This window comes from Spirulina sp. CCNP1310 (assembly GCF_034932185.1).
GTDB lineage: Bacteria > Cyanobacteriota > Cyanobacteriia > Cyanobacteriales > Spirulinaceae > Spirulina.
Genome location: NZ_JAYGHW010000002.1, coordinates 1 through 57,671 on the forward strand (window position 1 = coordinate 1; position 57,671 = coordinate 57,671).

Sequence of the window (57,671 nt, forward strand, 5' to 3'; positions counted from 1 at the left end):
GGGAGAATGTGCCAAAGGTGTTAAAGCATAGGTGTGCGTACCTGAATGGGGCACTGACGGCTTAATTGGATTACAATCATATACTTGGTCTGAGTAATTATACTCATCTCCTAACTGAGATGTACCCCAGCTATTCTTCTAGCGCAACAACTTAGTGCTGACTTAATTCTGCTTGATGACATGAAAGCGCGACGTACTGCGAAAGACAGAGGTTTGAGCATCACAGGCATTCTTGGAATTCTAGATCAAGCGGCAACCATGAAGCTGATCAACCTGCCTGATGTCGTCCAAAGTCTTCAAAACACATCCTTCTGGGTATCTGATAGTTTGTTTCAAAGGTTATTAGATAAACACCCTTAAGGCTTCACTTCATTGGATAAGATTTTAGGGTGCGTCAGATCGATTCACTCATGATGCAAAAGAGTAACTTAACGACTGACTGACACACCATCTTGACCCAGGCACATCGTTAATGATTGAGCAACCTGCGGAATGTTAGATAAAGCGCCCCAATGATCGCAATTTTTTTGGGTGTGATGCCCTCAGAATTTTGCTCGCACGGTGAATTGATAATTACCGCCGGGTTCTAGTTGGTAATCGCTACGTTCTAGGAAGCGGTTTAAGGGTTCGAGGATGAGGGCGCGGCCAAGAGAGGGAGAGACTTGGAGACGGCCTTTACGGAATTGCCATTGAAATTCCCATGTATAATCCGCTGCTCGGACTTCACCGCTAATCCGGCCCTGTTGCCAAGATTGATCGGTGATCCGAACATGGGCAGTGGTTTGGGGGGCAAGGCTCATGGTAGATAGGCAGGTCATGGGGTGAAGGGGGATGAGCAAGGGGCGATAGGTAGGCTAAAGCGGATAGGTACGCTAAAGCGAATTGCCCTTCTTAATGATTGAAAATTTTCTCAAATTGTGGGGTAGCACAATCTAAATCGGCGGGAAATCAGCAAATTCCTTGCGGGTTCATCATGGCAGAGGTGGCCCAAAGTAGTACGCTAACAAAGGGACTATTGATAAAATTCTATGACAACAGCAGCTAAACCCCCGGATCCGAGTCCGACGGAAAATAGTAAAACTCTGGGCGATCGCTTCAAATCCGGCGTAGAGCGGCCCGTCGTGATCTTCATGGCGGCCCTCCATGGCCTCACCCCCTTGCTTTGTTGGCTTTTCCCCTCCGCCCTTGGGGTAGGGATGCTTTTCGCCCTCTACCTCTTAACCGGCCTGGGGATTACCGTCGGCTATCACCGTCGCCTCACCCACCAAGCGTTCCAAGCTCAGGGCTGGGTGGATCATATCTTAGCCGTGTTGGGGCTATTGGCGGGGGAGGGGCCGCCGATTTTCTGGGTGGCGCACCATCGCAAACACCACAAACATAGCGATTTACCCGGCGATCCCCACAGTCCTAAAGATGGCTTTTTTTGGGCCCATTGGCTCTGGATCTTCCCCAAACAGGATAAACGGCGGCTAGGGGTGCTCTATCGGCGCTGGGCCCCGGATCTGTTGGGCAATGAATTTTATCTGCTCCTGGAACGGTCTTATTTCTATTGGCATTTGGCGCTCCTGGTGGGGCTGGCGGCGTTGGGCTATCTCGTTGGCGGTTGGTATATGGCCGGCTCCTTTGTGGCCTATGGCTTTTTCCTGCGGATGATTGTCGTGTTGCATATCACCTGGATGGTGAACTCGGTGGCCCATGTGTGGGGTTATCGCAACTATGAAACCACGGACACCAGCCGCAACAACCCCGTAGTGGGGATTTTGGCCCATGGGGAAGGCTGGCACAATAATCATCACCATATCCAGCAGGCGGCGAACCATGGGCAACGGTGGTGGGAATTTGACCTCAGCTTTTTGGTGATTAATGCCCTAGCGGTGCTGAGTTTGCCGTTGAAATGGGTGGGTTGGGGCGATCGCCGTCCCGTCTACCAACTCAAGGTTTATTCCTACGCAGACCAGAAAATTACCACCCGGTTTCGCAATTAGCATTGGGAGGTTCTCTCTCGTTACTTGGCTCTGCCAAGTAACGCATCCCAGGAGGGCTTCTGCCTCCCGTCAACAGGCGGCAGAGCCGCCTAATGCCTGTGCCACGGCAGAGCCATGGCACGAGAGCAAGGGGGCGTTGGCGTAAGCCTGACGGAGGCACAAAAATTTTTCGCCCCTACCAGATAACTAACAATTTCGTTTAACCTTAATAGAGATGGGGGCTAGCGGCCCCTGGATTATCCTTTTCACAATTAAGGAGATCATCTCCCCATGGCCAACGAGCAAGACCGCATTATTATCTTTGACACCACCCTCCGCGATGGCGAACAGTCCCCCGGTGCAACGCTGAACGTTGATGAAAAACTGACGATCGCCAAAGCACTGGCCCGACTGGGGGTGGATGTGATTGAAGCGGGTTTTCCTCGTGCCAGTACCGGCGATTTTGAAGCGGTGCAAAAAATTGCTGACCAAGTGGGGACGGAAAACGGCCCGACGATCTGCGGTTTAGCACGGGCAACGAAAGAAGATATCCGCCAAGCAGCCGAAGCGGTGAAACCTGCTGCCAAGGGTCGCATTCATACGTTTATCGCCACCTCTGATATTCATTTAGAATACAAACTCCGTAAGACCCGCCAAGAGGTTTTGGCCATCATCCCTGAGATGGTGGGCTATGCCAAATCCTTGATCAATGACATTGAATTTTCCCCCGAAGATGCGGGGCGCAGTGACCCGGAATTTTTGTATCAGGTGTTGGAAGTGGCGATCGCCTCTGGGGCTACCACCGTCAACATTCCCGATACCGTGGGCTACACCACGCCGGAGGAGTTCGGGGCGTTAATTCGCGGCATTAAGGAAAATGTTCCCAACATTGATCAGGCGATTATTTCCGTCCATGGCCACAATGATTTAGGGTTAGCGGTGGCGAACTTCCTCTCAGCGGTGCAAAATGGGGCGCGACAATTGGAATGCACGATCAACGGTATTGGCGAGCGGGCCGGTAATGCGGCTTTAGAAGAGTTGGTAATGGCCCTCTATGTGCGCCGTGGCTTTTATAACCCCTTCTTAGGGCGGCCAGCGGAATCGACGGAACCCCTGTGCAATATTGACACGACGCAGATTTATAAAACCTCCCGCCTGGTGTCCAATTTAACCGGGATGTTGGTGCAACCCAATAAGGCGATTGTGGGGGCCAATGCCTTTGCCCATGAATCGGGGATTCATCAGGATGGCGTGTTAAAACACCGCCTCACCTATGAAATTATGGATGCAAAATCCATCGGCTTAACCAAAAATCTGATCGTTTTGGGTAAACATTCGGGCCGCCATGCCTTCCGCGATCGCCTCCAAACCCTCGGTTATGACCTTTCCGAAACGGATTTAAACAAAGCGTTTTTGCGGTTTAAGGATTTAGCCGATAAGAAGAAGGAAATTAGCGATCTCGATTTAGAGGCGATCGTTAATGATGAAACCCAGCACGTCCCGGAACTGTTCCATTTAGAATTAGTGCAAGTTTCCTGTGGCGATCGCGCCCGCCCCACCGCCACGGTGACGCTCCGCACCCCCCAAGGGGAGGAACTCACCGATGCGGCCATTGGGACGGGGCCGGTGGATGCGGTGTATAAGGCAATTAACCGGGTGGTGAATATTCCCAACGAACTGATCGAATATTCGGTGAAGTCTGTCACTGAGGGCATTGATGCCATGGGTGAGGTGACGATTCGCCTCCGCCATGAGGGGCGGACGTTCTCCGGCCATGCGGCGAATACGGATATTATCGTCGCTTCGGCCCGGGCCTATATCAGCGCCCTCAACCGCCTCTCGGCAACGCTCAACCAAACGGAAAACCCCATCCACCCCCAAACAGCAGCTTTGGCTTAAGGTTCTCCATAAATCACAATTCTGTAGGGGCGAAAAATCTTTCGCCCCCGGCAGGCCAGAGTTTTGCGACTTGTCAACGAGATTAACTTAGCTTGAGCTTTTGGGGAACAGGGAAACTTTGTGGATGTACCCACAGACGAGATAGAGCTAGCTAACGGTGAAGTTGAGTGGCGGGCAAGAGCCTAAACACCATTTGGCTTGGGCGGTTGCGATCGCACGCTTGACCCCGCTCAATTATGGGTTGTACTCCTACAACTCACCCTTGGCTCCATCATCACCCTAGGCATCTTCACGGGGTTAGCCTGGCAATTCAATTCAAACTCCCAGAATTAACGATGCTGCAAACCCGCCTCCAAGCTAAATTCCTCCAGCGGGGCTAAACCCTTGGGGCGATTTAACCTTGCCCATCACCCGCCGTAAATAACCTTTGCATCAATAGGATGGTGCGTTCCCAATAATCTATCGGTGGAGTAGTGAGAGTTGCAGTAGGGAACGCACCCTACAAGATCAGGGATCACACTAAATTTTTTGAGTTGCCATTTGTTCAGAGGAAACCCAGCCACAATGGAAACCAAAAGGTACACGCTGAGGAAGCATAACCCGTGCTACAGGTTCAGACGTGATGTTTTGGGCATTTAAAATCAGTAACTCTGACTTATTGGCAATGGTATCGTGAATGTAAGTGATTACCCAACCATCATCTTCAACAGTTGCTTGAGGACGAGGAACAAACACACATTCACCCCCAAAACGCCCACGCCCAAAGAAATAGCTTTCACTTGTGCCTGTTTCTAAGTCATATTTTTTCACGCCATCAAGCAGGGGTTTGGGGCTGGCGTAAACTGCACCCTGTCCAGCGTAGATGTAACGCATTTTGCGCCCAACCAACTGATCATTAATTCTTGGAAATTCTGTAACTTGATCATCAAGCAACTCTTGAGTGATAGCTCCTGTTTTGAGATGAATCCGCCAGCGACACATTTTGGCAATTTCGTTTTCAGAACTGTTACCGTTGTCACTATCGTCAGGAATTAAGAGATTAGTTGAAGGCATCCGCAAGCCCAAGAGAACTATCTCTTCTCCTTCTTCGTAAGCATTGACGGTATGATAAACCATGCAAGTTGGCACTTCAAACCAGCGTAGAGTCTTGTTATCCCCGTGGCGTAGCATAATGCCAATACGACTTTTACGTGTGCGGTCAAAAGCTAGAGGAATTCCACCTTTAATCATTTGTCCTGGCTTAAAGGTTAGGGGCATATCTAAGAAAATTGAGTAATTTTCCGTAATGGCAAAATCATGCATCATTACAGGGGCAGGCAACTCAATCGGCACAATGCGGGTAATTTCTCCTGTTGCTGTGACGACACCATAGGATAGGTACGGTGGAGCAATGGGAGAAAATCCAAAAAACATCATTTCCCCTGTGACAGCATCTATTTTGGGATGAGCTGTAAAAGCACAGGTGAGTTGATTGTTAAAAGTGTGAGCGCCAAGGGTTTCTAAGTCTGGGACGCGAATATGATGGGGTACTCCTGCTTCACACAAGACTAAAAGTTTCCCAGCGTGCCAAATTACAGATGTATTGGCAGGATTTTTAATCATGATGTCGTAAGGAGAGTCAAATCGAGGTAGGTTGAGTAAACCTGGCCAAATCGCTTTGCCTTGTTGTTTTTCAATTTTTAGAGTTTCGGTCTCCACGTAGCGGTTAAGGTAGCTCGCTTTACCATTGTTGATGTTGACTCCATGCAACATACCATCACCATCAAACCAGTGATATAGTCCAATGGGTGGAAAAAGGGGATTAGGGGAAATGCGTAAAAACATCCCCGATAATTCTTGGGGAAGTTGACCAATTACGGGTAAATCACCAGCGGTAATTTCTTCTTTGACTGGGGCAAAATTGTCTTGTAAAAATAACCTGCTTAAGGTTTTTTGAATTTCTTTGATTTCTGGAGGTTCAATGTTATTAATGAGCTGACTCATGACACGGTAAGGTGTATCTGAGTAAGTACCTTTTTTTTGTACTGCATCGCTACTTGGGGTTTTCGGTGTAGCCAATTTGGCCATGAATTGTGGGTCGAGGAAAGCCCCTAGTAGGCGTTGTTTAAGGGCGAGTTGGCGAGCTTCTCTTTTGGGTATGCTGGCTAGAAGTTCTGTTTCGATTTCTTCTACCGCTGAATCAAGGGCAATTAGTGTTTCCAGTGATTGACATAGTTCACCATAATCTTCATCACTGGGATTAGTACCTAAGTATGCTTGTAGCCAGGCGTAAGCTTCCTGAGACTGGACTGGTTCACCTGCTAATAAAGGTTTGATTTCTGGATCTTCTGCTAGTCCTTTTTGATTGGCTACTTGCTGCAAGTATAGTTTTTCTCCTGGTTCTAGCACTCCATCTAACCAAGCAACACCACAGAGAACTTTTAACAATTGTTTATCATCTTTGATTTTGGCAACAAAAACTGATTTAGGAATCCCTATATCAAAGTTTTCATGACGTTTGGCTCGACGACGGATGTTTTTTTCGCTGTTATATAAGGTATTGATGCGATCGCCTGTTTTGATAACAATATACAAATCAGGTGCGCCTTTCAACATTCCTGTGAACATTCCTTTGAAGTCTTTTTCAGTGTAATTTATTTCAAATTTGCCTTCGCTATCTGTAACTGCTTCCCCTAAATTATCATCCTTGAGCATGTCCTTATCAAAAGCTTGAATGATGAGATTAGGGACTCCTAAACCAGTTTCAGCCTCATAAACTTTGCCCGTAACTTTATATGACATGGAAAAACTCCTTACTCAACTGGTGAAACGTTGCTTTGAACAATATGAGAAAGCCAACGGTGGCGATTACCCAGTCGCCGCCAAAAAACGATGATTCAGAATCACGGCCGACCGGCGACTTGGGTGGATCGCATTGTTCGGAAATGGCCAAGTTGGCCCACAAACCAGTATAAGTAGGTAGGCTCAATTAAATGTAAAATGACTCGATCTGCGTAACCCATGCTGCACAAGGATTTGACATTTCCAGAGATTGCAGCATCTTACAAATGATTAGTCCCTCCTACTTAGCTCGAAGTTCGGAAGAGCTGATGTCCCAATCAGGTATACAAACTGCTGTCGGTGCCAGTGCCACATCGCCGAACTATTTATTAGACCGCAGCTTCAAGATAGCTCACCTCTGGAGGGTCTTGTCAAGCACTGGCGGTAACTCCAATATTATGGGTATTATCTTGCATTGGCGGTCTAACAACACCCGTTTTGGTCGTCTTTTAGCGCAAATCCTGTTATGGAAGTGCCTCAACCGTCCCTCGATCGCCTCCACCAAGCCATCCACTTTCACCCGTCGGGGTTAATGGGGAATCTCATTATCGCCTAGGTGTGGGGGCGAAAAATTTTTGTGCCTCCGGCAGGCTTACGCCAACGCCCCTACATCATTTCCTATTCCCTTCCTCCTCAAACCACCTCCAAATCCAAACCCCAACCCTGAAGCGTCCCCGTATCCCCCGGCACACGGTCAATCACCCATAATTGCCAAGTTCCCAAGGCGGGGCGATCGCACAACTGGGCTAGGGTGGGGTTGAGGCGAGAACTGTAGGTGCGATCTAAACGGATTAACCGTCCCAGATTGCGGCTTTGCAATAACACGGTGATCCCGTGGGGACTGCGGAGATAAATCTCTAAATCCCCTAAAAATTCATGGGTGATCTCCACCCGCACCGCTAAAGCGGTAATTTTGCCCCCTTGGGTAATTTCCAAACTACTCAGTAACCCTTGGGGGTTATGGTCGGGAATCGCCACAGCCAAGCTACTGTAGCGATTGATCTGACGCTTCACCACGGGGGCGATCGCCCGCTGCCGTCGCTGGGCCTCCAATACCGCTTGATAGGCATTCACCTTGCCATAGCCAAACCACTGGCTGTGGCCCTTATTATCATAGGTTCCCAGCGTTAACCCCAATTGGGGATCGGGGTCGCGATCGACGATTTTATCCGCTGTTTGCGCTAACAACTGTTTCACCTCAGCGGCAGTTAAATTCGGGTTCACCGATAACACCAACGCCGCTACCCCTGCCACCACTGGGCAGGCGCTGGATGTGCCGCCAAAATTGCGGGTAAAGTTGCCGCGATCATAGCCCCAATCCCCTAGTTGATCGGTGGTAAAGATGCCCAACCCTGGTAAAGCTGTTCGTACAGCGGGAGCAGTGGCCATAAAGCCGCTTTTCGCAAACCACATTCCCGGCGGTGCGTTGTTACTGGGGGCCGTCAGGGTGATATGGGTTCCCCAATTGCTATAGCTGGATTTTTTCCCCAAACTGGTACAGGCGGAAACGGTGATCACATCGGGATGGGTGGCAAAGCCACTGAGCCAATCCGTCGGGCCTTTGAGGAGGTCGTTGGGCCAGCCCTGTTCGTAGAGGGTTCCCTGGACGGGACGGTTGGCATTGCCAGCGGCGAAGACGATGACGCAGCCTTTGCCTTGGCGGCCTTGGGTGGCGGCTTTATGGATGACCGCCCTTTGGCGGAGGGAAAGGGGGAAATGGACGGCGGCGGCTCCCCAACTACAGGAGATCACACTGGCTCCTTTTTCTATGGCCCAGTTAAACAGGTTTTCGATCGCATTGTCATCGAGATAACCCGTGGTACGCAGGGGCATCAGGGCGCAACCGGGGGCCACACCGACGATCCCGGAGCCATTTTCTTCAGCGACAGCTACGCCAGCGCAGGCGGTGCCGTGGCTTTCCTGCGGCTCAGTGGGGAGGGGGGCAAAGTCGCGATCGCGAAAATCGTAGGGGGCGACAATTTTTCCCGGCCCCTGAAAATCGGGGTGGTTGAGATCAATGGCATCATCGGCGATCGCCACCACCACCGAGCGACTCCCCCGTGTGATATCCCAAGCCTGCTCACAGTCAATATGGGAGCTAGGGGCTAACTGGGTTCCCCCCTGATGGTGGAGATACCATTGTTCTGAATAATGGGGATCACGGGGGCGATAAAAGGATTCTTGGAGGAAAATTAGATTGGCTTCAGCGGTTAAAACCTCCGGGTTGGCCATCAGGTGATTGGCTAGCTTAATCGGGTTTTCCGTGGCTTGGAGCGTGACACGGTAAATCGCCGTGTTGGGAATACCTTCCAGGGGGCGATCGCTCACCAACCCCAAGGGAGCCGTTAACGCCAACTGCTCCTCTGCATCCACCTCCGCCCCAAACTGCACCGTGATTTCATCGGTGAGATAGAGCCGAGTTTCGGGGCTATTGTGGAGTTGATAGACATGGCTGGCAAAACTCACCCCTTCACTGTGGCGGGCCGCCGCCATTGCCGCCTCCAAATTGGCTGGCGCGACAACAAACTCCAGCAACGGCGTTTGGGGGATGGGGTGACGGTTGAGGCGATCGAGTTCCGGGGGGAGCGGCGCGTCGGGATGGGTGGGCCGCAGCGTGAAGCGATCGCCCACCTTCAACAGTAATAATTCTTCCCCGCCCCGTTGGAGCGTCAAGGCAAGATTCGGTTCAGAGACCATGGGCAATTCCCCGCAAACGTAAAGCTGGCAAAGATCTAAGCGCGGATCACAATCCTAATGCGAGTAGGCTTTGCTCAACTGCACTTAGATAGTTGTTCAGAATATCACGGGAGAGGGCTGAGTTTTTGGGTTAACTCTTGGTGCAAAGCGAGGTAATGTCTATAATTCCCTGCCCATTCGACAAATATTTGATCATCATTAGTTTTGCCTTGACTATATTGGGTGAAAAATTCAGCAGAATCAAGATTGTACTGTGCTTCATAGATAGTCAATTGTTTCACAATCGCAACAAAAGCATCTAAGAGAGATGTGTATTGAATAATGTTCTTTTTCATTACAAAAATCTCCAGTTTAAAAAATTCAATTAAGCTACTTGAGCTTTTGGTAATAACTTTGCCGATCTTAAATTTTCAGATCAAGCAACGAGTCTTTAAGTTATTGTTTTACAGAATTGTTTTCGACAGAAATACCCATCTGTTGACAGTCACGATTGGAAATCGTGCCATCAGGTAATGTCGTCTGACATTTTGAAGTCTCTAAATTTAGGCCACACCGGATTAGAGATCCATTTGTAGACCTGTGCCTACTGGATCTTGAGATAAAAAGGCGCGATCGCTTGGCAACGGTGCAACTGCCTCCGTCAGCGTAAATTCCCCCGCCATAATCCAAGCCTTTAAACAGTCCGCCACCTGTTGGGAACGGTATAAACTCGCTAAGGGGGCTGTGCGTACCGATTGCCCCTCAATGGTGATCCGCCCCGATTTCAATTGGCCGTAGGAGACTAAGCCGAAGGTGGGCCGCACCCGGCGGGGGATGGAAAAATCCATCACGGGCGCAACAATCTCCGCATCCTGAACCGCACAGCGAGCCACCACCTCCTCATCCAACACCGCCAAGGGAACCCCCACCCCCAACATGATCGAGGGGCCATAATGTTTGAAATAACAACCCCGCACCCAATCCGGGGACATTTGTTTCGCATCGCCAATCAGGGCGACGGTGGCCGCTGGACCAATCGGTGTCCGATTCGGGAGCCGTTTTTGAAGCGGGAAATGCTGGGTTCCCTCCCAAGCCACATAACCCACGCCCCCACCCAGAAAAATTTTTGTGCCAATGCCCACCCCCGTTAAATCGGGATCATTGAGTAGGGGGGATAAAGCGCCTGGGTTGGAATAAACCGCATTGCCCAGGCCCGGCTGGAGTACGCCGAGATAGGTGTGGAGGGGGCGATCGCTCCCATTTACGCCGACAATAAAATTTTGATAAAGATTGCGGGGATTGAATAAATAAAACTGATTAATCGTTTCGGCGCGAATCGTCGTTTCCCAGGAAGCACGGGGGTAACAGTCCGTCACATGGCCCGTCGCCCGCAACGTCACCCCCTGGCCGGCAATTAAACGCTCAATCACATGACCGCCGCCCCTTTCCTCATTTTCCCCCTCCAGATTGCTATCCTGAATCATCGTTGCGCCAAGATAGAGATCCACCGCCCCCAACCCCGCATAGGCCGGCACATCATCTAGCCAACATTGGCGGATCTTAATCGGCGGATCGGTGTGGCCAATGTTGAGAAAAGCCCCCGTCGATTCCATCGGTTCAAAAGTACCCGTGGTGATCACATCAACGGTGGCGGCAATTTGGGCGATCGCCCCCACCCCCTCCGCTGCCACCCGCTGTTTCACCTCCGTCACGGTTAAGGCTTGGGCTTGACCCTGACGAATTTTGGCGTTAATTTCCGAAATACTGCGCTGCACCACCATAGTTCCTTAATTTGAGGAAGGTTTATAAAAATAGACAGATTCAAAACTATTGATTTGAGGACGATGGGCCAAATCCTGAACCCGCTGGAAAAATTCCACCGTTTTAGGCTTGATCCATCCCCGCTCAATGGCCAATTGCTCTAGGGCGCGGGGATCTGACTGTTGCTCTACCTGTAATGCTTCAATTTGCCCATGACTCAACAACCCCGCTACTTCCAAATAGTCTAGTAATCGATGGGCATAATGTTTTTGCAGCCAACGGGGTAACTCGACTAAAAAAAAGTGTACGGTTTTCGGTTCAAGCCAGCCGTGTTGAATGGCCAACTCACCAAAGCGTTGATCCGGATCCTTCGCCTGTTTGACCAATAACACTTCCACCTGATGCATCGTTAGTAAACCCGCTTCATGGAGTAACAAACCCAAGGGTTTTTTAAATCGATAAATTCCCAGTTTTTGCCGGAGAATTAAACTGAGCATCGGGATAATCCCTAACAAATAACGTCGCCACAGTCGCCTCGGTTCGCGAGCCAAGCGATACACCCATTCTAAACCCGTTTCACTGAGTTGGCGGGGCGCACGGGGAACCACCCCGGCTTCAAAGTCAATAGTGGCCCCAATGGCGAGAAAAATTTTAATTTCCTTCAGATAGGAACGGTATTTATAAATCCATTTTTCTTGCTTGGGTGCGCCTAGGCCAACCGCCAGAACATTGGCATTAGTGGCATTAATCATGTCAATAATTTCGTGACATTCCGCTTCATTTTTTTCAAATCCATAGGAAGGCGAATAGGTTGCAACGACCATTTCTCGACCCACCTTTTCATTAATATTTTTTTGAGCTTGGAGGGCAACACCTGGGCCGGCTCCGAGGAGAAAAATACGAATATCAGGATCGTTGCGGTAATGCCAATAAAATGCCGGGAAAAAATCTGATCCTGAAATTTTTTCGCGGATTTTTTTACCAAAAAACCAAGAAATATAAATCAAAATTTGGCTGTCACAAATAACATAATCCGCATTACGATAGACATGAAAAAACTCAGGATCATTTTGGAGTTGAATCAGGTGATCTGCATTGGGTGTCACCACAAATCCCCCCTGCTTAATGTCGTCTAACAGTTGCGCAAGGGAAAGATTATCAATGGTGATATTGAGAATGTTGATTTTGCTCATAGCAATGGGGCAGGGGAGGGGCAGATCAGAAAAGTATCATCTCATTAAACGCGATAAGACGATGGGGAGCATCTCAGTTTGCAAACCATCCCCACCCTGCCTAGGTGGGAGGGGTCGGGGTGAGACCTTTAGGAGCAACTGGGACAAATGAGAGTTTCTCAGACGATGGCTATTCTGATTATTCACGCCCCATGATCAAATTCAGGTCGAAGGGGGCAATAGGGCTTTTCCAGATCAGATCAAGCACAGCTTATTGCCATTACCCTACCGGGGGAGGGGACTGAAGTTCCTACTCCGGGTTGCCATTTTAAAGGGAAAGGTGGGGGGGAATTTTGCCTTGGGGCGATCGCCAATGGTTGAGAATATCCTGTAACACCACCTCGGTAAACCAAATTCGACCGACAATTGTTAAGGGGAGGGAGAGAAATAACCCCGGAATGCCAAAGGCGATGGCAAAAAACAGTTGGGTCAATAGGGTAATGGCGGGTAAGGGTGTTGTCACCTGTTCCCCCTGGGGGAGCAGCCGAGGGGTGAGCCAATGGCTCGCCCATTGATGGATGGCAATGTAGAGCATGAGGATAATTAAGGATTTCCAGGGTTGATCGAGGAGGGCGATCGCCATAGGGGGAATCACGCTTAATCCCACGCCTAGGGTGGGAATGAGTGTAAAAAAGCCCGCCATTAACGCCTGGGAGAGGGCGAGGGGAATCCTGAGCAGGATCAGGGCGGTTAACGATAACCCCGTGACCACCACCACATTAAAAGCAACCCGGCTGAACCAGTCCTGGAGGGCGCGATCGCACATCGTCAGAATTTCATCCACCCGATGACGATAAAAGGCGGGAAACAGGCGGATCAAAACACTGCGATAGGCTTGGGGGCTGGCCAGTAACATCAGGGTTAACGCAGTTAATAAAATCAGATTGAGCAGCGCCCCTAGGGTGTTGGAGAACAGGCTCCAGCCTTCGCCGAGGAGATTATTGGCTAATTCGGGGATTTCCGCGACAATCGCCTCCCAATCCGGCAACAGCGCCCAAAACTCCGGCCGAAAACGCCGCTCAATCTGGGCTAAACCCGGCCCCAAGCGATCCATGCCTTGAATGACTTGATCCGGAAGTTGATTAATCTGCGTTACCAAGGGGGGGACTAACAACCCGAAAAAACTGGCGATCAAGAGTAACGACAGGCCGATGGTGATGGCCAAGGCGGCGGGGCGTTGCAGCTTTGATCCCTGCTCTAAGCGCCGCACCACACCGGAAAGGGCATTGGCCAACATGACCGCCCCGATCACAATCACCCACAATTGCCGCAGTTGCCAGGCAACATAGAGGGCAATTAAGCAGAGGATTAACCCAAACCAATGACCCACTTTCATCAGGGTTGCTCCTCGCGGTGGGGGGCGGATTGTTGCCCCCGCATACCCAGCAAAATTGCCAAGAGGAGTGGCGGTAGGGTGATCATGGCGATCGCATTCACCGAGGTCGGGGCGATTCCCCATTGGGGGGCTAAATATTTAATCCCCAAAGCGAGGCCTAGGGTTCCCCCTAGAAGTTTGAGTAAGAATCCGCTTGTTTGACCCATGGATAAAGATTCCGGTACATTTGCCCATGCTCCATAATATCGCCATCAGATTTGATTGTTGTGGCTTTTGGTGGCCCAAGCCAAGTAGGGGCGAAAAATTTTTCGCCCCCACCCTAGTATTTTCGCCCCTACCCTAGTATTTTCGCCCCCACCCTAGTATTTTCGCCCCTACCCTAGGATTTGGAGATTTTATCCCTTCGTCCCATGGATTAGAGTGCGAGTTGCATCGATTCCTTGCGCAGTAAAGACACGAGGGATTCATCCCCACGGATTGCGGCCACCTGAATCCGTCGCTCCAAATTGCGGCGGAGATTGGCTAAATGGGTTTCCTGAATGGGCTGCGCTGCAATCGGGTCAAAAGGGTGACAGGCCATTATCCCCGCTGACGCTTGGATCGGCACAGTACTGTTCAATTCAGGGCAAACATGATAGGAAACGCCTCGATAACAGAGCGTCGGTTTCGGTTTTGCCACCGGGATGTGATGGGGGGCAGAGCGGACATAATCTATGCCCCGGTAATAGCCGATCAATTCCTGATCGTGAACCTCTAGGGATAAAGGGGTGGGGTGATGATGAACCCCGCGATAACAACGTTGCATGATAAACCCTCGGATTGCTGAAAATCGGTCGATATTAAAGGGAAACTGATGAATGGATCTTAATGTTCGTAGTGAACGCCTCGATAGACGAATTCATAGGCTAGAGAGTTCACACGCCGGGGTTGTTCTTGATAATGGTGAATCCGCCAGGGTACACCCCGATAATGGCCGCCCACCTCCCCTGTTTGGACTGCAACAGTGGTGTGGTAAGGCTTGTAGGCGACACCACGATAAGATAATTTCACGGTGTTTCTCCTCCAATAACTTCTGTATCTAATGTAACAATTTATCGTTACTCACTGGTTAATGTTGCGAAAACTTGACAAGTGTTTCGAGGCAGGGATCAACAAGATCCGTAGCTTTACGGAGAAAAATTCGTTTTTGGCATTCCGCGAGGAGAATCAACAGCGATCGCCCCAAAAATCCGCTAAAGTACAGCTAAATTTCCTCCCGATCAACCCTCCATGTGCCGTTTATTGGCTTACCTTGGCCCGCCCATTGCCCTTGAGCAAATTCTCATTAAGCCGCCCCATTCCTTAATCGTCCAGAGTTATGCTCCCCGCGAAATGCAGGAGGCATTGCTCAATGCCGATGGTTTTGGCTTGGGTTGGTATCACAGTCAGCGCATGGAACTACCTTATCTTTACAAAAACACCTGTCCGATCTGGAATGATGTCAACCTTCCCCACCTGAGCCGCTATGTGGAAACCGGCTGTGTGGTGGGGTATGTGCGCAGTGCTACGCCGGGTTTAGCGGTGGAGTTGGGCAATTGCCAACCCTTTACGAAGGGGCATTTACTGCTGATGCACAATGGCTATATTGATCAGTTTCGCCACACGCTGCGCCGGCCGATGCGGAACCTGTTGAATGAGAAAGCCGATGAATGGGTGCAGGGCAGCACCGATTCTGAATACCTCTACGCTTTGGTGCTGACCTATTTGGAAACGATGCCCCTAGAAATGGCGATTCCCCAAGCCCTCCATACTATTGGTGCGTTAGCAGCGGAGCCGTTTTGCAAGTTCACCGCTACGACCATCGCCACGACGGGCGATCGCCTCATTGCCTGTCGCTATGCCAACTTTAAGATTCTCCCCAGCCTCTATTGGCTCCGGGATGATCCCCGCTATCCTGATGGGGTGATTTTGGCCTCTGAACCGCTGTTTGAGGGGAATTGGCAATCTTGCCCGCCCCAAAGTTGCTTAATTGTGGAGCCTAATCTCGATGTTCACATCACCCCCCTTTAATCCTGGGGATTTAATCGGGGCCTTAACGGCCTGCCGCGATCGCACCCTTGCCCTGTTTGCGGACTTAACCCCTGAGGAGTTTTACCAACAACTTCATCCCGATTTCAGTCCCCTCGGTTGGCATTTGGGCCACATTGGCTTTACGGAACGGTTGTGGATTTTGGAGTATTTAGCGGCGATGGATCTGCCCCCGGATCCCCGCCGTCAGCTTTGGGCCGCCGATGGCTTGCCCAAGGCGCAACGGCAACAATTGCCGGATTTTGCCACGGTTTGCCAAGGGTTGAGGGAGGTGCGATCGCAGGTTTTCGCCTATCTCGAACAAGCCCAAAATTTAGAGCAACTGCCCCTCTGGTGCTGGCTGCTGCAACATGAAAGCCAACACAATGAAACTATTGCCTTTTTAAAGCAATACCATCGGGGCCTTCCCGTTGCCCCCCGTTGCGATCCTTTACCGCCGCCGGATTTGGGCATGGTGGCGATTCCCGGCGGGAAGGTGATGATCGGGAATGATTCCCCTTGGGGGCAGGATAATGAGCAACCCCGGTATGGTGTAGAAGTTAAAGGGTTTTGGTGCGATCGCTTTCCCGTCACCCATGGCGAATATCAAGCCTTTATCGCAGCAGGGGGTTATCATGATCGCCAATATTGGACAGATCAAGGATGGCAATGGCGATCGCAAAACCAGATCACCCAACCCCTCTATTGGCAACCGGATTCACCTTGGCAATATCACCCCGTTTGCGGCGTGAGCCATTACGAAGCGGCGGCCTATGCTCGGTTTGTGGGGAAACGCCTGCCCACAGAAATTGAATGGGAAACCGCCGCCAGTTATACCGGCACAAATACCCTTACTTATCCTTGGGGAGAGGCAGAGCCGACAGCAAATCATGGCAACTTTGACGGCAACCTTGGCCAGACAACCCCAGTGAACGCCTACCCTTTCGGCCAAAGTTCTTCAGGCTGTTGGGATCTCCTCGGCAACGTCTGGGAATGGACAGCCAGCCCCTTTGCCCCCTATCCCGGATTTCAACCCTATCCCTATCGGGGCTATTCCCAAGCCTATTTTGATGGGCAACATTATGTAATGCGGGGGGGAAGTTGGGCAACGCGGCCCTGGGGATTACGCAACAGTTTACGCAACTGGTATCACCCTTGGGTTAGGGAAATTTTTGTCGGTTTCCGCTGCGCCCACTCGTAGGGGCCAAAAATCTTGCGCCCCTGCTCACGCCATTCCCCTAAACCACCCGCGCCCCGACGGTATCAATGGAGAGAATCCGCACCTTGGGGTTAATCCCTAACTCTCGCCAAGTGGCTTCCATCGTTGCCGCAACTGCATTGGCCTCGTCCGCATGGGCGATCGCCAACAAACTCGGCCCCGCTCCACTGATCACCAACCCATAGGCCCCCGCCCCTAGGGCTGCATCATAGATCTCCCCATAGCCCCGAATCAGCCCGGAGCGAAAAACTTGGTGCATCCGATCCTTGAGGGCCACCTGTAACCAATCCTCCCGCCCCGTTTCCAAGGCCCGCACCAACAGGCCAAAGTGGGCCACATTAAACACGGCATCCTTCATCTTGATCTCTGTGGGCAAAATCCCCCTTGCGGCTTCCGTTGCAACCGAGAAATCCGGCGTGGCTACCACCGGAATAAAGGCGGGATACCAAGGAATATCGGCAATGTACCAATCCTCTTCCTCCGGCAACGCCAACTGACAGCCCCCCAACAGGGCCGGCACAACATTATCGGGATGGCCTTCAATCTCAATGGCCAATTTGATCAATTCCCGAATCCCCAAGGGCTGCCCGGCGCAATGATTCGCCCCCACCAGTCCCCCCACAATTGCCGTTGCCGAACTCCCCAAGCCACTGCCAAAGGGGATACCCATATCCAGGGTTAACTGCATCGGGGGTGGCGTTTGGCCAAGTTCACCATAGAGACGACAAAAGGCACGATGGACGAGATTATTCTCCGGTTCAAGGTGGAGATGGCGGCCTTCTTCCCCCTGAATGGTGACAGTCCAAGTCGCCGCTGGGGTGAATTCAAAACGGTTATAGAGGGTGAGCGCTGCCCCCACGGTGTCAAAACCGGGGCCTAAATTGGCCGTCGTAGCCGGAACCATCACTTTTACCACAGGAGTTTTCCCTTACGCATCAGGCTTTTCAGCATAGTGGACAGCGGTTTGGCCTGTCTAGCGATCGCCCCTTCAACGTTCACAACTTTTTCACGAAGGTTTGTTACAGTAGGTAAAGTCACAAAACCAAAGAAAATCTTAAGAATTCTGGTCTTTAGGGCAAAAGGCCCATCTACTCAGCGGTTTTACTCTAACCTGATTCGTTCAATTGGTTGGCTAACTCTGCATCTCCCCCCTCCACTGGTCAATTTTGTCCGTCGTTAATCTCACCATCCATCCCACATCCTCAGGATTTCCTATGGTTGCCTCCATTTACGACAGTTCTCCTCAGCGCGAAGAAATTCAGCACCTCCAGCGGCGGCTCCAATTTGAAATTCAACGTCGCCAAGAGGCCGAAGCCCAACTTTATCGCCATCAAGCCGGTTTAGCCGTAGAAGCCTCTGGTTGGTCGATGGCCTCTTTCTATGAGAGTGTCTTTGCAACCGCCCCCCATGGCCTATTTGTGGTCAACGTTACCCCAGAAGGGGAGATGGTGATGGCCACTGTTAATCCGGTGATTGAGGCCTGGACTGGCTTAACGGCGGCGGATATTTGCGGAAAACCGCCAGAAGAGGCCTTTGGGGCAGAAATTGGCAGTCGCATCCGAGCCAAATATCAGCGCTGTATTGATGAGGGGCAAAGTATTGCCTATGAAGAATATGTTCCCTTTAATGGTCAGGATAGTTGGTCACAAACTACCCTCACCCCCCTACGGGATGCATCGGGTCAGATTTATCGGCTGATCGGCACAGCGGTAAACATCACTGACCAGAAGCTTGCGGAACAGAAGCTCGAACAGCAAGCGGAGATTTTAACCTCCATCCTCAACACGATGAGCGAGGGGATCATTGTTGCCGATACCAACGGTAATTTTCTGATTACGAATCCTGCGGCCGCCGAAATGTTTGGCAATACATTCAGCGAGGTTCGCCCCGAAGGTTGGTCAAGCCATTTTGGCTTATTTTTGCCGGATCAAAAAACCCCCTTTCCCATGGAGGAACTACCCCTCTTTCGCAGTTTAAATGGGGAATCGGTGAGTCATGTGGAGATGTTTGTGCGCCATGAACAGGCTCCCGATGGCCGTTGGGTGAGCATCAATGCTCGGCCCCTTAAGGATGTCTATGGTTTGTTGCAGGGGGGGGTGATTGTCTGCCGGGATATTACGGAGCGTAAGGCTTCAGAACTGCTCCAACAGGAACAAACCGAAAAACTACGCACGGCAATCCAAACCCTGAAACGTACCCAGAGCCAACTGGTGCAAACTGAAAAAATGTCCAGCTTGGGGCAGTTGGTGGCGGGGGTGGCCCATGAGATTAATAATCCGGTGAATTTTATCTACGGCAATCTCGTTCATATTGATGAATATGCTCAGGATCTTTCCGAGGTGGTAATGACCTATCAAGACCATTATCCCCAGCCTGCGCCGGATTTAGCGGAACTGATCGAAGAGAAAGATGTGGATTTTCTGCTTTCGGATCTCCCTCAGATGATTACTTCCATGAAGGTGGGTGCTCAACGGATTCGGGAAATTGTTGATTCTTTGCGAACGTTCTCGCGGTTAGATGAGGCGGAATGTAAGGATGTGGATCTCCATGAGAGCCTCGATAGTACGCTGATGATTTTGCAGCATCGCATTAAGGCGAAACCTGATCGCCCCGCGATTGAAATTCTCAAACAGTATGGCCAATTGCCGCAAATTGAATGCTATTCCGGGCAGTTAAATCAGGTGTTTATGAATGTGTTGGCCAATGGTATTGATGCTCTCGATGAGGATTATGCCCAAAGTGAGTCGAAATCATGGCGTGGGCAGATGGCGATCGCCACTCGTCTCATTGACATTGAGGGAAAAGCTCATGTGGAGATTTCGATTCGGGATAATGGCCCCGGCATTCCCAAGGAGATTCGCTCGAAAATCTTTGATCCCTTCTTCACTACGAAGGCGATCGGTAAAGGTACAGGGTTAGGGATGTCCATTAGCTATCAAATCATCACCGAAAAACACAACGGTAAAATTCAATGCCAATCTAAACCCGGTCAGGGGGCGGAATTTATCATTACGATTCCGGTGCAACAACGGCTCTCTCCAGCCCAATCTTGATCTCTTCAAAATCCGTAGGGGCGAAAAATTTTTCGCCCTCCCCTGTTTCGCCCTCCCAAAACCCAATTACAATAACCCGCATTGCTCAAACCGTTGGGCGATCATCGCTAAATGTTTCCACCATTTCCCCCCCCCAATCCAACGCCGTGAGGGAAGATGGCCCACGGGGGCGCGGGGGTGATATTTCAAATAGTTGTGGCGTGAAACATCATGGGCGGGCCAATCCACCTGATGGCAAAATTCCGGATAATCATCCTGGGCGGCTTTAAACATGAGGATTTGGACTTTAAAACCAAAGCGTTTTTCACTGTATTTTGCCCAGAGAAAATCGATCGCCCGCAGGTCAGCACAGGGCAGATCGTCAATCTCGCTGAGAAATAGATAAGACCCGACCCGTTTGCGGGTGAGGCGACAGAGAATCGCCCAGGTTTCATCGTCGGCGGCTTCCCATTGTTTACGCTTCAGGGCGGTTTGGAGGTTGGTGTAGTCAATGCGGACGGGTTCAACGGGGGTTTCGAGTTTTTGCTTTAAGGCTAGTAAGTCGGGATCGAGGGTGGTGGGGGCGGGCTGGGAAGGAGACATCGCCACCGTGGGCATATCGGAGATCAGCGGGGCAGGGTTTGGGGTCGGATTCTGGATAGCGGGGGCGTTGGCGATGTCTGCGCCGATTTCCCGTAAAACAGCGGTGGCGGATTGGGGCCGCTCCCGGAGGGAGGGGTTGATGAGTTGATTGATGATCCGGATCAGATCGAGGCTGAGGTGTTGATGGCTGGGAATGCGATCGCGCCATTGCCAGCGATCGTTAACAATATCAAACAATTCTTCCGGATTAACCCCGGTAATCAGATTTAAACAGGTGGTTCCCAAACTATAGAGGTCGCTGGCGGGCAAGACCCGGCCCCGCAACTGTTCCGGAGCCATAAAGCCTGGTGTACCGATTACCGTCGCGCCCCCCATCATGGCGGTATCGGTGAGCATCCGGGCAATGCCAAAGTCAATGAGGATAAATTGCCCGGTGCTACGCCGCTGCATGATGTTATCGGGCTTAATATCCCGATGAATCACTTTCTGCTCGTGGATAAAGTGCAACACCGGCAGAATATCCCGCAACAGTTGCCAGATCATTAATTCTAAATGGGGATGTTGTGACCAGACCGAGGCGTTGAGACTCTGGCCGTCGATCCATTCCTGGACTAAATACAATTGCCCCTGCTGTTCAAAGTAGGCGGCTAAGGTGGGGATTTGGGGATGGTTGCCGAGGGTGCTGAGTTGTTGGGCTTCCTGTTGGAAAAGGGCGATCGCCTTATCCCGCATCGCCGGGTTTTGGGTGGGGAAAAAGAGTTGTTTAATCACACAGCGGGGCTGTTGGGGCAGATGGTGATCGACCCCTAAAAACGTCCGGCCAAATCCCCCTTGGCCCAAGGGTTGGAGGGCAGAATACCGCTCCTTGAGGTGGAGTCCTTGGCCACAGTGTTGGCAAAACTGATGGCGATCGCTGTTTTCGGGTTTGGCGCAGTCGGGATTAAAGCAATGGGCCATAATGGGGAGAGGCAGGCAACAGCAGAGATTTATTTGATTATCCCCCGTGACCAAAAAACTGATCCACCCCTCCGACCCTTCCCCCTTTGCTCTTCTCTCGGCAACTGAGGCCGCTGTCCACATGGCCGGCATTACGAAAATTTATGGAGCGGGAGATGGGGAAGTTCGCGCCCTCAATGGCGTGAATTTCACCGTTTATCCCCATGAATACTGTGCGATTATGGGGCCATCGGGATCGGGCAAATCGACGCTGATGAATATGATCGGCTGTTTAGACCGCCCCACGGATGGTATTTATGAACTAGATGGTGTTAATGTGGCCAGCTTGGGGGAGCCGGAATTAGCGGAAGTGCGCAACCGTAAAATTGGCTTTGTGTTTCAACAGTTCCACCTCTTGCCCCATGCCAATGCGGTGGAAAATGTGATGTTACCGATGATCTATGCGGGGGTTCCGGCGGCGGAACGGCGCGATCGCGCTGTGGCCGCCCTCACCCGTGTCGGTTTGGCCAATCGCCTCAATAATCGCCCCAACCAACTTTCCGGGGGGCAACAGCAACGGGTGGCGATCGCCCGCGCTATTGTCAATGAGCCGGTGATCCTCCTCGCCGATGAACCCACGGGGGCCTTAGATTCCCACACCACCGAGGAAGTCTTAGAACTCTTTGCTGAACTCAACGCCAGCGGCATTACCATCATCATCGTCACCCACGAGGCCGATGTCGCCGCCCGTACCCAGCGAACGATCTGGATGCGGGATGGTGAGGTGGTCGAAGATGGGCCTTCAGAGGCGATCGCCGCCAAAATCGTTCATCACTACCACCCCTAACTGCGCCGTTGCTCCCCTTTAAAGCGTAAATATTCCGCCCCACAGGCCAACAGCCCCGAACCCAAGATCAACAACACACTGAGGGCGTTAATATCTGGCTTCACCCCAGTGCGGATGCGGCTGAAAATTTCCATGGGCAGCGTGGTGGCCCCCGTCCCGGCGGTGAAACTGGCAATGAGAAAATCATCCATACTCAACACAAAGGCCAACAGACAACCGGCAATAATCGCCGGGGCCAATTCGGGTAAAAGTACCTTGATAAACGCCTCTGTAGGCGTTGCCCCCAAATCTAACGCCGCCTCTTCCAAATGGGGGTCTAAATTCGTCAGCCGTGAAGAAACGACGATCGCCACATAGGCCAAGCAAAATACCACATGGGCCGCCACAATCGTCCAGAGGCTGAGTTGAATCCCCACGACGGCAAGGAAAATTAAGGTGGAAACGGCGATCGCAATATCCGGCACAATCAAGGGCAGGTAGGCCACCCCCCGATAGAGGGCTTGGCCGGGAAAGCGGTATTTAGCCAAACCGACAGCCATTAAGGTTCCGAGGAGGGCGGCGATCGCCACCGCCACCCCCGCCACCCCCAAACTATGCTCCAACGCCCGAAAAATCCGCCCATCCGCCCAGAGCTTGCGATACCACCGCAGCGAAAACCCCGTCCACCCTGCACTATAGGCCGACTGATTAACGCTATACACCGCCAAAACCACAATGGGCAAATACATATAGCCAAACATCAAGGCAGAGAACAACGCCTGCCAAGAGGGTTGGCGATGGGGTTGAGTATTAGCCATCCAAGCCTCCTGATAAACAAACAACCTTTAGGCGCAAATCACCAACTCACATCCCGTGGATGGTAAAGACTGAGCAACAATTGATCTAGAAACCGAGGGTTCATCAGCTAAATCAAACTTACCTGTTAAAATTTTGCCAGTCTTAAAAAATATTTGGCGATCGCAATAAGCACCCGTGGTGTAAAGATTGCCTGATTGCTCACACAAACACATTAAAACCGCTTCTGTTTCTTTGTCAATGTGCAACAATATACGCAAGAATATGCGCAAAAATATGTACAACAATATTTGTTAAAAACCCATCAATTTTTTGGATTTAGGCATATCCTTTTGAGTTGACTGAATCCAGGCTATCAGCTAAGTTAGTAGTTGTCAAGTGGTTTACTAACTAATTTTTTATGCTGTCACAAGACGATTACAAAGCCCAAAATCACGTTAAATATATCCTAAATTACCATTTTGTCTGGATACCCAAACGGCGCAAAAAAGTGTTAACTGGCAATATATCAACTAGACTGAAACAGATTTTTTTGGATTTGGCTGTAGAAAAAGAATGGGATATTTTAGACTTGGAAGTCGCACCAAATTATGTACATTTGTTTGTCAGCGTCAAACCAACCGATACACCACATTTAATTGTTAAATCATTCAAAGGACGTAGCAGTAACTATCTCAGAAAAGAATTTCCAGAACTCAAAAAATTACCTACATTATGGACTAACAGTTACTTTGTTAGTACAGCGGGTAATGTCAGCAGTGCAGCCATAAAAAGATATATTGAAGACCCACATCATGCTAAAAATTAAAAAGACCTCGGCGAATTAATTCGCCGAGTGGCTTCCCTCTCATAGCTTAAGCCGCTGAGTTTCCCGCTTACCGCTATATTTTTTATGATGTTCTTCAACCACCAATATGCCCAGCGTAGGGTGCATCACAGGGATAAACCCATGGGGTAAAAGAGCAGCATAACGGCTGACACACCCTCTCAACTGTGGGCGCAAAAACACCACGAATAGGAGCGAAAAAATTCTCGCCCCAACAACAATAATGCCAAACCCCAGATCTATTTCCCCTTATTTTGGAAATAAGCTTCAAGCACCTTCGCCACCATCGGAGCCGCCACCTTACCGCCGCCGCCGCCGGAATGCTCCACAAAAGCCACCACCACAATTTCCGGCTTATCTGCCGGGGCATAGGCTCCAAACCAAGCATGAGACTCGCCAGGAGGAGCCTCCGCTGTGCCACTCTTACCCGCCGCCAAAGGAACCCCAGGCGTATTCACCGCTCCCCCCGTTCCACTCGTAACCACCGCTCTTAAGCCATTGCGGAGTACCTCAATCGTACTGGGCTTGAGATCCATTGAAGTCCGCCATTCTTTTTGATCTTCATCATTTTTTAAAAGGTGAGGCTTTACTAAATACCCCCCATTGGCTGGAACCGCAAACATCACGGCCACCTGTAGTGGTGTTGCTTGGGTAAACCCTTGGCCAATAGACATATTCACCGTATCCCCCGCCGTCCATTCCCAATTAAACCGCTCCCGTTTCCAAGCATCATCGGCAATCAAGCCTTCAGCTTCAGCATTGAGTTCAATGCCCGTTTTTCGGCCAAACCCATAACGCCGGGCCCAATCAATTAACACTTCACCCCCCACACCCCAACCAATTTGACCGTGGAACGTGTTACTACTCCAAGCCATGGCTTGGACATAACCCATGGGGCCGAAGCCTGCCCGGTTCCATTCCCCGAAAGCAGTTCCCCCCACCCGCAGATAAGCGGAGGTTTGTAAAACAGTGTTGGGGGGATATTTGCCCGATTCCAGGCCAGCGGTTGCTGTCACCACCTTAAACGTGGAAGCGGGGGGGAAACCGCGCAAGGAACGATTCACAAAGGGATTCCCTTCCCCCTGTAATTGCGCCCATTGCTGTTCCGTAATGCGACCGGAAAAAATATTGGGGTCAAAGGTGGGGTAACTGGCCATGGCCAGTACTGCTCCATTTTCGGGATCCATGGCCACCACTGCCCCCTTGCGTTTACCCAGGGCAGCTTCAGCGGCTTTCTGTACTGCTAAATCAATGGTGAGGATCACATCTTTCCCGGCTTTCGCGGGCTTTTGTCCTAGCACCTGCACCGCCTGACCTGAGCCATCCACTTCCACTTGTTGCCCACCCCATTCACCCCGGAGCAACTCTTCTAAGGATTCCTCAACCCCCATCTGGCCGACAATATCCCCGAGGCGATAACCCATGGGACGGCGGGCTTCGAGTTCTTCAGCGTTGAGTTCCCCGGTATAGCCAAGGATGTGGGCTGCCACGTTGCCATTGGGATAGTTGCGTACGTGCTCAATATCAACATCTACCCCTTGCAGTTGAGCGCTATATTCCTGAATAGCGGTGATTTGGGCTTGACTGAGGTCTCGCCCGACGCGGATTCGGGTGGGGGAGTTGTAGCCCTCTGCTTCTACGGGGTCGCGAATTTCGGATTCCGGTAGCTCCAGGATGCGAGCGAGGAGCTTAACGGTGTGATCCCAGGTTTCATATTTTTGGGCAAGGGGCCAAATATAGGCGGAGTGAGTGAGGCGGCTACTGGCGAGGATGTTGCCTTTGCGATCGAACATTGTGCCGCGCACTGGTTGGCGGGGAATGATCCGAATCCGGTTGTTTTCTGCCAGTTGTTTGTTGCGCTCCCCTTCTACCAACTGAAGATAGGCCAGGCGTGAGCCGATGCCGCCGAGCAGCAGTAGGCTGATCAGCAACATGATAAAGACCGATTGGTAACTGAGACCGACGGTTCTAGGGGTCTGTTTGCGTCCGACCTTGGATGTGGGCTGTAGCGCAGTGGGATGAATGGCTCGCATTATGTTAAGTTAACCGTTCAGGGAATGGATGACGAAAATTCTGAGTGGTGTACTCCACTTTCGTCGCTCAGAGAGGCACCCCGCAGACTGGGTTCTTGCGTTATTGTACGACCGGCTTTGCGCCTGTTGGCAATCTTGGGATTTTGAATTGAATTTATCTTAACCTCTGAGGGAAGGAATTGTCCCTGAGGACGCGGGCTGCGTTGAAATTTTCGCTATCCGGCTGAGGGATCAAGGCTAAAAGCTCAGGCTCCATCCGCCAATTAGCCCCTTATTCTTGCTTTTTACCCTACCCCATATTTCCCGAAGCTTATGGACTAATGTCAGGATTTAATTAGATTGTGCTCGGTGTGGGGGGTTCTCTAGCTTTGCGGAAAGACCTTGCTAGAATGGGGCGGAGATCAATCAGCACTCTGGTGATTCCCTCCGAGGACTGAGGGAGGGCCGCTTTTTTCGGGCGATCGCCTTTCCACCTGGGTGATCAACCTGGGTGATTCATTTTTGCTCTTTTTTTAAATCTTAAAATCTTGCTATGACGGCTCCCGCCCTTGCTCCCAATGCTTTGAGTTCTGTACCTCCTGGTGTGTTCGATTGTCCGGATGTGGAATTGCGACGGATTACCAAGCAGTTTGAGGGGGAGACGGTGATTCGGGGGGTGGATCTCCAGGTGCAGCCGGGGGAGTTTTTTTGTATTTTGGGGCCCTCTGGTTGTGGAAAAACGACGCTGTTGCGGTTAATGGCGGGGTTTGAAACGCCCTCGACGGGGGAGGTGCTGATTCGAGGGGAGGTGATGAATGAGATTCCCCCCTATCGCCGGCCGGTGAATACGGTGTTCCAAAGTTATGCGCTGTTTAATCATTTAACGGTGGCGCAAAATGTGGCGTTTGGGTTGCAGGTGAAGCGGTTGCCGAAGGCGGAAATTGGCGATCGCGTCGCCCAAGCTTTAGCGGGGGTCAAGATGGAAACCTTTGCAAGCCGCTATCCCCGCCAGCTTTCGGGGGGACAGCGGCAACGGGTGGCTCTAGCGCGGGCGCTGATTAATCAGCCGACGGTGATCCTCTTAGATGAACCCTTGGGGGCGTTGGATCTCAAGCTGCGCAAGGAAATGCAGGTGGAATTAGCCCGCCTTCATCAAGAGGTGGGGTTAACGTTTGTGATGGTGACTCATGATCAAGAGGAGGCCCTTTCCCTCTCCGATCGCATTGCCGTCGTCCGGGCCGGACAAATTGAGCAAATCGGCTCCCCTCAGGAAATTTACGACCAACCCCGTACCGCCTTTGTGGCGGATTTTATTGGGGATACCAATTTATTTACCGGAACCGTTGAGGGGATTGCCGGGGATTTGGTGACAATTCTCACCCCCCAAGGCCTCAGCCTCATCGCCCAAGGACGGCCAGGGCTAACCTTAGGGCAAACGGTAACGGTTTGTGTACGCCCTGAACAGATCCAGTTAACCGCTGAACCCACCACAGACCGGGAAAATTGTCACCGAGGACAACTATCCCAAGTGATGTATTTAGGAACCCATGTGCAATCGGTGGCGGCATTGGTGGAGACGGGCGATCGCCTCCGCATCCTCCAACCCAAACCCGGAACCTCCTTCCCCCTCAACAGCCCCCTCTACCTCTCCTGGCGAGCCACCGATACCCTAGCCCTCATAAACTAGATCCCCACTTCCCACTCCCCACTCCCTACTCCCCACTCCATGCCCGCCTCCCGCCGTCAATTCCTCACCACCTCCGCCGCTGCCCTCTCAGGTTTCGCCCTTTCCGGCTGTGGCTGGACGCTGGCCAGCGTCAATGCTGCCCCCACCCAAACCTCCACCGATGAACTGTATATCTACACCTGGGCTGGCTATACCGATGGGGATTTACTCCAACGGTTTCAGGAAATGACGGGGATTCGCGCCATTGCCGATGTGTTTGATTCCAATGAGGCGATGTTGGCGCGGTTACAGGCCAGCGGCGGCGGTGGTTATAGCATCATCTACCCCTCGGATTATATGGTGCAGAAGATGACGGAGTTGGGGTTTTTGCAGGAGCTTGATCCCAGTCAATTGGTGGGGATGGAGCATCTGTTTCAACGGTTTCAGGATCCGGTTTATGATCCCGGCAATCGCCACAGTGTCCCCTTGAGTTGGGGAACGACGGGGATTATTTACAATCGCCGTCTGTTGGCCGAACCCCCCCAGGATTGGGATTATCTCTGGACTCATCGCGAGGTGTTACATAAACGCATGACGCTGCTTAATGATGTGCGGGAGGTGATGGGGGCGGTGTTGCGATCGCTGGGTTTTTCCTACAATTCCACCAACCCGGTGGAAATCCAGGCGGCCTATGAAAAATTGGTGCAGTTAAAGCCGGCGATCGCCGCCTTCACCTCCGATGCCTGGCGGAACCCGATGCTCAGTGGGGATTTAGCCCTCGCCATGTGCTACTCCTCCGATGCCCATGAGGTGATGGGGGAAAATCCGGATTTAGAATACGTTCTTCCCCTCAGTGGCTCTAGCGTCTTTGTCGATGCCCTCGCCATCCCCCGCACCGCCCCCAACCTCGCCGGAGCCTATGCTTGGATCAACTTCATGCTCCAACCGGAGGTAGCCGCAGAAATCTGTAAACGCCTCAGTTTCGCCATTCCCAACGCCGTAGGAGTTGAACTCCTCCCGACGGTACTGCGGGAGAACCCCAGTTTATTCCCCCCCGATCCCGCCATTGGCCGCTGCGAGGGGCTGATTCCGGTGAGTGACGAATTGAGCGAACTCTATGATCGCTATTGGACAAGGTTAGCCAGTGGTTAATGGCCCTGATCCTGACGCGCCTTAATCAACTCCACCCCCCGCGATGTGCCGAGGCGGGTGGCTCCCGCTTGGATGAGGGCGATCGCCTGCTCCGGGGTTTGGATGCCCCCCGATGCCTTAATGCCCGCGCCGCCGCCGGTTAACTCCCGCAACAGCCGCACATCCTCCACCGTTGCCCCCCCAAACCAGCCGGTACTGGTTTTCAAAAATGCTGCCCCCCCATCCAGGCACACCGTCGCCGCTAACTGCTGCTCCTCTGGGGTCAACAGGCCCATTTCTAAAATGGCCTTAATCGTCTGCCCCGTTTCTTCACACAACTGGGCAATCTCTCGATAGACCCCCTCACCATTCCCCGCCTTAATCCAGCCTAAATTAATCACCACATCCAACTCCGTTGCCCCATTCTCCATCGCTTCCATGGCCTCATAGAGTTTAGTAGCGGAGGTGCTGGCTCCACTGGGAAAGCCAATCACCGCACAAACCGCCGTATGGCTATTGTGGAGACATTCCCGCGCCGTTTTAACCGCGTTGGGATAGACACAAACCGCCGGAAAATCGTATTGCATCGCCGCATTACACCCCATTTTCACCGCTTCAAGGGTAGCGGCGGGGTGCAAAATGGCGTGATCAATATAGCGGGTGAGGTCAATTTCTTGGGGATCAATCATCAGGTTGCCGGTATGAGGCCATCCTTTAGGTTAATGCACCAGGGTCGCTTATCGCTGATGGGCGGCAAGGGGTTGCGGGGCTCCCTGAGGTTAATGTACCACCGTTACCGTTGTCCCCATTTCGATTTGCTCAAACAGGGCCACGACATCATGGTTAAACATCCGCACACAACCATTAGAGGCCGCTTTACCAATGGAATTAACCGTGGGTGTGCCGTGAAAACCAATGATGCCATTGGGCAAATTGTTAAAGCCAATCCACCGCACCCCTAAAGCACTGTTGGGGCCCGGTGCTGTCACCTGGCCAGTCCAAGGGTTTTGCCACACCGGGTTTTCAATCATTTGAAAGACTTCAAATGTTCCCGTGGGGGTGGGGGTGGCTGATGTGCCGATCGCCACGGGATAACTGGCTTGGACTTCATCCCCCCGATAAACGTAAACCCGCCGTTCCCCTAACCGTAAAACCACATGGACGACATCTTCCTGGGGGAGGTAGCGATCGGCATGGCCCAAGGACGGGACTTCTGTCATTGCTACGGTAGTTAAGGAAATAGGAAAGTTCTCTGCTGCGGGGGCCGGTGTTGCCCCCATCGCCCCCCAAAATGCCACGGTGAACAATAAACCCCAGGATTGAATCCGCATACTGCCTCACTCACAAGATCGCTAAAAAGTTATTAAGATGAAGCAACAAGTCCGGTGGGACTGATGGCCGGTGGCGATCGCCCGTCTGGTTAAACGGTTTCGGACAGCAGGGGATCGCCCTCTTGCTGATCAGGATGGTCGGATCTATTCTAATTCAGGTTCTTGGGGCGTTGTTAAGGGAGGGGGCAAAAGATCAACCGGCCCACGCTTGGGCCCTAAATAGAGGTTTTCTAGCAATACCCCAGCCCCCGCGACCCAAGGGGGGACAATAATTGCCCCAACAATGCCTAAAACTTGGGTTCCCCCCAAGACTGCTAAGAGTTGATAAATGGGCAATACCTGCACGGTATTGCCCACCAGTAAGGGATCGAGCACATAGGTTTCAACGTTCTGAACAATCACAAACAGGAGCAACACCCAAAGAAAGAGCCAACCCCCTTGGCCAATGGCCACCAACAGGGCAGGAATTGCCCCCAATACCGGGCCAAAGAAGGGGATCAGGTTGGTAAATCCGGCAATCACCCCTAAGCCGAGGGCAACTTCCGTTAAGCCCATTAATCGCAGGGCAATACTAATCACGATCCCTAAAATGGCAGAAACTAAAATTCGCCCTTGGATGTAGTTCCCCATGCGTTGGCCCATGGGATGAAATTGGGCGGCAAGGCGTTGATCCCAAGGGGTGGGGAAGAGGGTGACGAAGCCGGAGATGAGGCGATCGCCCCCTGATAATAAATACCCCGATAGCACTAGGGCTAACAAGAGGCTAAGGCTACCCCCGATAAACCCCCGCGTCAGGCTATAGGAGCGGATCAGTAATTCTTGAGAGGTGCGAAAACCCCAGGAGGTGAGGGCTTGGATATCGAAAAATTGGTTGATTTGCTCTAAAACAATGGGGTCATTGAGGCCCAATTGAATGGCGCGATCGCGCACCAAACTTTCCAAAATATCCAGATAGCTGGGTAACTTTCGCCCCAAGCGTTGGATCTGCTCCGCCACCGTCGGGCCAATCACCAAACCCGCGAGGACTAAGCCGCCAATGAGGGCTAAATAGATCAAAATCACCGCTAACCAGCGGGGAATTTTCAGCCGTTCAGCGCGGGCGATGGCGGGGGCAAGGGTGGCGGCGATCACGATGGCAATCATTAACACCACCAATAACCAGCGCAGTTGCCAGAGGAGAACCAGCAATAACCCTGCTCCGGTGAGGGTGAGCAGGGTGGGGATGGAGAGGGTAATTTCGCGTTGAGCCATGGGGGTTTGTGGGGAGGGGGAAGTGGGAAGGGGGAAGGGGGAAGTGGGAGAATGGGGGGACTGTTTAAAGAATAGACTGATGGCTTCTGATTTTAGCGATGCAATTCCCCTGGATGAAATCCGGTTCAATGACCAGGGGTTAGTGCCGGCGATCGCCCAGGATTATCTCGATGGCACGGTGTTGATGATGGCTTGGATGAATCGGGAAAGTTTGGCGAAAACTTTAGCGACGGGGGAGGGGTGGTATTGGAGCCGATCGCGCCAGGAGCTTTGGCATAAGGGGGCAACCTCGGGCCATTTCCAGCGGGTCAAGTCGATCCGCTATGACTGTGATAGTGATGCGATCCTGATGGCCATTGAGCAGGTGGGGGAGATTGCCTGTCATACGGGGGAACGGAGTTGTTTTCACCAAATTGGCGAGGGAAAGCAGGCCCCAGGGGCGAATACGTTATCTGAACTTTATGATGTGATTTGCGATCGCCGCGACCACCCCAACCCCGAATCCTATACCTGCAAACTGTTTGCGGGGGGGGATAACAAGATTCTCAAGAAAATTGGTGAGGAAGCCGCCGAGGTGGTGATGGCCTGCAAAGATGATGATCCCGACCAGATCGCGGGGGAAGCTGCCGATCTGCTCTATCACACATTGGTGGCGATCGCCCATCACAACGTTCCCCTCCGGGATGTGTTGCGCAAACTCCATGAACGCCGTCGTTAACCGATGGGGGGAGGGGATCTCGGCATGGGAAATCAAGGAATATGGCACACTAGAGAGCGAACTCTCTACCCCTGATGAATTCCTGTGCAAATTACCGGCGGTGACTGGCGACTGTTGCGACGATTAGGCCCCTACGCTCGCCGCCATCAAAAACTCCTGATTATTTCCCTCGTTCTCCTCTTTCCTCTCTCCGCTGCTGGAGCCATCCAGCCGCTGATCATCGGTCAGGCCATTTCCCTGATTCGCCAGGAACCAGTATGGGGATTCTTGGCAGGATTGAGCATCAATGCCGGAATCAGCCGTTTATTGATGATTTTGCTAGGTACGATTGTCGTCCGGCTCCTGTTTGTTTCCCTCCAAGGCTATTTGGTGCAACAGGTGGGCCAGGAGATTACCGCCGATGTCCGCGATGATCTCTTTGCCCATGTCCTCTCCCTTTCTTCCCGGTTTTTCGATAAAACCCCTGTGGGTAAGCTCGTCACCCGGATCACCAACGATGTGGAGGCCTTGGGGGATGTGTTCGCGACGGGGGCCGTGGGGATTCTCAGCGATATTGTTTATATTGCCGTCGTTGTGGTGACGGTGTTCACGCTCCAATGGCAATTGGCCCTGCTGTTGATCCTGCTGTTGATCCCTGTCAGTGCGTTGATCATTTACTTTCAGCAGCAATACCGCAAAGCCAATTACCGCGCCCGTGAAGAGCTATCGAAACTGAACTCAATGCTCACGGAAAACATTGCTGGCATTGGCATTGTCCAAACCTTCCGCCGGGAGGAGTTTAATAGTGAACTGTTCCGGGTAATTAACGATCGCCACCGTGATGCCGTCGATAAAACGATTTTCCATGATTCGGCGGTTTCCGCCACATTGGAATGGATTGCGCTGGTGGCGATCGCCGCCATCCTCTGGTTAGGGGGGGTGATGGTGATGGGGGATTACCTCACGTTTGGGACGCTCTCGGCGTTTATCCTCTATGCCCAGCGATTTTTTGACCCGATCCGCCGGTTTGCGGAAAAATTCACAATGATCCAATCGGGGTTTACCGCCGTGGAGCGGATTGCCGAACTCATGGATGAACCCATTGAAGTGCGGGATGCCCAGGAGACGCGATCGCTCGACTCCCTCGCCGCTGCCGCCGAACCGGGGGAAATCCGCTTTGAAAATGTTTCCTTTGGCTATAAGCCCGATGAATTAATCCTCCAAAACCTCAACTTCATGATCAAACCGGGGGAAAAGGTCGCCCTCGTCGGCCCCACCGGAGCGGGCAAAAGTTCCATTATCCGCCTTCTCTGTCGGCTCTATGACCCCACAGCGGGGCAGATCCTCATTGATGGCGTGGATATCCGCGATGTCCCCCAAGCCGAACTGCGGCAATATATTGGCGTGATTTTGCAGGAAAGCTTTTTGTTTGCCGGGGATGTGAAACGCAATATTACCCTTGGGGAAGAATATAGTCTTGCAGCGATCAAACAAGCGGCAGAAAGTACGAATGTCGCCACCTTCATTGAAGACCTGCCCCAAGGCTATGACACCCCCCTCCGGGAGCGTGGCACAAACCTATCAGGGGGCCAAAAGCAACTCCTCGCCTTTGCGCGGGTGGCGATCCGTAGCCCTCGCGTTTTAGTCTTAGATGAGGCCACCGCGAATTTAGATGTGGGGACGGAGCGGTTGGTGCAGGATGCCTTGGAGCGGGTGTTGAGTGATCAAACCGCGATCATTATCGCCCACCGTTTATCAACGATTCGCAATGTCAATCGGATTCTGGTGCTGAACCAAGGGCAATTGGTGGAAACCGGCAGCCATGAGGAACTGTTAGCAGCGGGGGGCCTCTATGCCAGCCTTTATCAGTTGCAAATGTTGGGCCAGGATTAGTTTTGGAATGACCTTAACCCTCGTGCCATGGCTAGGCTCGTGGCACGGGCTAGGGCAGGCCTGTTTATGAAGCAGAGCTAGAGCAAGCCAAATTCCGCCAGAGCGGGGCGAAAGTTGCGGTTTTCGTGGCCGGGGCGGCTGAGTTTGAGCAGGGCAAACCGTTGTAGGGGGGTGAGGCTTTGCCATTGGGCGAGGGAGAGGATGACATCAAACTGCATTGCTTGAGCCTGGACAGAATCGGGAATTTGATCCTCCTGTAGCCAAGGGGGATGGGGGTCAATCTTTAGGCTTTTGGCGGGTTGACCGTTGTAGTGAATCACCAAGGTTTGCAACGCCTCCCCATAGGCAGCAATTTCTGCCACCGTCCCACAGGGTCGCGTCACCAAGGCTTCCCGTTCTGCTAAGGTGAATTGATGCCAATGCTCTAGTTTGAGTTTTACGCCGCAGGTATCCAATTTAAACCGGACTACCATGGGAATGCACCGCAAAGCCGTTACAAAGTCCTGCTCAAAATTAAAGAAACTCATGATTTTTAACGAATATGAAAAGTTTTCGGGTCTTGAGAATTGAAGGTGACATAAGTTATCCTAGATTATATGGAATCCGCTTAATCAGATCGTGCAAAGTGGTGTAAGGGCGAAAATTTTTGTGCCTCCGGCGGGCTTATGCCAGCGCCCCTACGCAGATCAACAATACAACCGAATTTCATCTCGCTTGTTGACTAAGCCCTCACAATTTCAGGAAAATTGATTTTTTCGATGACGCATTTTTGCTTTTAATAGCTTCATTTGGTATGGGTCAGCATCCTTACGCCAAACTAAGCGATGTCCCTTGAGTTCAGCACAGTGTTCCTTTAAATACCGTTGCCATGCGTCGGCAGTTTGAATCCGGGAAAGCTCATCTAACAGACCCCATTGCCGTTCTTGATCACTTAACTTTGCAAACTTCGCATAATTTGGATAATCTGGTAAAATCAGTTGCTCTTTTTGATGCAAAATTGGTGGATTAAATCGAGGATCATAATCACGATACTTAACCTGTAAATCGCGCAAATCAATTTCTACGCTGGTACGCAAGCAAGGATGAGGTTCTGTATCAAAGTGAGGATAAAATAAGTAGGTGATTTTAGGTTTTTGGGTATGAAACTTGATAATAGTCGCTTCTTCTGGACGGCCAATCGTGCGAGATGCACAACCTTCTAGTAAACGCAGCACTGGGTCAAGATTAGACAAGGCAGAAATGTGAACCCACAGAGAATGAGGACGTTTTTGACCAATTTTACTTTGGTGACATCGCTCTTGAATTAATGCTAAATTGCCTAATGTCATCAGCATTAGATCTGCCGCAGTGCAGGCAGATTGATAGCTACCAAAAAGAAATTTAATATCCTTTTGAATCATAGAACTCAGATCACGAAGTTTAGGGCGCTTACCAAAGTGTGTCAGGGCAAGATAAACCATTAAATCTTGGCGGCGTGTTTGCGTAATTGCATCCCATTCACTAGCATCGGTAGCTTGTAAGATAACTTGAAAAGCCCGTTTAATTGTTTTGAACTCTGCTTCAAGAGAACTCCAATGCTGAGATTCAAGTTCTTCAGGAAAGGGGAGACGACCTCGCTCAGTGATGAAATTCATCACAGGTTGAAGTAAAGGTTGATAGTCTTCAAAGCGTTTAACCGTAAGACGAATACGGGGAGTTGTGGCACGGGAGCGAAAACGAGAAGCACGGAAAGCCTCGGCTTGACTTTCATCACGAAACACAAAATAAATTCCTAGGGCAACAGGAATAGCATCAACTTCTAAAACCTGATCAATATAAGTCTTTAATTCGTCTTGCTCGTAATATTTTTGAAAAGTATTTCGGCTTGTAATAATACCATCTTCATAGGCGATCAGCCCTTGGATATCATCATGAATTAATACTTGAGCAGCGACGATCAAAACTTGCCGTGCTAATGCCCAAGCATTGAGTAAAGCTTGGCGGCGTTCCTGGGCATCTTCAATAACATTAATGATGTAACCTAAGTTGACTACATCTGCATTTTTGTGAGGGTTTTGAGGCTGATAATAGGGATCAAATCCTGAACTGGCAATGCCGCGATCGCTGACAAATTTTACATCTGTGCCGTAACCACAGCCATAATCAAAAAACGTGCTTTCTTCGGAAAATAGCCCGGCTTCAATGGCAAGGCGAACTGGTTTAGAGAGAGTATTGCGCTTGATGGCAGCACGGTGACGTTTAATGGTTGGAGTGAGAATTTTAGAAGTGACGAAGAGAGGACAAGCAAGGGTGTGATTGTGGATTTCAATTTTCTGTTGTTGGAGATGATTTTCCCAATATTGACTTGTACCGATGTTTCGGGAATTTTTCAGTAATCCGAGAACTTCCTCTTGTTGGGTAAGATGAGCAAATTGGGCATATTGAGGATGATCAGGAGCAAGAAACGTTTCTTTCCTGTGGAGAATCGGGGGATTGGGGCGATCGCCATAGTAAAAATAAGTTAGATCACCCGTTTGCCAATTAACCTGGGTACTTGCAACAAGGGCCGGATGAGGGTTTTCTTCAAAGTTAGGATAGTCAAGATAGGAAATTTTCGGGTTCTTATAGTTAAATTTAATGAGATTAAAGCGGGTTTGGGGGGGGAGAAACTGACGGGCTTGCTGTTCGATGTTTTGGATAGTGAGATGGAGGCAAGATATCGCACTGACATGAACGTAGATGGCATCGGGAAGATGCTTGCCAATGGGACTATCCTTGCAGTATTGTGCCAGTTGTAGCAGTGAGGGCAGATTCACGACAGCCAAAAAATTAAGAACAAGTAGATTGATGATAACTAAAAAGATTTATGCAAGTTCATGCAAGTAGCTATAGTTTTTCATTTAGCCCAATATTTAAAGCTAACCTGAAAAGTATATTGAATTCAGACACCAAGATGAAATTTGATTGATTTTTAAAGAGCAATCGTCGTTTTGACTGAATTGTGCTATAATCCGATTGTACGCTTTTACTGCACATCTTGATTTTTGCTTTTTGAATCTCTAGAATAACTTTATAACGATACCATGACCACAGCACAATTACAACTAAACATCACAAAGCAGGATGAGATTAATTTTGCTCGTCATGAAACGTTCCATCCTAGATTTGGTTGGTTAAAAAAAGGTTTTGAGCAGGCAAGCAAAAACCCCGATGTTTTTTTTGCCGATGATGCAACAGTTAAGCTAGGTGTTGGCAAAAATATGGTGCGATCCATTCGTTACTGGTGCCGCGCTTTTAAGTTATTGAATCAAGATGATGATACTCCCACTATTTTTGGAGAGCAGCTTTTAGGAACGGATGGTTGGGATGCTTATTTAGAAGACCCTGGATCTTTATGGCTCTTACATTGGAAATTAATAGAGTCACCTTGTTTAGCAACAGCATGGAAGATTGTTTTTGATCAATTTCGTGCTAGTGAATTTACCAGTGAAGAACTTTTTTATTGCCTCAGTGATTACTGTCAGAGCTTACGGGGGAAAACAGCAGATTCTTCCCTGCGAAAAGATGTTAACTGTATATTGAGAATGTATGTTGCTCAACAAAATAAAAAAAACACAGAAGATAGTTTAGATTGTCCCTTTGCGGAGTTGGGGTTAATCCATACGGCCGGTGTCTCTCATCGCTATATGTTCCGGGTAGGCTATAAACCCACTCTTCCGCCTGAGGTTTTGGTGTATACTTGTCTATGCCATGCAGCACAAAGAAATACGACTGCACGAAGTATCCCCATTGCTTCACTGCTCTATGATTCTGGCAGTCCTGGTTTAATTTTTAAAGTCACAGAAAAGGATATTTGTAATGCTATTGAGTTTGTGAATCGAGGTTTTGAATCTCTCAGTCTTGCTGATGCGGCTGGAAAAATTCAGTTGTTTTTCGACGAAGATCCCAGTGAACTAGCTGAAGCTATTTTAAACAATTATTACATCAAACGATAAAACGACAATAGGAATCATGCCGACAAAACTTTCCCAATACTTTAAGCTACATCGCCGCTACTTTCGTTCCATAAATTTAGAGCGAGATCTAGAAAATATTACGGCATTAGATGGATATATTATTACAGAAAGATCAGCAGATATTCTAGAGCGTGTCCTAAGCAGTTTAGCACAGAAAAAAAGTGATCATGCACGTACTTTAACAGGTGTTTATGGTACAGGAAAGTCAGCATTTGCTCACTATTTAGCTTGTATCTGTAGTAAAAAATCTAGCAATATTTATCAATCTGCAAAAAAAATTGCTGCTGATTCATTAGATCAAGAAAGCTTGCTTGTTCGTGCCATTGATACGTTACCCGAAAAGGGTATTCTAACAACGGTTGCAACAGGACGATCAGAACCTTTATCTTGGACATTAGCACGAGCATTAGCTGAGGGATCGCATCGTTTTTGGAGAAACCAGAAAAATCCTCCGGAAATTTTAAGAAAATTTACTGACTGGGAGGTTGAAGAAGGTCATCTTAAAATTAAAGATTCCGAAATTCTAGACACATTAAAAAAACTTTTAAAGGTGGCAAAAACTCATGTCTTTATTATCTTAGATGAGTTTGGTAAGAATCTCGAATATTCTGCGCAACATAAGGGAGCCAATGATCTCTATTTATTGCAGCAAATTGCTGAAATGAAGCCTCAGGGTGAATATCGAGTTCACTTTTTAGGGATTTTACATCAGTCTTTCACGGGATATAGCGATCGCCTTTCCGCTACTGAACAGCATGAGTGGAATAAAATCCAAGGCCGGTTTAGCGATCTACCCTTTCAAGATTCCCCAAGTCAAATGACGCGGCTCATTGGTCAGGCCATTGATCGCAGTGGTGCAGATAAGATTTTATGTGTTGTGCAAAATCTTGCTCAAGAGTGGATTAATGCTCTAGAAGATTTATTTAGTGAACAGGGTTTACCCACCCAAGCCTTAGCGGATACTTATCCGATTCATCCTATCGTTAGTCTAGTGCTGCCGATGCTTTGTGTGCGTTATGCTCAAAATGATCGTTCATTGTTTACCTTTTTAACCAGTGATGAACCCTATGGGCTACAAGAATTTCTGAATAAAACAGGGGTTGATGAAGATCACTTACCCACGTTGAAGCTTCATCAAGTTTATGATTATTTTGTTGAATCGATGACGGGGTTAAGCTCTCGCTTTAATCTTCAGCGATGGGTGGAAATTCAGGGTTTGATTGAAGATGCCCGTGATCGTGCTCCTGAAACGCTGAATGTTTTAAAAACCATTGGCATTTTAAACTTGGTGACTACTACAGGGATTTTGCGGGCCACGCCGGAATTGGTGGCTTTATCCATGTGCGATCGCCCTAGTCTGATTGAAAAAGAACATTGGCTAGAAATCATTTCAGACCTTCAAAAAAAAGGATTGATTACCTACCGCCGTCAATTAAACGAGTTGCGGATTTGGGAGGGTTCAGATTTTAATGTAGAGCAGGCTATTTATGAGCGATTACAAACAGAACGGCCGTCACTGTTAGAACTCCTAGAGCAGGTTGATCCTCGAAAACCTTTAGTCATTCAACGGCATTACACAACGACGGGAACGCTTCGCTATTTTGAGCAGCGCTATCTGGATGGTCGCTCCCGGTTAGATCAGCTTCGCTGTTTAAATATTAGTCATGATGGCTTGATTGGTTATTGGGTGGATCGCAAGGAACCTGGAAAAATTCCTGAGTTCACGGCAGATGGTAAGCCTTTAGTGATTGTCCGGACAAATTTATTAGACTTGTTGCATACAAGAGCACAGGAATTGGAAGCTCTGCAATATATTCAAAAAAATGCGCCGGAACTCCAAAATGATGGGGTAGCTCGTCGGGAGGTGCGTACCCGCTTGATTGATGCAGAGCGGTTATTGAATGAAACTGTTGTTCAGGCTTTTGACTGGGCAACGAGTCAAAACCCCTGTTGGATTGAGGGGAAATTAGTGCCTATTCAGCGGGCGAGGGAGTTTCAGTCTAAACTTTCGGACTTGTGCGATCGCATTTATCCCCGAGGCATTGTTTTAGATAATGAATTGATCAATCGGCGGGTGCTCACTACCCAGGGGGCTAAGGCACGGCGGCTATTATTGGAAGCGATGCTAGAAGCAGCGGAGGTTCCCCGTTTGGGTTTGGAAGGGTACGGGCCGGAAGTATCCATTTATTACTCAGTTTTGGAAGCAACGGGAATTCATCGGGTTGAAGATGGGGTTTTAGGGTTTTACCCACCAAAGCAAAATTCAGGGCTGTTTTCGTTGTGGGAGGCGATTGAGTCATTTTGCTTCAGGGCAACGATGGCGCAACAATCTTTAGATCAGCTTTATGTGAATTTGGCGGCTCCTCCCTATGGGTTAAAGGAGGGTGTGATTCCGCTCATTTTAGCAGCGGTTTTATTAAATCATTCTGATAATGTTGGGCTATACAAAGATGGGGCATTTATCCCTGTTTTGGGGACGGAGCATTTTGAGTTGTTGGTCAAAGATCCATCACGATTTTCGGTGAAGTATTTTGAGATTGTGGGGTTGCGCTTGGCGGTGTTTCGGAATTTGGAAAAAATGTTAAAGTCTCCTGGAGCGAAAGAGCCTGCTGGGGTGCGCAATGCTTCATTGTTAATGGTGGCAAAGCCGCTGTTTACTTTTGCGAAAAAGCTACCGAAGTTCACACACCAAACCCAGCGGATCAGCCCGGAAGCTCAGGCTGTGTTGCGGGAATTGCAGAATGCACAGGAACCTGATGAGTTACTGTTTACATCGTTACCAAAGGCTTGTGGGTTTGAGCGGATTCCGGCAACGGGGGTAGATGATCTGAAGTTAGTGGAGGCGTTTCGCAAAAAATTTATTGAATGTCTCCATGAGATTCAGACGGCCTATGAGGTGCTGTTAGCGGATGCGCAGAGGGATCTTTATGAAGCGTTTGGGATTCGTAGTGGTGAGGCAAAGCTACGGGAGGATCTGCGGGTCAGGGCGAATTATTTGCTCCGTGTTTGTGTTGAGCCGTTGTTGAAGCGGTTTGTGTTGGCGGCGGTGGATCAGCATAAGTCTGATCATGAGTGGCTGGAGGCGGTGGTGATGGTGGTGGCGGATAAGCCGCCCCGGTCTTGGTCGGATAGGGATGTGACGGGGTTTGAGTTGGCGTTGAGTGATGTGGCGAGGGTTGCCTAGACAGAGATTGCCAATAATTTTGCTTTGCAAGATCTAGCACAAAAATTTTAGAAATTTAGTTTATATTCCATACCATTGATTGGAAATTGTCCTACAATTTGCCTAAACTTATCTCTAGATTTAGCATCAAGTCGAATGTAAAATTGTTGATTTTTGTTTTTTAAAATACTTCCACCTAAATCAAAACGAGAACCGAGAAGATCCATTAAAAATTCAACCTCTGTTAGGGAAAAGCTCATGGTATAAAACATGATTCCATTGCTACAGCAACCATCATCATAAAACCATACAACCAAAGCAAATTCAGTTAAGTATTGAGCAATAAAACTTTCTGGCACAATCTTACGATCCTGATACCATTGACCATATAAGTTTGTTAAAAAAGGATGAACTTTTGTCCTAATCCACCAATTCAAATAGCGTTTTCCTGTTTTTACATGAGGTTTAGCTAAACGTTCATTAAAAGAACAACAAAAGTATTGACTTAAAAATTCATATTTCCATTGCAAATATTGCTGATTAGCTCCGCCTTCATTATAACGGGCATTTAGTTTATTGCTTCTTTTCTCTAAATTTCCATCACCTAACAAACAACCTGCCAGAAATTCACAGAGTTTTGAATCTGGTTGTTTTCCCTGATAGCTAAGATAACTTGATTGAGCAATAGAGCCTTTTCCTCTTGTTTCTTTGGATTGATTATTGATGGTTGGTGAATTTGGATAAAGCTTTTTATATTCGTTTAGTGTCAACCCATGAATTTTTAAATGATGATAATTGAGGATTTGAAAGGATTGCTTGCAAATTTCACAAGTTACCATTTCAACACCTCGCTCCATCAATTCTTGAATATGTTTCTGTTGGCGTAATTGATCACATTTTTTCATAGCCCGCTTGTTATGGGTTGCTTGACACTCTAGACTCCCACAGGTTTTGTGATAAGCAGGGTGCAGGAAGCGGGGATCAACGATTTTGCCGCAAACCGCGCAATTGTAAGGGTTTCGCATGACTAGCCAGGTTTTAACTTCAATTATTTTGTTATCATATATGATAACAAAATCAAAAACTGAAGTCTTCACAAAAGTTCATTTTTATTTTTTCTGAATCTGTGATAATAGAAAGTTATGGGAAAAGCAGGACAAGCACTAAAGCAGGTTTTAGAGTTGTACAACATCCGCCAAAGTCAATTGGCAAAAATGTTGGGTGTTGAACGTCCAATTGTTTTTCGCTGGTTTCACGAAAGAATAGATCCAACAGCCGAAACAGTTGCTGCGATTGTTCAAGTTCTAAAGGAAATTAATCCATCAGCATCACAAAAGTTTGTTCAGGTTTATTTGGGCGATGTGGCAGGAATACAATTGAATATGAATAATTTACAATTACCTAACTCAGAAAAAGTTAATGTTGCTGCGTTATCTCAAATTTTTAGCAGCACAACAAATTCTTATAAATATTTATTTTTCTTGTCATTATTAGATATTTTAAAACGAGAAAAATTTAAAACTTTCACGTCGATTACATTTGAAAACATTATTATTGAAATGTTGGCAAATGCTTGGTATTCTCATAGTTATTCTAAATTGTCTTTTGGCATACAAGATCAAATTGCCGATAGACTCGATTCTTTACAATTAGAAATTACTGAACCGATTTTAAAATTTACTGATCCAGATAAATCTAGCTTAAGACGATTGATTCAACAGAATAACCTTAAGCAAATCATCGCCCACTTCAAAAAAAATGTCCCTTTTCGGCTTATTCGACCTTTCTTAGTTGAAAAATTACGAGAATTTGATGTCAGTAATGAAGTAGTAGAAAAAACTCCAAGAATTGCTACTGAATACTTTGAAATCTATAAGCCTCTCTATCGATTTAATGCAACAAATTTTAAAGATAGCAGCGAAATTTTATTACATCCGGATTGGATTAAATACTTACAAGAAAATTATGCAATTGTTCGCGGCTGGGCTTCTTGGGAATGGTTGAATTATATGCAAAAAAGAAACCCGAATATTCCTAATTTGGTTAATAAACTTTTCATGCCACAGAAGCGAGATTCTTTGGCGAAACCTATCAAATACTGGAAAGCTGTTTTAAAGCATCAAGACATTGACTGTATTTACTCCCAAACTAAATTAGATCTAGAATCCATTTCGCTTGATCACTATTTGCCTTGGTCATTTGTTGCCCATGATCAACCGTGGAATTTGATTCCAACGACAAGATCTGTTAATTCTGCTAAATCTAACAATCTACCTGCATCACAATATTTTGAAAAGTTTGTTAGGTTGCAACATATTGGTTTAACCGTTTCTGCCCAGCATTTTTCACGGTCTAAATGGCTAAAAGAAGTTGAATCTTTTATTACTGATCTCAGAATTGATGATCCTGACAATCTATTGGATTTTAATTTTTTATTGAAAAGCTATGAAAATACAGTTAAGCCTTTAATAGCCTTAGCTGAAAATCAAGGATTTGTAGCAAACTGGCTTTATACTAGCAAAAACCAAATGATTGGCTAGGTAAGCGGGCTTTTGAAAATGTAAAGTAAGTCACCTTTTTTTAATTTGAGTTGACACCATTAAAGAGCATTTGTTAATATGTTTTTAATGAAGTTGTGACAATATTTGATCTAAAAAGCATTTTCGATCTAAAGCCTTCTCCAAACAATCACTAAAGAGAAATCATGTTTCAATATTTTCCTGTCTTACAAGCTTATATGGGTGACTGGGTTTATTATGTTACCGTTATGAAGCTAGGGCAAATAGCTAGTCAGTGTCAATTAGTAGATGAAATTTGCTTTGATCAAGATTTGGATAGCATGATCCAAAAAGAAATTTCAGATCAAGTTCAACAAGAAATGGTTTCCTATCTCAAAAATAATCCACAAAGATTTTATGGTGCTTTGGTTGTGGCAGTACATGGAGGAGATCCGGAATTTTCACCTGTTCGCATCAATGAAGAATATGAGCTAATTGATGACTCAAGCGAAAAACATAGTTATGGATTTGGATTATTGCGTTTTGATGGTAGTGAAATATTTTATGTCCTTGATGGAAGGCATCGCTTAAGATCGATCCAAATGGCAGTTAAAGAAAAGCCAGAACTAAGAAATGAAGAAATTTCTGTAATTTTGTTAAAGCATGAATCTAGTCCTGCTGGTGTTCAAAGAACAACGCGACTATTTTCAACATTAACTCGTCATGCCAAATCAATCAGTAATGACTAGACCTAATTTGTGTCATGGCCGCCAATAACGAAGTAGGCACGATTTATCCCGTCGAAACCATTGCAGCGATCGCCCGCCACTACCAAATTCCTTACCTTTGTGATGCCACCCAAGCCACCGGCAAAATCCCCCTCAATATTCAAGATTGGGGCATCACCATGCTCGCCTTCTCCGCCCACAAAATCTATGGCCCCAAAGGCATCGGGGCATTAATCCTAGACAGAAGCCACCCCATCGATCCCCTGATCTATGGAGGCAATCAACAACAGGGACTCCGCCCCGGTACACTCAACGTTCCCGGTATTGTTGCCCTGGGAGCAGCTTGCCATTGGCGCAACAAAGAAATGGCAAAAGATGAAACTGTGATTCAATTGCAGCGCGATCGCCTCCAAACCCTGCTCCTAGACCTGATCCCCCGCCTGGTGATCAACGGCGACCCCCATCACCGCCTTGCGGGCAACCTCCATTTTTCCGTACCCGGCATTCCCAACAGCGCCATCACCGCCAGAGTAGGCGATCGCCTCGCCATCTCCACAGGTTCCGCCTGTACCTCCGGCGTAGAAATGCCCTCCCATGTTCTCCAAGCCATGCACCTCCCTCCCGAATACATCGAAGGCGCGATCCGCATCGGGATCGGCAAATTTACCACAGATGCCGAAATTGAGACCGCCGCTCATTTACTTCAGGAAGAAATTGCCCAAATTCGCGCTCTCCTTTAATCCCAAAACAGGGGCGTTGGCGTAAGCCTGCCGGAGGCACAAAGATTTTTCGCCCCTACGTGAGTCGTGGGCGGAGCGTGACGGTGGGGCGAGGGCGATCGCCACAGGAAGTCTGCACCAATTCTAACGGAGGCTTTAGGGTCGGTGACGTGGGAGGAGTTTTTGCAGGTGTAGGCAAAGTGATAAATTTTTAGTCAGTTTGAAACCGGGTTTTTGGGGGAATTTAGGGGGGAAATGGGGGATGGGGGCAACCCGGTTTGTGGAGTTGATTTAGTTGATAGACCAGTTTTCGATAGAGAGTTCTTGGATGATGCCAAAATCGGACTGATTACAAGTTAGGAGGGTGGCATTTTGAACCAGAGCAATGGCAGCTATTTTTAAGTCCATATTTCCTAAACGAGGGTAGGTTTTCCGAAGGTGTTGATGTTCAATAGCAGCCGGATAATCGAAGGGTAAAATGGGAATATGGCAATAGTCTTTTGCTGTTGTTTGTAGTCCTTTATAGGCGATGATCTGTTGTTCAATGGTTTTGGTTTGAGATAGAAAGCTGAGTCTGCCTCTAATTTGTTCTTCATATAGCAATCCTGCTTGACTCGTGAAAATGTATCAGTATAATTACGGAAGATGTTGAACAAGTGATACCGAGGTGTGATGGTCATACTAGCTCCCCAGACTAAACCAGTGGAAACCATTGAGATTCAAGAACTCAAAGCCTTTATTCGCACAGAGCGAGATGCTCGTCAAGTGAAGAAAGCGCTAGCGGTCAAGCTGATATCAAAACTATGGCTATGAAGCAATCACGGCGATGCTGGATGTGTCCCTGGGTGCATTGAGCAAATGGAAACAAGCTTATGAACGGAACGGTTTAGCAGGATTTCGCCATCAGCACAAAGGGCGTAAGAGTTATTTAACACCGCAAGAAAGAGAAGCGGTGTTGGAGTGGTTACAGAGCAAAGCGCTCTGGGAACTAAGTGAATTAGAGTATCATCTTGCGAAGACCTACGACGTAGCGTACGAGTCGAAGCAAAGTTACTATGACCTGCTGGAAGCAGCGGGTCTGAGTTGGAAAAAGACAAGCAAAGTGAACCCAAAAGCAGATGCGAAGGCGGTTGCGGAAAAAAAGTCGAACTCGAGCGGTTACTGGCAGACCACCGAGAGGAGATTGAAGCAGGAGAGTTGAGAGTACTATTTACCGATGAATGTCATCTAATGAGTGGGGACTTAGAAGGCTATGTGTGGGGTCGAAGGGGTGAGCGGGTGGAGATACCGATTGTGAACGAACGGGAAAGGCAAACCTATTACGGAGCATTAGATTTACAGAGCAAACAGGTACTGGTGCAAGCACAGGAAAAAGGAGATAGTGCGGGAACCATTGCCTATATGAAGTTTCTGCAAAAGCAATGGCCAGAAAAGCGATTACTAATTCTGTGGGATGGGGCGAGTTACCATCGCTCCAAAGAGGTACAAGCGTTTCTGGGCGAAGTCAATGCAGGCTTAGACGAGAACGAATGGAAGATCCATTGTGTCCGATTTGCGCCGAACGATCCGAGTCAAAATCCCATTGAAGATGTCTGGCTACAGGCTAAAAATTAGCTAAGGCGGATGTCTGGTTTATGCCCGTGCTTTGCGGCACTCAAAGCAATATTTGAGCAGTTTTTCAGGCTAGATGTGTTTAATTTCGAGAAAATGAATGAATACGGGGTGTTTTCATAAATCAAATAGGACTGCTATAATCGAGAGAGAACTCCTCAGTTTTGCGACTGAGATACCGAAAATCGTAATTAAGCCGCCAGTGTTTGACAACGCCCTCCAGGGTAAGCTACCTTGCGATCGCTGTAGATCTGCCCATCATGACACAAGCAACTCTTGTTCAACTCATTACTCAGCTTGAAACCCTTGAATTGGATGAGCTTCAAAAGCTAAGTCAAGCAATACCAGTTCGTCTTAACGCATTAGATGAACCCACTAGACTCACTCAGCTTTACAGTTCCTTAGTTGACTCAGGTCTAGTTTGCTATGTCAGGCAAGGCTCTCTGAAGCAACAACCTAGGTTATCTTTAGTTTCCGTACAAGGTAGTTCTCTATCTGAAACGATTCTTGAGGAGCGCCGCTAAATGGCTATCTATTATCTGGATAGCAGTGCGTTGGTAAAACGCTATGTGAGCGAAACTGGCTCTACTTGGGTTTGCCGTCTTTTTGATCCCAGCCTAGATCATCAGTTTTTTTATAGCTGCTATTGCAGGTGTAGAAATTATTTCTGCAATTACCCGTAGAGCAAAAGGTGGGAGTATTAGTATATCTGATTCTATAGCGATTTGTGATCAGCTTAAACAGGATTTTCAGACCGAATATCAGGTTATTGAAATTTCAGAGAAAATCATTAAAACAGCAATGAGCATGGCTAAGTTATATGCTTTGCGAGGCTATGATGCCGTTCAACTTGCTTCAGGGCGTGAATTGAATATTCTATGCTTAACAAACAATCTGCCTGTGGTCAATTTCGTTTCAGCCGACAACGATCTAAACCAATGTGCATTGAGCGAAGGATTAGTGATCGAGAATCCCAATAATTACCCCTAAGCTCTACATCAGCATAACTTGACTGTTAGATCGCCCCAAGGGTTTAGCCCCGGCGGAGGAATTTCGCTTGGAGGCGGGTTTGCAGCATTGTTAATTCTGGGAGTTTGAATTGCAGGGCTAACCCGGTGAAGATTCCCAAAGCAACCACAGAACCGAGGGTTAATTGCATTAAGACGACCCATAATTGATCGGGATCAAACCAGCGATCGCACAACCAATTCACCCCCCAACTTCCAGCAGTAGCCGCCACCGTACAGCCAATTAAGCCCAATAAAATCAAGCCCCATTCCCCCAAGGGTAAACCCCGGAGGCGGCGATGGAGGATGGCGATAAAAATCACCATTGAGGTGATATTCACCCCCACTGTGGCCATCACCAAACCGGGGGTTTGGAAAGGGCCGACAAGGAGATAATCTAAAACGCCATTGAGCAAAATATTAAACACACTGACCCGAAAGGGTGTTTCCCCATCCCCCAAAGCATAGAACACCCGCACCAATACATCCCGCCCCAAATAGAAAAACATCCCAAACCCGTAGGCCATCAACACCGGCACAACTAACCGGGATGCCTCCGCATCAAAGGCAAACCGTTCATAGATAATCCGCACAATCGGCCCCCCTTGGGCGATGAAGATCGCCGTTAGGGGCAACATGGTGAGGGCGGTTAGTAGCAACCCTTGACGGATGCGAACTTTGAGATCATCCCACTGCTCCGGAGCCGTGAGGCGGGAAAACACCGGCAACATCGGCACGAGGATCATGTTGGAGAGAATGCCCACAGGGGTGAGAACAATGAAATTGGCGTAACGCATCGCCGCCGCTGCCCCAGCAATGGCCGAAGCGAAATAGAGGTCGGTGTAAACATTAATGTGGAGCATCCCCGATGAAAGGGTAGCCGGGGCCATCACTTTGAGGACATCGGCTACACCGGGAATGCGCCAATCAAACCGGAGGCGCAGCGTTCCCAATTGCGATCGCCACTGGGCCACCAACTGCGCCAACCATTGCAGCACTCCCCCGGAAAGTGTTCCCCCCGCCAACACCAACCCCCCCAACCGCGCATATTCCGGCGCATTCACCGCATCCCCCAACCACCAGAGCAAAAACCCCACCCCCCCGATGAGGGTAATACTGGAAAACAGGGGGCTAACGCTGGGCAACCAATATTGATCGGCGGCGTTGAGTGTGCCAAAACCAATGCCGATTAATCCGGCAAGAATGGCTAAGGGAGCCATGATCCGCAGTTGCAGCACCGCCATGGCGCGGGTCGTATCATCTAAACCGGGGGCGAGGAGGTCGATACAGGGGCCGGCGGCCAGGATGAGGGCAACAGTGACGAGCAGGAGAATCCCCGTTACGAAGGTGGTCACGGTTTCGACAATGGGAGCGGCTTCCGATTTGTCCCGTTTTGCCAAGGCGCTCACTAAGGCACTGTGGAAGGGGCCATTAATTCCCCCCAAGAGGATCAGCAGAAAGCCGGGGATCACGTAGGCGTAGGCGTAGGCATTGACCACCGGCCCCACCCCAAAGGCGGCGGCGATCGCCTGCTCCCGCACCAAGCCAAACACTTTACTAATCAGCGTGGCCATGGCCACAATACCGGCAATGCCTGCGAGGGAACGTTTAGGAGCCATGAAGGATGCTCAAATTCAAGGGTGATGGATGTCAGTTTGCATCGTCAGTCGTGACCACAATCCAGCCACGCCCCCCAATGCTGCTGTCCTGAATCAATGTACTGCAATTTGCAGCCCATCCTAACCCTTGGCGAGGAGTGATAACAGCAAACATTCCCACAGTAAGCGGGGTTGGCCGTAACCCAAGAGAGCGCGGCGGGCCTGTTCAAAGGCTTGCAAACGCTCAGAGTCGCGCCGCCGTTGCCAATCCTCCTGTTGCCAATAATTCAAGAGCCACAGTTGCGCCTCCGGTTCGAGGTCGGTGGCGATCGCCTTGGCTTGGAGCAGGGCTTGTTTAGGCGTTTGGGGGGGGTCTTGGCTAAGGGCCAAAAGCGGGGCGGGGATGGTTTGCCGCTGCGCCCAAGTTTCCAGGGCCGCCCCTGGACTGCCTTGGGCGAGATTGAGCAGCGTCGGTTCTTGGGTGATTTCCGGTTGGAGAGGCGTTAAGACCGTGATTAAATCCCCCTGGGAGAGGCGATAAAAGGGGATGCGCTGACAGCGGGAGACGAGGGTAGGGAGGAGATGCTCCGGGCTGGGGGCAATCAGGATCAGCGTTGCCCGTCCCGGTTCCTCCAAAGTTTTCAACAGCGCATTAGCCGCCCCTTCGGCCATCGTTTCCGCCCCTTCTAGAACAATCACCGATCGCACCGCCTCCAGGGGGGGACGGGCTAAAAATTCCGTGATTTCGCGAATTTGCTCAATGCGAATTTGCGGCGGTGTTTTCCGTTTTAAACCGGCGGCTTCTGCTTCTTGAGCGGTGAAGCGTTTGTTTTGCTGTTGGTAGGTGGGTTCCACCCAGAAAAAATCAGGGTGGTTGCGGGCGGTGACTTTGTGAATAATTTGGGGATGGTGTTGGGGGGGTTGGTGTTGGCAGAGGAGTTGAGCGCTGAAAATGCGGGCCGCGATGCCCCGGCCCACCCCAGGGGGGCCGGCAAAAAGGTAGGCGGGAGCGAGGCGATCGCGCCTTAAGGCCGCCTCTAAGAGGGCGATCGCCGCCCCCTGACCCCTCAACCCCTCAAACCCAGCCATTACCAACGAGCGCGGTAGGGCCGAATATCCAAATGGAGCAGATTGGGATAATGGGTATAGGTTCCCATCCCCCCCGGCCAATCCTGAAGCCGCGCCGCCATCTGCCGCCCCGTCATCCCAGAACGCAACAGATCCACTGCTTCCCCGGTGAGGTGGCGGGAGTTCCGCGCCCCCCCAGCCCGACTATTCCAGGGTTCAGGGCGATACCAACTGGTAACAGTCATCGGGAAACCCCCCAAGCGGGCCCGCACCTCCTGAAGCCGTTGGGCAAGGGCGATAATATTATCCACATGGGATTTAAAGCGGGGAATGCGTTGGCCATTGTGGAGGGCTTCCCGCCAGGTGAAATTACCATTGGGAATAATCGGGTTGCTGAGGAAAAACGTGCTCGTATAGCCAGGGAGGTTAAAAGCATCGGCACGGGTCTCAACTTGGGGCGCTTCTTCCACAGCGGTTTCGACAATTAACGGTTCCCCCCCTTCCCAAATTTCCACATGATCACTAAAGGCGTACCAGGTGTTAAAGCCTTTAAACGTCACATTGTTAAAGGCAGCGCGGACATGGTTGCCTTCTTCTGACCAACTGTGGAGGGGAATTTCTTCCCCCTGCTTAATTTCGTGTTTGAGGTTGGGGTCGGTGATTTGGTTACTATCGAGGGTGCTTTGCTTGAGAACGGTATCCCGGATAATTTTTAAGGAAAGGGCGGGGATGGGTTGACCCATGAGTAGGCCCCAGGTTTGGGGGCCAACAATGCCATCAACGCTGACATTTTGCTGCCGTTGGAAGTTGCGAACGACTTCATTGAGGCGATCGTCATAAACCCCCGTCACCGTCACCCCAAGGCGATATTCCAAATACCGCACCGCTGATCCTTCGGCATGGTTGGGGCGCAGTACGGGTTGGGAGATGATTTCATCCAGGGCTTTCCAGGTCAGGGAAACGGGTTGCCCAGTGGCGTTAATTCCCATCAGTTGGTGAAAGCGCTGGGTGGCGGATTGGGTCGCCGCGCCAGTGATGCCGTCTTCGGTTAAGGGGCGATTATTGCTGTCGGGGATTTGCAGTTTATTGAGGGACTGTTGCAGTTTGAGGACTTGATTATCCCGGCCCCCTGTTGCTGTGCCTGTACCTGTGGTTGTGCCTGTGGTCGGGGCTGGTGTGGTGGGGGGGAGGCGACCGGCAAGGCCGCGGACAATGGCATTCACCATATCCTCGGTGTTGTAGAGCTTCATGTCTCGCTCAGAGTCAATGAAGCAGCATTCCACCAAAATGGCGGGCATATTCGTGCTGCGTAACACAAAGAGGTGAGAGCCGTTTTTAATCTGCCGGTTGGCGAAGCCGAGGGCGATGATGTTGTTGAGGATGGGTTGGGCGATGCGGCGGCCGGCATCGCTGATGGCGAAAATTTCTGTGCCGTGGGCGTTGCCGTTGAAGGCGTTGAAGTGAAGAGAGATGAGCACATCAACGTTGTTGGCATTGGCGGTGTTGACGCGCTTGCGGAGGGAGTCCATGACGCTGGTGGCACTGGTGGGCGTACAGTTCACGGCTTCATGACCGAGGGCCCGCAATTTGTTGATCACCTGGGTTCCGACTTCGCGAGTCAGACGGTCTTCGCTGCCATAGCGGGAGGATGCGCCAACGTCAGGGGGGGCGTTATGTCCCATATCAATGCCATATTTCATCGGAAAACTCCTTTAAAAATCCGCTAGAAGGGTTGAGGGGCGATCGCCTCTAACCCAGGGCAATTCCACCCCTCACCATACTAGAGGGAGCAACGCCATGATCGATCAAAATCCGCCCATGGGGCGAGGGAAATATAGCGATCGCTACCAACTCAAGGCTTCCACAATCAAGTCCCCCAATTTTACCGGATCAAAGGGTTTGGTTAGCACCGCTTTCACCCCCAATTCAGCGTAGCGGCGCTGCTCGGCGGCCTGAACTTTCGCTGTTAAAAAAATGACGGGAATAGCTTGAGTGCGGGGATCTTCCTGCAATAAAGCCCAGGTAGCTGGGCCATCGAGATCCGGCATCATCACATCCAGCAAAATGGCATCGGGGCATTGCTCCCGCGCTAACGCCAAGCCTGCCACCCCCGATGCTGCCGTTAGCACTTGCCAATCGTGATTAATTTCTAAACTTAACTGGGCAACAGCGCGGATGTCGGCTTCATCATCAATAATTAAAATCGTTCGATTTCCCATGGCATTTGCTCACAACAGCCCCAAGCATAGAATTGTACCAAGTCTGGCCAAATTCCTTGCAGGTCTGAGGGTAGACCGATGGGATTAGTCTAACCATTGGGACAACAGGGCCACCAGTTGATCACAGTCAAAGGGTTTAGCAATAATCCCATCAATCCCACAGTCTAGCAAGTGCTGGCGATCGCTCGGTCGCACCCGATCCACCATCACCACCCAATGAATATTCTGGCTAGCCACCAGTTGCTGAAAAGGCCGCAGGTAATGGGAGCGGGGAACCGCCCCTAAGGGGAGGTTCAACAGCAATACCCGAGGGCTAAGGCTAAAGGCGAGTTTGGCCCCCGCAGCGTAGGAATGAGTCGCCGTAACAGACCAAGGGGTCGTCACCTCCAAACTGGTTTGCACAATCTGCCGAATATCCGGCTCTGGATCGACAATCAGAATATCGCAACGGTCGGGATGGTGTGGGCGCGTCGTGGGGGCTAACAGAGCAGGGGTTGGGTTAAGGCGGGAGGATGAGTCAATTGGTGCAATGGCTAAACACATGAATCAGATGGCACTCCCCTAGGATAGATCGCAATGATAATTCGATACTCCGGTGCTGGCCCTACAATAAAGCCACAGTTGTGAAAAAGTTGTGAAAAAGGCGTGAAATGATGGCTGCCCCCCCCGAGGATCATCGGATTTTGAGCCAAAAGGTGGCCACGGGACTGTTAATGTGGTTGTTTTTTGGCATTTCCCTGACCTATTTGGGGTATCCGCTCCTGCTCAATTTAATTGTGGGAGCCGTATCCGGTGGAGCCAGTATTTGGATTATCAGTTGGTGGCACAATGGGGATCTCACCAGTCCAGAACTGCTCGATGAGGGCGATCGCCGCGTGATCCGCCCGATTAGCGATGGGCAGCCCTCCCGCCGTCGTGCTCACGCCCCGGATATTGAAACAGCCCAGCAGTTACGGATGATTGCGGAGGAGAAACGGCGACAAAATGCCCAGCGGCCAAGGCATAGTCTCTTCGCGATGCCCTCTCTATTTCGGCGATCGCGCTCCCCCCGCCGTTAGGGGCCGTCCCTAAACTTCCTACAATGGAGGAAGGTCGGGCCCATGTCCCCGATCTCACTGATCACAAACACGCTTTTGCAAGCCATGAAAAGACTTAAACCCCTGTTGAAAACCCTCTTGATGTTGGGTCTGGTGTTCCTCCTCAGTTTTGGCCCGGGGAATGATGCCCTCGCGGCCCGCAGTGGTGGCCGCATGGGGGGAGGCTCCTTCCGTGCTCCGAGCCGCTCCCTCCCCAGTCGCTCCGCTCCCGCTACTCGTCCCGGTGGCTACGGCTATGGCGGTGGAGGCTTTGGTTTTCCGTTTTTAATTCCTTTCTTTGGCTTTGGCGGCGGCTTTGGCGGCCTGTTTACCCTCTTAATTGGCTTTACGATCCTCAATTTTGTGATCAATGCCTTCCGTAAAAATGGTTTTGGGGAGAGTGAGGATCAAACCACTGATCCGACGGTGACGGTGGCTCAGGTTCAAGTGGGTTTGCTGGCTCAAGCCCAGGAACTCAAGGCAGATCTGGCGGAATTGGCCCGCACCGCTGACACCGGAACCAGTAGTGGCCGCGCTCAACTCCTCCAAGCCACCGGCCTAGCGTTGCTCCGCCATCCTGATTACTGGGTTTATGGCGCAACCCGGAGCCAAACCACCCCCTTGAGTGCCGCAGAATCGCAATTCAACCAATTGGCCCTAACCGAGCGGAGTAAGTTCACCGCTGAGACCCTTTCCAATGTTGATCGCCAACTCCAACAGTTGGAACTGAAAGCCCAGGCCAAGAACGATTCCTTAGCCCAACAAGTCCGAGCCGAAGTAGGGGAATATCTCGTCGTGACACTGATTGTCGGCATTGAAGGGAAACTGGAACTGCCGAAGGTGCAGGATGCTCCGAGCTTAAAAGCGGCGGTTCAGCAGATTAGTGGCATCGGGGGCGATCGCCTCCTGGCGGTAGAAATCCTCTGGACACCCCAAGCCGCCGAGGACACCCTCACCACCGAGGATATTCTCGCCCATTACCCCGACCTGAGCTTGGTTTAAAGGGCTAAGGGTTCTCGGGCCGGTTCTGGCCCGACAATCGTAATGTAAGGAGTTTGAAAATACCGTTGGGCAGCGGCTTGAATCTGATCCGGCGTGATCTGATTCACCGCTGCTTGAAATTTCTGATCAAACTCAATGCCCAGATCGATGATTGTATACCAACCAAAGAGTTGGGCCAGATCGGCGTTGGTTTGCTTGCCCAAAGCATACTGCCCCAGCAGTTTGTTTTTCGAGGCTTGCAATTCCGTTTCCGTAAGGGAAACCTGACAGAGCCGCTCAATCTCCGCCACCAAGCCCTCAAAACCCACCTGGGCATTTTCTGGGGCTGTGCCAATGTAGGCCACAAATTGCGATGCACTAAAGCGGGTGGGGTAAAAGGCGGAAACATCGTAGGCCAGACCCCGCTTTTCCCGCAACTCGACAAAGAGACGACTGGAGAGGCCACTGCCCAGGTAGGTATTGATCACCTTCAGGGCAATATAGTCCGGCAAATTGTGGACAGCGGGGGCGGGATAACCCACCATGACGATCGCCTGTTGTGTGGCTTGGTCAATGGTGTGGGTACTGGGGGGAGGCAACGGCGGCAGTGGGGGGGCAATGGGCAAGGGGGCATCGGGAATGGCCCAATCTCCAAAGACGGCGGTAATTTGGGCGATCGCCGTCTCGGACTCAATCCGCCCCGAAAGGCTAATCACCAAATTATCCGGGCGAAAATAGGTACGGTGATAGCGATGTAAATCCGCCGCCGTCAAACGGCTGAGGGTTTCTGGGGTTCCCAATATCGAAAACCCGTAGGGATGATCGCCATACATGGCCTGACGCAGTTGTTGAAAAGCAACACTAAAGGGGCGTTCACTTTGGGCGCGGATATTTTGGAGCGTCAATTGCTGCTCCAATTGCACTTCTGCGGCGGGAAAACTGGGCGATCGCAGAATCTCCCCCGCAAGACGCAAAATTTCGGGAAAATCCCCTGTGACGGTTTTCAAGCCCAGGGTAAAATAATCCGCCGTGGCATCAGTGCCTAAATTTGCCCCCACGGATTCGACGCGATCGGCAATAACTGCGGAGCTAAGGCTTTGGGTGCCTTTAGTCATCACCATCGCCAACAGATGGGAAATCCCCACTTGGTGCGGGGCTTCCCAGCGGCCGCCCGCCCGGAAAAAACAGCGAGCGGCGATTAAATCGGCGGCTTGATTATCAACGGTGATCACGGTGATCCCGTTCTCTAAACGGGTCAGACTGATGGGTTGGGCAGACATGGTGTGGCGAGCAAAAAAGGTTAAAGGGAGCGCATCACCGTAACGGCATAGCAGTCCGGAGTGAGATAGTCTTGGGCGATCTGTTGGAGAATTTCTGGGGTCATCTGTTGGATCCGGGTGGGGTATGTCACCGCCAGTTCCGCTTGAGCAATGGTGTTGTAATAGCCGTAGAGGCCCGCCAATTGGGCCGGCGTTTCCGTAGAAAAAGCATAGTCATTGCACAGCAGCCGTTGCACACGATTTAACTCCGTTGATGTAATCGGCTCCCTTTGTAGCTGGGTCAGGTGGTTTTGCAGCGCGGCCTCCACCACTGGTAAGGCATCAGCTTCTAACCAAGCATTGATCGTCAGTAAACTGGCGGTTTTTTGGAGGGAAAATTCACAACCAATATCCCAAACCTGTTGCTGCTCTTCCCGCAAATCCCGCACCAGCCGCGAAGACCGCCCCCCCGCCAGAATCACCGATAACATATCTAAACCAATGCCCACATCCATTAAATCGACACCAGGGCCCGTCCAAGCCAGCATCAGCCGCGCCTGTTCAAGGCGGGGCAACCGCAGTTCCGTGCGGGTAATTTCCCTCAGTTGGGGTTTGGGGTCGGCCATGACAGGGGGACATTCGGAGCGGACGGCAAAATGACAAAAGGCCTCACTCACCAACGCCATCACCCCCTCCCGCTCCATACCTCCCACGACGACGACGGTCATGTTTTCCGGTTGATAATGGGTGCGATGGAAACAGCGCATCTGATTGGGCGATCGCTGCCGCACCTGCTCCGCCGTCCCTAAAATCGAGCGCCCATAGGGAGATTGACCATAAATCGTCTCACAGAGGGCCTGAAACCCCAGCCAATCGGGATCATCATAGCAACCGTGGATCTCTTCAATCACCACATCCATCTCCCGGCCAAATTCTTCATCGGGAATGGCCGCATGGAGCAAGATATCTGCAAAGTAGGGGAGGGTTTGGGGGAGATATTCCGCTGCGGTGGTGATGAAAAAGTGGGCATAGTCGTGGCTGGTGGCCGCATTCGTCCCCCCGCCACTGGTTTCAATAATCCAATCAAATTCTCCGGGGCGGACTTCCTCACTGCCCTTAAAAATCATGTGCTCTAAAAAATGAGCCATGCCGTGCCAATCCTGGGGTTCGGCATTGGCTCCCGCCTTCACCCACACATCCACCGCGACGACAGGGGTTGCAGGTAAGTATTGATGAATCAGCGTTAAACCATTACTGAGACGAATGGCTTCCGCAGGAAAAAGGGGCGCTTTGCACAGGTTGGAGAGTTGTTGCAATGGATTTATGGATCGATAAAGTGAGGGGAGCTTATCTTAATCAGTGTAGCGGCGGGAATGATCCCCGTTTGATCGATCTGATACAAAATGCCCGAATTCGTGAGGAATATCACCCAGGCTTCATTGCCGGGATCACTGATGGAGCGTAATTTTCATCAATCTTGGTCTGTAACCGTCGTCAATGGGGGAACCTACCAAACTCACAGCGATCGCCTCAGACAAATCACCCCGATTCTGTCATAAACACAGGAGGATAGAGTTAAGCAATCCATGGAGGTCTGCAAGCCATGACCCCGATCGAACTCGTTCCCGGTGCAATTTATGAAATTCTCGCCTCTGTCGCCGAAACAGGGGTCTTAACCCTTGGCGATCGCTATGGTCTGATGGCAGCGGTTTTAGATGAAACGTTAGCCCCCGAAGAGCGCCGCACCGTTGATCGGATTTTGCGGGCTGTGCTCCG

At 50.1% G+C, this 57,671-nt stretch carries 51 protein-coding genes and 1 pseudogene (1 of these 52 running past the window's edge); 24 read left to right on the plus strand and 28 right to left on the minus strand.

The window, feature by feature from the left end:
• The first annotated feature begins 180 nt into the window (after positions 1-180).
• Positions 181-360, plus strand: coding sequence for a DUF3368 domain-containing protein (locus tag VB712_RS00645; RefSeq protein ID WP_323251074.1), 180 nt, complete (start codon positions 181-183; stop codon positions 358-360).
• 182 nt (positions 361-542) lie between these two features.
• Here VB712_RS00645 and VB712_RS00650 read toward each other — a convergent pair whose 3' ends face one another.
• Positions 543-800, minus strand: coding sequence for a DUF3146 family protein (locus tag VB712_RS00650; protein WP_416236213.1), 258 nt, complete (start codon positions 798-800; stop codon positions 543-545).
• 228 nt (positions 801-1,028) lie between these two features.
• On the opposite strand from VB712_RS00650, the gene VB712_RS00655 reads away from it, so the two are divergent.
• A complete protein-coding gene (locus tag VB712_RS00655; protein WP_323251077.1) occupies positions 1,029-1,985 on the plus strand; it encodes an acyl-CoA desaturase in 957 nt (318 codons plus the stop codon).
• 270 nt (positions 1,986-2,255) lie between these two features.
• On the plus strand, positions 2,256-3,863 hold the full coding sequence (locus VB712_RS00660) for a 2-isopropylmalate synthase (RefSeq protein WP_323251079.1): 1,608 nt from the start codon (positions 2,256-2,258) through the stop codon (positions 3,861-3,863).
• 519 nt (positions 3,864-4,382) lie between these two features.
• Here VB712_RS00660 and VB712_RS00665 read toward each other — a convergent pair.
• From VB712_RS00665 to VB712_RS00705, 9 genes are all read right to left on the minus strand, one after another.
• Entirely contained in the window at positions 4,383-6,644 is a 2,262-nt protein-coding gene (locus VB712_RS00665; protein WP_323251081.1) for a carotenoid oxygenase family protein, read from the minus strand.
• A gap of 672 nt (positions 6,645-7,316) precedes the next feature.
• Positions 7,317-9,380: a S8 family serine peptidase gene (locus VB712_RS00670; RefSeq protein WP_323251083.1), complete on the minus strand. Its 2,064-nt coding sequence runs from the start codon at positions 9,378-9,380 to the stop codon at positions 7,317-7,319.
• Positions 9,381-9,484: 104 nt separating this feature from the next.
• The gene (gene tumA, locus VB712_RS00675) at positions 9,485-9,715 is read right to left on the minus strand and encodes an antitoxin TumA (RefSeq protein WP_323251085.1); all 231 of its coding nucleotides are present in this window, start codon (positions 9,713-9,715) and stop codon (positions 9,485-9,487) included.
• Positions 9,716-9,937: 222 nt separating this feature from the next.
• Positions 9,938-11,140: a homocysteine biosynthesis protein gene (locus VB712_RS00680; RefSeq protein ID WP_323251087.1), complete on the minus strand. Its 1,203-nt coding sequence runs from the start codon at positions 11,138-11,140 to the stop codon at positions 9,938-9,940.
• A gap of 6 nt (positions 11,141-11,146) precedes the next feature.
• Positions 11,147-12,313 carry a WecB/TagA/CpsF family glycosyltransferase gene (locus VB712_RS00685; protein ID WP_323251089.1) on the minus strand — a complete coding sequence of 389 codons (1,167 nt, stop codon included), beginning with the start codon at positions 12,311-12,313 and terminating at the stop codon, positions 11,147-11,149.
• A gap of 307 nt (positions 12,314-12,620) precedes the next feature.
• Positions 12,621-13,688: an AI-2E family transporter gene (locus tag VB712_RS00690; protein ID WP_323251091.1), complete on the minus strand. Its 1,068-nt coding sequence runs from the start codon at positions 13,686-13,688 to the stop codon at positions 12,621-12,623.
• Positions 13,688-13,894, minus strand: coding sequence for a hypothetical protein (locus tag VB712_RS00695; RefSeq protein ID WP_323251093.1), 207 nt, complete (start codon positions 13,892-13,894; stop codon positions 13,688-13,690). Before VB712_RS00695 ends, VB712_RS00690 begins: the two co-directional genes overlap by 1 nt.
• Before the next feature lie 209 nt (positions 13,895-14,103).
• A complete protein-coding gene (locus VB712_RS00700; RefSeq protein ID WP_323251095.1) occupies positions 14,104-14,493 on the minus strand; it encodes a DUF4278 domain-containing protein in 390 nt (129 codons plus the stop codon).
• 59 nt (positions 14,494-14,552) lie between these two features.
• Entirely contained in the window at positions 14,553-14,738 is a 186-nt protein-coding gene (locus VB712_RS00705) for a DUF4278 domain-containing protein (protein WP_323251097.1), read from the minus strand.
• Positions 14,739-14,957: 219 nt separating this feature from the next.
• Between VB712_RS00705 and egtC the strand changes: the two genes are divergently transcribed.
• Entirely contained in the window at positions 14,958-15,737 is a 780-nt protein-coding gene (gene egtC, locus VB712_RS00710; protein ID WP_323251099.1) for an ergothioneine biosynthesis protein EgtC, read from the plus strand.
• Positions 15,715-16,935, plus strand: coding sequence for an SUMF1/EgtB/PvdO family nonheme iron enzyme (locus VB712_RS00715; RefSeq protein ID WP_323251101.1), 1,221 nt, complete (start codon positions 15,715-15,717; stop codon positions 16,933-16,935). Before egtC ends, VB712_RS00715 begins: the two co-directional genes overlap by 23 nt.
• Positions 16,936-16,972: 37 nt before the next feature.
• On the opposite strand, the gene thrB is transcribed toward VB712_RS00715, so the two are convergent.
• A complete protein-coding gene (thrB, locus tag VB712_RS00720; protein ID WP_323251103.1) occupies positions 16,973-17,857 on the minus strand; it encodes a homoserine kinase in 885 nt (294 codons plus the stop codon).
• A gap of 310 nt (positions 17,858-18,167) precedes the next feature.
• Between thrB and VB712_RS00725 the strand changes: the two genes are divergently transcribed.
• Positions 18,168-20,006, plus strand: a complete 1,839-nt coding sequence (locus VB712_RS00725; protein WP_323251105.1) for a PAS domain-containing sensor histidine kinase — start codon at positions 18,168-18,170, stop codon at positions 20,004-20,006.
• A 66-nt stretch (positions 20,007-20,072) separates the two neighbouring features.
• On the opposite strand, the gene VB712_RS00730 is transcribed toward VB712_RS00725, so the two are convergent.
• Positions 20,073-21,545 (minus strand): serine/threonine-protein kinase, encoded by a 1,473-nt coding sequence (locus VB712_RS00730; protein ID WP_323251107.1) that lies wholly within the window; start codon positions 21,543-21,545, stop codon positions 20,073-20,075.
• A 46-nt stretch (positions 21,546-21,591) separates the two neighbouring features.
• Here VB712_RS00730 and VB712_RS00735 point away from each other — a divergent pair, with 46 nt between their 5' ends.
• Positions 21,592-22,371 (plus strand): ABC transporter ATP-binding protein, encoded by a 780-nt coding sequence (locus VB712_RS00735; protein WP_323251109.1) that lies wholly within the window; start codon positions 21,592-21,594, stop codon positions 22,369-22,371.
• On the opposite strand, the gene VB712_RS00740 is transcribed toward VB712_RS00735, so the two are convergent.
• The gene (locus tag VB712_RS00740) at positions 22,368-23,168 is read right to left on the minus strand and encodes an ABC transporter permease (RefSeq protein WP_323251111.1); all 801 of its coding nucleotides are present in this window, start codon (positions 23,166-23,168) and stop codon (positions 22,368-22,370) included. The genes VB712_RS00735 and VB712_RS00740 overlap by 4 nt on opposite strands.
• 398 nt (positions 23,169-23,566) lie before the next feature.
• On the opposite strand from VB712_RS00740, the gene tnpA reads away from it, so the two are divergent.
• A complete protein-coding gene (tnpA, locus tag VB712_RS00745) occupies positions 23,567-23,974 on the plus strand; it encodes an IS200/IS605 family transposase (RefSeq protein ID WP_323251113.1) in 408 nt (135 codons plus the stop codon).
• 257 nt (positions 23,975-24,231) lie between these two features.
• Here tnpA and mrdA read toward each other — a convergent pair whose 3' ends face one another.
• Entirely contained in the window at positions 24,232-26,025 is a 1,794-nt protein-coding gene (mrdA, locus tag VB712_RS00750; RefSeq protein WP_416236212.1) for a penicillin-binding protein 2, read from the minus strand.
• Positions 26,026-26,557: 532 nt separating this feature from the next.
• Here mrdA and VB712_RS00755 point away from each other — a divergent pair.
• Together VB712_RS00755 and VB712_RS00760 are read left to right on the plus strand one after the other, a co-directional pair.
• Entirely contained in the window at positions 26,558-27,691 is a 1,134-nt protein-coding gene (locus VB712_RS00755) for an ABC transporter ATP-binding protein (RefSeq protein WP_323251117.1), read from the plus strand.
• A gap of 39 nt (positions 27,692-27,730) precedes the next feature.
• Complete coding sequence (locus tag VB712_RS00760) at positions 27,731-28,822, plus strand: spermidine/putrescine ABC transporter substrate-binding protein (RefSeq protein WP_323251119.1); 1,092 nt, start codon at positions 27,731-27,733, stop codon at positions 28,820-28,822.
• On the opposite strand, the gene deoC is transcribed toward VB712_RS00760, so the two are convergent.
• The 3 genes from deoC to VB712_RS00775 all read right to left on the minus strand — a co-directional run bounded on the left by deoC (position 28,819) and on the right by VB712_RS00775 (position 31,383).
• Positions 28,819-29,490 carry a deoxyribose-phosphate aldolase gene (gene deoC, locus VB712_RS00765; RefSeq protein ID WP_323251121.1) on the minus strand — a complete coding sequence of 224 codons (672 nt, stop codon included), beginning with the start codon at positions 29,488-29,490 and terminating at the stop codon, positions 28,819-28,821. The two genes, VB712_RS00760 and deoC, sit on opposite strands and share 4 nt — an antisense overlap.
• Positions 29,491-29,580: 90 nt before the next feature.
• A complete protein-coding gene (locus tag VB712_RS00770; protein WP_323251123.1) occupies positions 29,581-30,132 on the minus strand; it encodes a L,D-transpeptidase in 552 nt (183 codons plus the stop codon).
• A gap of 144 nt (positions 30,133-30,276) precedes the next feature.
• On the minus strand, positions 30,277-31,383 hold the full coding sequence (locus VB712_RS00775) for an AI-2E family transporter (RefSeq protein ID WP_323251125.1): 1,107 nt from the start codon (positions 31,381-31,383) through the stop codon (positions 30,277-30,279).
• Between the two features lie 79 nt (positions 31,384-31,462).
• On the opposite strand from VB712_RS00775, the gene hisIE reads away from it, so the two are divergent.
• Together hisIE and VB712_RS00785 are read left to right on the plus strand one after the other, a co-directional pair.
• Complete coding sequence (hisIE, locus tag VB712_RS00780; RefSeq protein WP_323251127.1) at positions 31,463-32,101, plus strand: bifunctional phosphoribosyl-AMP cyclohydrolase/phosphoribosyl-ATP diphosphatase HisIE; 639 nt, start codon at positions 31,463-31,465, stop codon at positions 32,099-32,101.
• 84 nt (positions 32,102-32,185) lie between these two features.
• Positions 32,186-33,973, plus strand: a complete 1,788-nt coding sequence (locus VB712_RS00785) for an ABC transporter ATP-binding protein (protein ID WP_323251129.1) — start codon at positions 32,186-32,188, stop codon at positions 33,971-33,973.
• Positions 33,974-34,050: 77 nt separating this feature from the next.
• On the opposite strand, the gene VB712_RS00790 is transcribed toward VB712_RS00785, so the two are convergent.
• Positions 34,051-34,500 carry a nitrate reductase associated protein gene (locus VB712_RS00790; protein ID WP_323251131.1) on the minus strand — a complete coding sequence of 150 codons (450 nt, stop codon included), beginning with the start codon at positions 34,498-34,500 and terminating at the stop codon, positions 34,051-34,053.
• A 210-nt stretch (positions 34,501-34,710) separates the two neighbouring features.
• A complete protein-coding gene (locus VB712_RS00795) occupies positions 34,711-36,768 on the minus strand; it encodes a DNA phosphorothioation-associated putative methyltransferase (RefSeq protein WP_323251316.1) in 2,058 nt (685 codons plus the stop codon).
• A gap of 267 nt (positions 36,769-37,035) precedes the next feature.
• Here VB712_RS00795 and VB712_RS00800 point away from each other — a divergent pair, with 267 nt between their 5' ends.
• Both VB712_RS00800 and VB712_RS00805 read left to right on the plus strand, forming a co-directional pair.
• Positions 37,036-37,947: a DUF4007 family protein gene (locus VB712_RS00800; protein WP_323251133.1), complete on the plus strand. Its 912-nt coding sequence runs from the start codon at positions 37,036-37,038 to the stop codon at positions 37,945-37,947.
• A gap of 571 nt (positions 37,948-38,518) precedes the next feature.
• The gene (locus VB712_RS00805) at positions 38,519-41,152 is read left to right on the plus strand and encodes a hypothetical protein (RefSeq protein WP_323251135.1); all 2,634 of its coding nucleotides are present in this window, start codon (positions 38,519-38,521) and stop codon (positions 41,150-41,152) included.
• A 47-nt stretch (positions 41,153-41,199) separates the two neighbouring features.
• Here VB712_RS00805 and VB712_RS00810 read toward each other — a convergent pair whose 3' ends face one another.
• A complete protein-coding gene (locus tag VB712_RS00810) occupies positions 41,200-42,228 on the minus strand; it encodes a hypothetical protein (protein ID WP_323251137.1) in 1,029 nt (342 codons plus the stop codon).
• Positions 42,229-42,273: 45 nt separating this feature from the next.
• On the opposite strand from VB712_RS00810, the gene VB712_RS00815 reads away from it, so the two are divergent.
• From VB712_RS00815 to VB712_RS00825, 3 genes and pseudogenes are all read left to right on the plus strand, one after another.
• Entirely contained in the window at positions 42,274-43,671 is a 1,398-nt protein-coding gene (locus VB712_RS00815) for an HNH endonuclease domain-containing protein (protein WP_323251139.1), read from the plus strand.
• A 164-nt stretch (positions 43,672-43,835) separates the two neighbouring features.
• Positions 43,836-44,378 carry a DNA sulfur modification protein DndB gene (locus VB712_RS00820; protein ID WP_323251141.1) on the plus strand — a complete coding sequence of 181 codons (543 nt, stop codon included), beginning with the start codon at positions 43,836-43,838 and terminating at the stop codon, positions 44,376-44,378.
• A pseudogene (locus tag VB712_RS00825) lies at positions 44,375-45,097 on the plus strand (cysteine desulfurase family protein); the annotation flags it as partial. The gene VB712_RS00820 and the pseudogene VB712_RS00825, both read left to right, overlap by 4 nt.
• A gap of 270 nt (positions 45,098-45,367) precedes the next feature.
• Here VB712_RS00825 and VB712_RS00830 read toward each other — a convergent pair.
• Positions 45,368-45,679, minus strand: a complete 312-nt coding sequence (locus tag VB712_RS00830) for a type II toxin-antitoxin system VapC family toxin (RefSeq protein ID WP_323251143.1) — start codon at positions 45,677-45,679, stop codon at positions 45,368-45,370.
• A 223-nt stretch (positions 45,680-45,902) separates the two neighbouring features.
• On the opposite strand from VB712_RS00830, the gene VB712_RS00835 reads away from it, so the two are divergent.
• The 4 genes from VB712_RS00835 (at position 45,903) to VB712_RS00850 (ending at position 47,677) form a co-directional block, all read left to right on the plus strand.
• A complete protein-coding gene (locus VB712_RS00835) occupies positions 45,903-46,277 on the plus strand; it encodes a helix-turn-helix domain-containing protein (RefSeq protein ID WP_323251144.1) in 375 nt (124 codons plus the stop codon).
• Positions 46,274-46,690 (plus strand): transposase, encoded by a 417-nt coding sequence (locus VB712_RS00840; RefSeq protein WP_323251146.1) that lies wholly within the window; start codon positions 46,274-46,276, stop codon positions 46,688-46,690. Before VB712_RS00835 ends, VB712_RS00840 begins: the two co-directional genes overlap by 4 nt.
• A gap of 257 nt (positions 46,691-46,947) precedes the next feature.
• The gene (locus tag VB712_RS00845; protein ID WP_323251148.1) at positions 46,948-47,211 is read left to right on the plus strand and encodes a hypothetical protein; all 264 of its coding nucleotides are present in this window, start codon (positions 46,948-46,950) and stop codon (positions 47,209-47,211) included.
• Positions 47,212-47,494: 283 nt separating this feature from the next.
• Positions 47,495-47,677 (plus strand): hypothetical protein, encoded by a 183-nt coding sequence (locus VB712_RS00850; RefSeq protein ID WP_323251150.1) that lies wholly within the window; start codon positions 47,495-47,497, stop codon positions 47,675-47,677.
• Between the two features lie 43 nt (positions 47,678-47,720).
• Here VB712_RS00850 and murJ read toward each other — a convergent pair whose 3' ends face one another.
• From murJ to VB712_RS00875, 5 genes are all read right to left on the minus strand, one after another.
• Complete coding sequence (gene murJ, locus VB712_RS00855) at positions 47,721-49,313, minus strand: murein biosynthesis integral membrane protein MurJ (RefSeq protein ID WP_323251152.1); 1,593 nt, start codon at positions 49,311-49,313, stop codon at positions 47,721-47,723.
• Positions 49,314-49,433: 120 nt separating this feature from the next.
• Positions 49,434-50,381: a DNA polymerase III subunit delta' gene (holB, locus tag VB712_RS00860; RefSeq protein ID WP_323251154.1), complete on the minus strand. Its 948-nt coding sequence runs from the start codon at positions 50,379-50,381 to the stop codon at positions 49,434-49,436.
• Complete coding sequence (locus VB712_RS00865; protein ID WP_323251157.1) at positions 50,381-52,060, minus strand: N-acetylmuramoyl-L-alanine amidase; 1,680 nt, start codon at positions 52,058-52,060, stop codon at positions 50,381-50,383. Before VB712_RS00865 ends, holB begins: the two co-directional genes overlap by 1 nt.
• Before the next feature lie 144 nt (positions 52,061-52,204).
• Positions 52,205-52,579, minus strand: a complete 375-nt coding sequence (locus VB712_RS00870) for a response regulator (RefSeq protein WP_323251159.1) — start codon at positions 52,577-52,579, stop codon at positions 52,205-52,207.
• 84 nt (positions 52,580-52,663) lie between these two features.
• Positions 52,664-53,122, minus strand: a complete 459-nt coding sequence (locus tag VB712_RS00875) for a response regulator (RefSeq protein WP_323251161.1) — start codon at positions 53,120-53,122, stop codon at positions 52,664-52,666.
• Positions 53,123-53,232: 110 nt separating this feature from the next.
• Here VB712_RS00875 and VB712_RS00880 point away from each other — a divergent pair, with 110 nt between their 5' ends.
• On the plus strand, positions 53,233-53,637 hold the full coding sequence (locus tag VB712_RS00880) for a hypothetical protein (RefSeq protein ID WP_323251163.1): 405 nt from the start codon (positions 53,233-53,235) through the stop codon (positions 53,635-53,637).
• 84 nt (positions 53,638-53,721) lie between these two features.
• Complete coding sequence (locus VB712_RS00885; protein ID WP_323251165.1) at positions 53,722-54,657, plus strand: DUF1517 domain-containing protein; 936 nt, start codon at positions 53,722-53,724, stop codon at positions 54,655-54,657.
• Here VB712_RS00885 and VB712_RS00890 read toward each other — a convergent pair.
• Both VB712_RS00890 and VB712_RS00895 read right to left on the minus strand, forming a co-directional pair.
• The gene (locus VB712_RS00890; RefSeq protein WP_323251167.1) at positions 54,654-55,916 is read right to left on the minus strand and encodes a pitrilysin family protein; all 1,263 of its coding nucleotides are present in this window, start codon (positions 55,914-55,916) and stop codon (positions 54,654-54,656) included. The genes VB712_RS00885 and VB712_RS00890 overlap by 4 nt on opposite strands.
• 20 nt (positions 55,917-55,936) lie before the next feature.
• A complete protein-coding gene (locus VB712_RS00895) occupies positions 55,937-57,211 on the minus strand; it encodes a pitrilysin family protein (protein ID WP_323251169.1) in 1,275 nt (424 codons plus the stop codon).
• A gap of 287 nt (positions 57,212-57,498) precedes the next feature.
• On the opposite strand from VB712_RS00895, the gene VB712_RS00900 reads away from it, so the two are divergent.
• Positions 57,499-57,671 carry the 5' portion of a hypothetical protein gene (locus VB712_RS00900; protein ID WP_323251171.1) on the plus strand. Its footprint extends 34 nt past the window's final position, so 173 of the gene's 207 nt are visible here — the first part of the coding sequence; its start codon is at positions 57,499-57,501; the stop codon falls past the right edge of the window.

Coding starts and splice junctions, on each gene's coding strand:
- mrdA (WP_416236212.1), bottom strand. CDS start 26,025: ATGCGAGCCATTCATCCCACTGCGCTACAGCCCACATCCAAGGTCGGA.
- VB712_RS00730 (WP_323251107.1), bottom strand. CDS start 21,545: ATGGCCCATTGCTTTAATCCCGACTGCGCCAAACCCGAAAACAGCGAT.
- VB712_RS00645 (WP_323251074.1), top strand. CDS start 181: ATGAAAGCGCGACGTACTGCGAAAGACAGAGGTTTGAGCATCACAGGC.
- VB712_RS00665 (WP_323251081.1), bottom strand. CDS start 6,644: ATGTCATATAAAGTTACGGGCAAAGTTTATGAGGCTGAAACTGGTTTA.
- VB712_RS00865 (WP_323251157.1), bottom strand. CDS start 52,060: ATGAAATATGGCATTGATATGGGACATAACGCCCCCCCTGACGTTGGC.
- VB712_RS00880 (WP_323251163.1), top strand. CDS start 53,233: ATGGCTGCCCCCCCCGAGGATCATCGGATTTTGAGCCAAAAGGTGGCC.
- thrB (WP_323251103.1), bottom strand. CDS start 17,857: ATGGTTCCGGCTACGACGGCCAATTTAGGCCCCGGTTTTGACACCGTG.
- VB712_RS00800 (WP_323251133.1), top strand. CDS start 37,036: ATGACCACAGCACAATTACAACTAAACATCACAAAGCAGGATGAGATT.
- VB712_RS00685 (WP_323251089.1), bottom strand. CDS start 12,313: ATGAGCAAAATCAACATTCTCAATATCACCATTGATAATCTTTCCCTT.
- hisIE (WP_323251127.1), top strand. CDS start 31,463: ATGGCTTCTGATTTTAGCGATGCAATTCCCCTGGATGAAATCCGGTTC.
- VB712_RS00770 (WP_323251123.1), bottom strand. CDS start 30,132: ATGCGGATTCAATCCTGGGGTTTATTGTTCACCGTGGCATTTTGGGGG.
- VB712_RS00715 (WP_323251101.1), top strand. CDS start 15,715: ATGTTCACATCACCCCCCTTTAATCCTGGGGATTTAATCGGGGCCTTA.
- VB712_RS00680 (WP_323251087.1), bottom strand. CDS start 11,140: ATGGTGGTGCAGCGCAGTATTTCGGAAATTAACGCCAAAATTCGTCAG.
- VB712_RS00890 (WP_323251167.1), bottom strand. CDS start 55,916: ATGTCTGCCCAACCCATCAGTCTGACCCGTTTAGAGAACGGGATCACC.
- VB712_RS00725 (WP_323251105.1), top strand. CDS start 18,168: ATGGTTGCCTCCATTTACGACAGTTCTCCTCAGCGCGAAGAAATTCAG.
- tumA (WP_323251085.1), bottom strand. CDS start 9,715: ATGAAAAAGAACATTATTCAATACACATCTCTCTTAGATGCTTTTGTT.
- murJ (WP_323251152.1), bottom strand. CDS start 49,313: ATGGCTCCTAAACGTTCCCTCGCAGGCATTGCCGGTATTGTGGCCATG.
- VB712_RS00790 (WP_323251131.1), bottom strand. CDS start 34,500: ATGAGTTTCTTTAATTTTGAGCAGGACTTTGTAACGGCTTTGCGGTGC.
- VB712_RS00820 (WP_323251141.1), top strand. CDS start 43,836: ATGTTTCAATATTTTCCTGTCTTACAAGCTTATATGGGTGACTGGGTT.
- VB712_RS00775 (WP_323251125.1), bottom strand. CDS start 31,383: ATGGCTCAACGCGAAATTACCCTCTCCATCCCCACCCTGCTCACCCTC.
- VB712_RS00885 (WP_323251165.1), top strand. CDS start 53,722: ATGAAAAGACTTAAACCCCTGTTGAAAACCCTCTTGATGTTGGGTCTG.
- VB712_RS00650 (WP_416236213.1), bottom strand. CDS start 800: ATGAGCCTTGCCCCCCAAACCACTGCCCATGTTCGGATCACCGATCAA.
- VB712_RS00870 (WP_323251159.1), bottom strand. CDS start 52,579: ATGGGAAATCGAACGATTTTAATTATTGATGATGAAGCCGACATCCGC.
- tnpA (WP_323251113.1), top strand. CDS start 23,567: ATGCTGTCACAAGACGATTACAAAGCCCAAAATCACGTTAAATATATC.
- VB712_RS00670 (WP_323251083.1), bottom strand. CDS start 9,380: ATGGTCTCTGAACCGAATCTTGCCTTGACGCTCCAACGGGGCGGGGAA.
- VB712_RS00740 (WP_323251111.1), bottom strand. CDS start 23,168: ATGGCTAATACTCAACCCCATCGCCAACCCTCTTGGCAGGCGTTGTTC.
- VB712_RS00655 (WP_323251077.1), top strand. CDS start 1,029: ATGACAACAGCAGCTAAACCCCCGGATCCGAGTCCGACGGAAAATAGT.
- VB712_RS00695 (WP_323251093.1), bottom strand. CDS start 13,894: ATGGGTCAAACAAGCGGATTCTTACTCAAACTTCTAGGGGGAACCCTA.
- VB712_RS00875 (WP_323251161.1), bottom strand. CDS start 53,122: ATGTGTTTAGCCATTGCACCAATTGACTCATCCTCCCGCCTTAACCCA.
- VB712_RS00700 (WP_323251095.1), bottom strand. CDS start 14,493: ATGCAACGTTGTTATCGCGGGGTTCATCATCACCCCACCCCTTTATCC.
- deoC (WP_323251121.1), bottom strand. CDS start 29,490: ATGATTGATCCCCAAGAAATTGACCTCACCCGCTATATTGATCACGCC.
- egtC (WP_323251099.1), top strand. CDS start 14,958: ATGTGCCGTTTATTGGCTTACCTTGGCCCGCCCATTGCCCTTGAGCAA.
- holB (WP_323251154.1), bottom strand. CDS start 50,381: ATGGCTGGGTTTGAGGGGTTGAGGGGTCAGGGGGCGGCGATCGCCCTC.
- VB712_RS00815 (WP_323251139.1), top strand. CDS start 42,274: ATGGGAAAAGCAGGACAAGCACTAAAGCAGGTTTTAGAGTTGTACAAC.
- VB712_RS00755 (WP_323251117.1), top strand. CDS start 26,558: ATGACGGCTCCCGCCCTTGCTCCCAATGCTTTGAGTTCTGTACCTCCT.
- VB712_RS00835 (WP_323251144.1), top strand. CDS start 45,903: ATGCTGGATGTGTCCCTGGGTGCATTGAGCAAATGGAAACAAGCTTAT.
- VB712_RS00845 (WP_323251148.1), top strand. CDS start 46,948: ATGACACAAGCAACTCTTGTTCAACTCATTACTCAGCTTGAAACCCTT.
- VB712_RS00690 (WP_323251091.1), bottom strand. CDS start 13,688: ATGAAAGTGGGTCATTGGTTTGGGTTAATCCTCTGCTTAATTGCCCTC.
- VB712_RS00760 (WP_323251119.1), top strand. CDS start 27,731: ATGCCCGCCTCCCGCCGTCAATTCCTCACCACCTCCGCCGCTGCCCTC.
- VB712_RS00660 (WP_323251079.1), top strand. CDS start 2,256: ATGGCCAACGAGCAAGACCGCATTATTATCTTTGACACCACCCTCCGC.
- VB712_RS00850 (WP_323251150.1), top strand. CDS start 47,495: ATGGCTAAGTTATATGCTTTGCGAGGCTATGATGCCGTTCAACTTGCT.